The organism is Ignavibacteriota bacterium, from assembly GCA_016713565.1.
GTDB lineage: Bacteria > Bacteroidota > Ignavibacteria > Ignavibacteriales > Melioribacteraceae.
The window spans coordinates 672,501-730,171 of the sequence record JADJOX010000007.1; the positions used below are offsets into that span (position 1 = coordinate 672,501).

General features: G+C 31.4%; 56 protein-coding genes and 1 pseudogene (2 of these 57 cut by a window edge). 13 read left to right on the plus strand and 44 right to left on the minus strand.

What is annotated here, in order from left to right; all coding sequences use genetic code 11:
• Together IPK06_10235 and dprA are read left to right on the plus strand one after the other, a co-directional pair.
• A protein-coding gene (locus tag IPK06_10235; protein ID MBK7980348.1) for a EutN/CcmL family microcompartment protein crosses the window boundary here: on the plus strand, positions 1-219 show its 3' portion. The gene continues 63 nt to the left of window position 1, outside the view; 219 of the gene's 282 nt are visible here — the last part of the coding sequence; its start codon lies beyond the left edge, outside the window; its stop codon occupies positions 217-219.
• A 5-nt stretch (positions 220-224) separates the two neighbouring features.
• Positions 225-1,343: a DNA-protecting protein DprA gene (dprA, locus tag IPK06_10240; GenBank protein ID MBK7980349.1), complete on the plus strand. Its 1,119-nt coding sequence runs from the start codon at positions 225-227 to the stop codon at positions 1,341-1,343.
• Here the strand turns inward: dprA and IPK06_10245 are convergent, their stop codons facing one another.
• From IPK06_10245 to IPK06_10270, 6 genes are all read right to left on the minus strand, one after another.
• The gene (locus IPK06_10245) at positions 1,344-2,624 is read right to left on the minus strand and encodes a replication-associated recombination protein A (protein MBK7980350.1); all 1,281 of its coding nucleotides are present in this window, start codon (positions 2,622-2,624) and stop codon (positions 1,344-1,346) included.
• Between the two features lie 13 nt (positions 2,625-2,637).
• Positions 2,638-2,952: a septum formation initiator family protein gene (locus IPK06_10250; protein ID MBK7980351.1), complete on the minus strand. Its 315-nt coding sequence runs from the start codon at positions 2,950-2,952 to the stop codon at positions 2,638-2,640.
• Positions 2,949-3,947 carry a D-alanine--D-alanine ligase gene (locus IPK06_10255; GenBank protein MBK7980352.1) on the minus strand — a complete coding sequence of 333 codons (999 nt, stop codon included), beginning with the start codon at positions 3,945-3,947 and terminating at the stop codon, positions 2,949-2,951. The genes IPK06_10250 and IPK06_10255 overlap by 4 nt, the downstream gene beginning before the upstream one ends.
• A gap of 63 nt (positions 3,948-4,010) precedes the next feature.
• Entirely contained in the window at positions 4,011-5,003 is a 993-nt protein-coding gene (locus IPK06_10260; GenBank protein MBK7980353.1) for a Gfo/Idh/MocA family oxidoreductase, read from the minus strand.
• 25 nt (positions 5,004-5,028) lie between these two features.
• Positions 5,029-5,982: a methylenetetrahydrofolate reductase gene (locus tag IPK06_10265; GenBank protein ID MBK7980354.1), complete on the minus strand. Its 954-nt coding sequence runs from the start codon at positions 5,980-5,982 to the stop codon at positions 5,029-5,031.
• A 48-nt stretch (positions 5,983-6,030) separates the two neighbouring features.
• Positions 6,031-8,454 (minus strand): penicillin acylase family protein, encoded by a 2,424-nt coding sequence (locus IPK06_10270; GenBank protein MBK7980355.1) that lies wholly within the window; start codon positions 8,452-8,454, stop codon positions 6,031-6,033.
• 85 nt (positions 8,455-8,539) lie between these two features.
• Between IPK06_10270 and rmuC the strand changes: the two genes are divergently transcribed.
• Positions 8,540-9,853, plus strand: a complete 1,314-nt coding sequence (gene rmuC / locus IPK06_10275; GenBank protein MBK7980356.1) for a DNA recombination protein RmuC — start codon at positions 8,540-8,542, stop codon at positions 9,851-9,853.
• A 95-nt stretch (positions 9,854-9,948) separates the two neighbouring features.
• On the opposite strand, the gene IPK06_10280 is transcribed toward rmuC, so the two are convergent.
• The gene (locus tag IPK06_10280; GenBank protein ID MBK7980357.1) at positions 9,949-10,140 is read right to left on the minus strand and encodes a hypothetical protein; all 192 of its coding nucleotides are present in this window, start codon (positions 10,138-10,140) and stop codon (positions 9,949-9,951) included.
• A 436-nt stretch (positions 10,141-10,576) separates the two neighbouring features.
• Between IPK06_10280 and IPK06_10285 the strand changes: the two genes are divergently transcribed.
• From IPK06_10285 to IPK06_10300, 4 genes are read left to right on the plus strand one after another with little or no spacing between them, the layout of a single operon-like run.
• Positions 10,577-11,296, plus strand: a complete 720-nt coding sequence (locus tag IPK06_10285) for a hypothetical protein (protein MBK7980358.1) — start codon at positions 10,577-10,579, stop codon at positions 11,294-11,296.
• Positions 11,297-11,316: 20 nt separating this feature from the next.
• Entirely contained in the window at positions 11,317-12,012 is a 696-nt protein-coding gene (locus IPK06_10290; protein MBK7980359.1) for a hypothetical protein, read from the plus strand.
• A gap of 12 nt (positions 12,013-12,024) precedes the next feature.
• Positions 12,025-13,071: a histidine kinase gene (locus IPK06_10295; protein ID MBK7980360.1), complete on the plus strand. Its 1,047-nt coding sequence runs from the start codon at positions 12,025-12,027 to the stop codon at positions 13,069-13,071.
• A gap of 30 nt (positions 13,072-13,101) precedes the next feature.
• Complete coding sequence (locus IPK06_10300) at positions 13,102-13,854, plus strand: LytTR family transcriptional regulator DNA-binding domain-containing protein (GenBank protein MBK7980361.1); 753 nt, start codon at positions 13,102-13,104, stop codon at positions 13,852-13,854.
• Positions 13,855-13,909: 55 nt separating this feature from the next.
• Here the strand turns inward: IPK06_10300 and IPK06_10305 are convergent, their stop codons facing one another.
• Entirely contained in the window at positions 13,910-14,848 is a 939-nt protein-coding gene (locus tag IPK06_10305) for a PEGA domain-containing protein (GenBank protein ID MBK7980362.1), read from the minus strand.
• A 118-nt stretch (positions 14,849-14,966) separates the two neighbouring features.
• Between IPK06_10305 and IPK06_10310 the strand changes: the two genes are divergently transcribed.
• The gene (locus IPK06_10310) at positions 14,967-16,562 is read left to right on the plus strand and encodes an aldehyde dehydrogenase family protein (GenBank protein MBK7980363.1); all 1,596 of its coding nucleotides are present in this window, start codon (positions 14,967-14,969) and stop codon (positions 16,560-16,562) included.
• Between the two features lie 8 nt (positions 16,563-16,570).
• Here the strand turns inward: IPK06_10310 and lptB are convergent, their stop codons facing one another.
• From lptB to IPK06_10375, 13 genes and pseudogenes are all read right to left on the minus strand, one after another.
• Positions 16,571-17,314, minus strand: a complete 744-nt coding sequence (gene lptB, locus IPK06_10315; GenBank protein MBK7980364.1) for an LPS export ABC transporter ATP-binding protein — start codon at positions 17,312-17,314, stop codon at positions 16,571-16,573.
• A gap of 2 nt (positions 17,315-17,316) precedes the next feature.
• The gene (locus tag IPK06_10320; protein MBK7980365.1) at positions 17,317-18,681 is read right to left on the minus strand and encodes a hypothetical protein; all 1,365 of its coding nucleotides are present in this window, start codon (positions 18,679-18,681) and stop codon (positions 17,317-17,319) included.
• On the minus strand, positions 18,681-19,214 hold the full coding sequence (gene lptC / locus IPK06_10325) for an LPS export ABC transporter periplasmic protein LptC (GenBank protein MBK7980366.1): 534 nt from the start codon (positions 19,212-19,214) through the stop codon (positions 18,681-18,683). Before lptC ends, IPK06_10320 begins: the two co-directional genes overlap by 1 nt.
• On the minus strand, positions 19,211-20,188 hold the full coding sequence (locus tag IPK06_10330; protein ID MBK7980367.1) for a KpsF/GutQ family sugar-phosphate isomerase: 978 nt from the start codon (positions 20,186-20,188) through the stop codon (positions 19,211-19,213). Before IPK06_10330 ends, lptC begins: the two co-directional genes overlap by 4 nt.
• Positions 20,189-21,004, minus strand: a complete 816-nt coding sequence (gene kdsA / locus IPK06_10335) for a 3-deoxy-8-phosphooctulonate synthase (protein MBK7980368.1) — start codon at positions 21,002-21,004, stop codon at positions 20,189-20,191.
• Positions 21,001-22,035 carry a Holliday junction branch migration DNA helicase RuvB gene (gene ruvB / locus IPK06_10340; GenBank protein ID MBK7980369.1) on the minus strand — a complete coding sequence of 345 codons (1,035 nt, stop codon included), beginning with the start codon at positions 22,033-22,035 and terminating at the stop codon, positions 21,001-21,003. The genes kdsA and ruvB overlap by 4 nt, the downstream gene beginning before the upstream one ends.
• Before the next feature lie 2 nt (positions 22,036-22,037).
• Positions 22,038-23,150, minus strand: coding sequence for a DUF1624 domain-containing protein (locus tag IPK06_10345; protein ID MBK7980370.1), 1,113 nt, complete (start codon positions 23,148-23,150; stop codon positions 22,038-22,040).
• A 96-nt stretch (positions 23,151-23,246) separates the two neighbouring features.
• On the minus strand, positions 23,247-23,660 hold the full coding sequence (locus IPK06_10350; protein ID MBK7980371.1) for a cobalamin B12-binding domain-containing protein: 414 nt from the start codon (positions 23,658-23,660) through the stop codon (positions 23,247-23,249).
• A gap of 12 nt (positions 23,661-23,672) precedes the next feature.
• Entirely contained in the window at positions 23,673-24,626 is a 954-nt protein-coding gene (locus IPK06_10355) for a pyridoxal-phosphate dependent enzyme (GenBank protein MBK7980372.1), read from the minus strand.
• Positions 24,626-25,384, minus strand: a complete 759-nt coding sequence (gene kdsB, locus IPK06_10360) for a 3-deoxy-manno-octulosonate cytidylyltransferase (protein MBK7980373.1) — start codon at positions 25,382-25,384, stop codon at positions 24,626-24,628. The genes IPK06_10355 and kdsB overlap by 1 nt, the downstream gene beginning before the upstream one ends.
• A 1-nt stretch (position 25,385) precedes the next feature.
• Positions 25,386-25,682, minus strand: coding sequence for an Asp-tRNA(Asn)/Glu-tRNA(Gln) amidotransferase subunit GatC (gatC, locus tag IPK06_10365; GenBank protein ID MBK7980374.1), 297 nt, complete (start codon positions 25,680-25,682; stop codon positions 25,386-25,388).
• Between the two features lie 9 nt (positions 25,683-25,691).
• A pseudogene (locus tag IPK06_10370) lies at positions 25,692-26,784 on the minus strand (M48 family metallopeptidase).
• A gap of 270 nt (positions 26,785-27,054) precedes the next feature.
• Entirely contained in the window at positions 27,055-29,163 is a 2,109-nt protein-coding gene (locus IPK06_10375; GenBank protein ID MBK7980375.1) for a sodium:solute symporter family protein, read from the minus strand.
• A gap of 504 nt (positions 29,164-29,667) precedes the next feature.
• Here IPK06_10375 and IPK06_10380 point away from each other — a divergent pair.
• Positions 29,668-31,755, plus strand: coding sequence for a peptidylprolyl isomerase (locus IPK06_10380; protein ID MBK7980376.1), 2,088 nt, complete (start codon positions 29,668-29,670; stop codon positions 31,753-31,755).
• Between the two features lie 250 nt (positions 31,756-32,005).
• Here the strand turns inward: IPK06_10380 and IPK06_10385 are convergent, their stop codons facing one another.
• Together IPK06_10385 and IPK06_10390 are read right to left on the minus strand one after the other, a co-directional pair.
• Positions 32,006-32,998, minus strand: a complete 993-nt coding sequence (locus IPK06_10385; GenBank protein ID MBK7980377.1) for an inorganic phosphate transporter — start codon at positions 32,996-32,998, stop codon at positions 32,006-32,008.
• Positions 32,999-33,034: 36 nt separating this feature from the next.
• Complete coding sequence (locus tag IPK06_10390) at positions 33,035-33,643, minus strand: DUF47 family protein (GenBank protein MBK7980378.1); 609 nt, start codon at positions 33,641-33,643, stop codon at positions 33,035-33,037.
• A 210-nt stretch (positions 33,644-33,853) separates the two neighbouring features.
• On the opposite strand from IPK06_10390, the gene IPK06_10395 reads away from it, so the two are divergent.
• From IPK06_10395 to IPK06_10410, 4 genes are all read left to right on the plus strand, one after another.
• Positions 33,854-34,552 carry an outer membrane beta-barrel protein gene (locus tag IPK06_10395; protein ID MBK7980379.1) on the plus strand — a complete coding sequence of 233 codons (699 nt, stop codon included), beginning with the start codon at positions 33,854-33,856 and terminating at the stop codon, positions 34,550-34,552.
• Positions 34,553-34,618: 66 nt separating this feature from the next.
• Positions 34,619-35,173, plus strand: coding sequence for a shikimate kinase (locus IPK06_10400; GenBank protein MBK7980380.1), 555 nt, complete (start codon positions 34,619-34,621; stop codon positions 35,171-35,173).
• The gene (aroB, locus tag IPK06_10405; GenBank protein MBK7980381.1) at positions 35,154-36,242 is read left to right on the plus strand and encodes a 3-dehydroquinate synthase; all 1,089 of its coding nucleotides are present in this window, start codon (positions 35,154-35,156) and stop codon (positions 36,240-36,242) included. Before IPK06_10400 ends, aroB begins: the two co-directional genes overlap by 20 nt.
• 3 nt (positions 36,243-36,245) lie before the next feature.
• Positions 36,246-37,934, plus strand: coding sequence for a family 10 glycosylhydrolase (locus IPK06_10410; GenBank protein MBK7980382.1), 1,689 nt, complete (start codon positions 36,246-36,248; stop codon positions 37,932-37,934).
• Here IPK06_10410 and uvrA read toward each other — a convergent pair.
• The 21 genes from uvrA to IPK06_10515 form a co-directional block, all read right to left on the minus strand.
• Positions 37,931-40,711 carry an excinuclease ABC subunit UvrA gene (gene uvrA / locus IPK06_10415; GenBank protein ID MBK7980383.1) on the minus strand — a complete coding sequence of 927 codons (2,781 nt, stop codon included), beginning with the start codon at positions 40,709-40,711 and terminating at the stop codon, positions 37,931-37,933. The two genes, IPK06_10410 and uvrA, sit on opposite strands and share 4 nt — an antisense overlap.
• Positions 40,712-40,833: 122 nt before the next feature.
• On the minus strand, positions 40,834-41,874 hold the full coding sequence (locus IPK06_10420; GenBank protein MBK7980384.1) for an MCE family protein: 1,041 nt from the start codon (positions 41,872-41,874) through the stop codon (positions 40,834-40,836).
• A 12-nt stretch (positions 41,875-41,886) separates the two neighbouring features.
• The gene (locus IPK06_10425; GenBank protein ID MBK7980385.1) at positions 41,887-42,636 is read right to left on the minus strand and encodes an ATP-binding cassette domain-containing protein; all 750 of its coding nucleotides are present in this window, start codon (positions 42,634-42,636) and stop codon (positions 41,887-41,889) included.
• Positions 42,624-43,427 carry an ABC transporter permease gene (locus IPK06_10430; GenBank protein ID MBK7980386.1) on the minus strand — a complete coding sequence of 268 codons (804 nt, stop codon included), beginning with the start codon at positions 43,425-43,427 and terminating at the stop codon, positions 42,624-42,626. Before IPK06_10430 ends, IPK06_10425 begins: the two co-directional genes overlap by 13 nt.
• Before the next feature lie 53 nt (positions 43,428-43,480).
• Positions 43,481-43,837: a YraN family protein gene (locus IPK06_10435; GenBank protein ID MBK7980387.1), complete on the minus strand. Its 357-nt coding sequence runs from the start codon at positions 43,835-43,837 to the stop codon at positions 43,481-43,483.
• Positions 43,838-43,839: 2 nt separating this feature from the next.
• On the minus strand, positions 43,840-44,463 hold the full coding sequence (locus IPK06_10440; GenBank protein MBK7980388.1) for a ribonuclease HII: 624 nt from the start codon (positions 44,461-44,463) through the stop codon (positions 43,840-43,842).
• 2 nt (positions 44,464-44,465) lie between these two features.
• On the minus strand, positions 44,466-45,299 hold the full coding sequence (locus tag IPK06_10445) for a geranylgeranylglycerol-phosphate geranylgeranyltransferase (protein MBK7980389.1): 834 nt from the start codon (positions 45,297-45,299) through the stop codon (positions 44,466-44,468).
• Between the two features lie 8 nt (positions 45,300-45,307).
• Positions 45,308-46,846, minus strand: coding sequence for a BamA/TamA family outer membrane protein (locus IPK06_10450; GenBank protein MBK7980390.1), 1,539 nt, complete (start codon positions 46,844-46,846; stop codon positions 45,308-45,310).
• Positions 46,827-47,789, minus strand: coding sequence for a 1-phosphofructokinase (locus IPK06_10455; protein MBK7980391.1), 963 nt, complete (start codon positions 47,787-47,789; stop codon positions 46,827-46,829). The genes IPK06_10450 and IPK06_10455 overlap by 20 nt, the downstream gene beginning before the upstream one ends.
• A 2-nt stretch (positions 47,790-47,791) precedes the next feature.
• Complete coding sequence (locus tag IPK06_10460; protein ID MBK7980392.1) at positions 47,792-49,063, minus strand: GWxTD domain-containing protein; 1,272 nt, start codon at positions 49,061-49,063, stop codon at positions 47,792-47,794.
• A 16-nt stretch (positions 49,064-49,079) separates the two neighbouring features.
• Complete coding sequence (gene rimO, locus IPK06_10465; protein MBK7980393.1) at positions 49,080-50,375, minus strand: 30S ribosomal protein S12 methylthiotransferase RimO; 1,296 nt, start codon at positions 50,373-50,375, stop codon at positions 49,080-49,082.
• Positions 50,376-50,438: 63 nt separating this feature from the next.
• Entirely contained in the window at positions 50,439-51,698 is a 1,260-nt protein-coding gene (locus tag IPK06_10470) for a T9SS type A sorting domain-containing protein (protein ID MBK7980394.1), read from the minus strand.
• Between the two features lie 4 nt (positions 51,699-51,702).
• On the minus strand, positions 51,703-52,503 hold the full coding sequence (locus IPK06_10475) for a M48 family metallopeptidase (GenBank protein ID MBK7980395.1): 801 nt from the start codon (positions 52,501-52,503) through the stop codon (positions 51,703-51,705).
• A 34-nt stretch (positions 52,504-52,537) separates the two neighbouring features.
• Positions 52,538-52,864 (minus strand): hypothetical protein, encoded by a 327-nt coding sequence (locus IPK06_10480; GenBank protein ID MBK7980396.1) that lies wholly within the window; start codon positions 52,862-52,864, stop codon positions 52,538-52,540.
• Positions 52,854-53,300 (minus strand): hypothetical protein, encoded by a 447-nt coding sequence (locus IPK06_10485; protein MBK7980397.1) that lies wholly within the window; start codon positions 53,298-53,300, stop codon positions 52,854-52,856. The genes IPK06_10480 and IPK06_10485 overlap by 11 nt, the downstream gene beginning before the upstream one ends.
• A 27-nt stretch (positions 53,301-53,327) precedes the next feature.
• Positions 53,328-54,158, minus strand: a complete 831-nt coding sequence (locus IPK06_10490) for a phosphatidate cytidylyltransferase (GenBank protein ID MBK7980398.1) — start codon at positions 54,156-54,158, stop codon at positions 53,328-53,330.
• 3 nt (positions 54,159-54,161) lie between these two features.
• Positions 54,162-54,488 (minus strand): DUF2007 domain-containing protein, encoded by a 327-nt coding sequence (locus IPK06_10495; protein MBK7980399.1) that lies wholly within the window; start codon positions 54,486-54,488, stop codon positions 54,162-54,164.
• Positions 54,463-55,434, minus strand: coding sequence for a CPBP family intramembrane metalloprotease (locus IPK06_10500; GenBank protein ID MBK7980400.1), 972 nt, complete (start codon positions 55,432-55,434; stop codon positions 54,463-54,465). The genes IPK06_10495 and IPK06_10500 overlap by 26 nt, the downstream gene beginning before the upstream one ends.
• A gap of 85 nt (positions 55,435-55,519) precedes the next feature.
• On the minus strand, positions 55,520-56,302 hold the full coding sequence (locus tag IPK06_10505; protein MBK7980401.1) for a DUF3108 domain-containing protein: 783 nt from the start codon (positions 56,300-56,302) through the stop codon (positions 55,520-55,522).
• Between the two features lie 121 nt (positions 56,303-56,423).
• Complete coding sequence (locus tag IPK06_10510; GenBank protein ID MBK7980402.1) at positions 56,424-57,029, minus strand: DNA-3-methyladenine glycosylase; 606 nt, start codon at positions 57,027-57,029, stop codon at positions 56,424-56,426.
• Positions 57,030-57,252: 223 nt separating this feature from the next.
• Positions 57,253-57,671, minus strand: partial view of a heme exporter protein CcmB gene (locus tag IPK06_10515; GenBank protein ID MBK7980403.1) — the 3' portion only. 241 nt of this gene lie beyond the right edge of the window; the window shows 419 of its 660 coding nt (coding positions 242-660); the start codon falls outside the window, past its right edge; the stop codon is at positions 57,253-57,255.

Genomic DNA, 57,671 nt, shown 5'->3' on the forward strand with positions numbered 1-57,671 from the left:
CAGAAACTTCTGCTCGTGAGAAAAATAGATTTAAAAGGTAATTATATCAGTAATAAAGATGAAATTGCTCTTGATATTGTTGATTCGGGAATTGGCGATGTAGTTCTAGTTGTTAAAGAAGGTGCAGCTATTCAGCAAATCTTAGGTCATTCAAATTCTCCTGTTAATATTATGATTATAGCTGTAGTTGATAATATTAGTATCGATAATAACATTTAATTTTATTGAAAGAAAATTTAGAGACATTCGCTAAACTTAGAATTCTTCTTGAAGTTGAGGGAATTGGTCCATCCAAACTTTTTAATCTTTTATCCAAATTTACATCATTAGATAATTTAATTAATGCCAGTTATAATCAACTAATAATGGTTGATGGAATTTCACAAACATTGGCAAATAAGATCCTAAAAAAAATTGATGAATATCCAATCTTTCTAGAATCTGCCGAAAAAGAACTTAATTATTTAGAAAAAATTGACGGTAAGTGGATTACTTTTTGGTCTGAGGATTATCCCGAAAATTTAAAAAATATTTTTGCGCCTCCAATTATACTTTATTATAAAGGAACTTTATCAAACAAAGATAAAAACAGTGTAGCAATTGTTGGCACTAGGATGCCTTCAAATTACGGCAAAAAAAATGCGTACGATTTTGCAAAAAATCTTTCATCTCAAGGAATATCTGTTATTAGCGGTTTAGCTAGAGGAATTGATTCTTCTGCACACTGGGGAACTGTTGAAAATAATGGAAGAACAATTGCTGTAATCGGCTCAGGTTTAGATGTAGTTTATCCTTCTGAAAATAAAAAACTATTCAATAAAATTACCGAAAACGGCGCAGTAATTACCGAATATGTTTTAGGAACAAAACCAGATGCACAAAATTTTCCTAAACGAAATAGAATTATCAGCGGAATTTCTCTTGGTACTTTAGTTATTGAAACAAAATTATCCGGAGGAGCATTACAAACTGCCGGTTTTGCGATTGAACAAAATAGAGAAGTATTTGCCATTCCCGGTAATTTAGGTAATGTTCAAAGTGAAGGATGCAACCTGCTCATCCAACAAAGTTCGGCAAAATTGGTGACAAATATAGAAGATATTTTAATTGAATTGAAATTAAAGATTGCGCCTAAAATAGGAGAAAATATTCCCAAGCCGGTAGAAGATTTAAATATTTTTGAGCAGAAAATACTTGATGTTTTATCACACGAACCAAAACATATTGATTTAATTTCAAATGAATCTAAAATTAATTCCGCTGATTGTCTTGTGCATCTTTTATCGCTTGAGTTCAGGGATCTTGTAAAACAATTACCGGGAAAGATTTTTGTGAAGTATTGATTAATAATTTTTTAATTTTTTCCACAAAAATTTTAAGCGCTCTTTTATTTTTATTTCCTGACCGTTTTCACTCGGGAAATAATATTGCTTACCTTTTAATGAATCCGGCAAGTAATTTTCTTCAATAAAATTATTCTCAAAATCATGTGCATATTTATAATTCTTACCATAATCCAAACTTTTCATTAATTTGGTTGGCGCGTTGCGCAAATGCAATGGAACAGGTTCTTGATTTCCTTTCCTAACATCTTCGTATGCTTTTTCAATTGCCATATATGAAGAATTACTTTTAGGCTGCGATGCCAAATATGTTACGCATTGTGCTAGTATAATTCTTGCTTCAGGCATACCTATTTTTTCAACAGCGCCAAATACAGCTTCAGCTATTACTAAAGAATTAGGCGACGCATTTCCAATATCTTCAGATGCTAAAATTATCATTCTTCTAGCAATAAATTTCGGATCTTCTCCACCTTCAAGCATTCGTACCATCCAATATAAAGCCGCGTCTGGATCACTGCCTCTAATACTTTTTATAAATGCCGAAATAATATTGTAATGTTCTTCTCCGTTTTTATCATAAACTACATTTTTCTGCTGAAGAACATTATCAATCAAAATTTTATTTATTTTAATTTTTTCTGAATTGATTTCCTGAAGCAAAGCGGATTCAATTATGTTCAGCAGTATTCTTGCATCTCCGCCGCTTGCGTATATTAAATAATTTTTATCAATTTCCTCAATTTTAAAACTTTTTAAAAAATCATCGTTCAAAAACGCGTGATCTATAATTTCGTTTAAATCTTCTTTTGCCAATTCATCAAGCACATAAACCCGCGCTCTTGATCTTAATGCGGGTATAACTTCAAACGAGGGATTTTCTGTCGTTGCGCCTATTAAAATTATTAATCCCGATTCAACTGCCGAAAGCAATGCATCCTGCTGCGATTTATTGAATCTATGAATTTCATCTATAAATAAAATTGTACGTTTGTTAAAATTATCTTTGTTGATCTTGGCTAAACCGATTACTTCCCTAACTTCTTTAACACCGGCAGAAACAGCGTTGAGCTGGAAAAATTCAGACTTGGTTTTTTCTGAGATAATTCTTGCAAGTGTAGTTTTACCGGTTCCTGGAGGACCCCAAAGAATAAATGAACTTACTGCGTCATTTTCAATCATTAAGCTGATTGATTTACCGGGACCGACTATTTTTTTTTGTCCTCTAAAATCTTCGAGTGTTTTGGGTCTTATTCTTTCTGCAAGAGGAACTTGCGGAATTGTTCTTTTCAAACTAATTACCTAACGAATCATTTTTATCTTCAAATTTAAATACTTTTTCATTTTCTTTTTTCATCATAAATTTTTCGCGCGCAACTTTCTCCAACTCTTTGTCATCTGTTTTAATTGAATTAATATTCGAGTCAAGATCTTTAATTTGGTTTTTTGATTTATCAATTTGACGTTCTATTGAATTAATTTCATTCTTTAATTCAAAGTATTTTAATAAACCATATTTATTGAAAAATAAAAACAGTACTAAGATTATTAGTATTACAAAATAAATCCAAGTAATTATTCTATCTTTCTTATTACTTACTTTTTTCATAATGCCGAAGAAATAATTATATCAACCAATTCCTCGAATCCAATCCCTTGCGCTTTTGCAATTTTTGGAACCAAACTGTGCGAAGTCATTCCCGGTAATGTATTGATCTCGAGGCAATAAGCAATTCCTTCTTTAGTTAAGCGAAAGTCAATTCTTGAATAGTGTTCACATCCAAGAGAGTTGAAAGCAAGCACCGCTTGTCTTTGGAGTTCATTTTCAATATTCTTATCTATTGCGGCTGGAACAATATATTCGCTCATGCCATCGGAATATTTGCATTCATAATCATAAATTTCATGTTTAGGGATTATTTCCAAAATTGGCAAAGTAAAATCTTTAACAATTGCTACGGCAATTTCTCTTCCCGCAATAAATCTTTCTAATAATATTTTTTTTGAGAACTGTGAAGCAAGATTTATTGCGTTTTCCAATTCATTAAAATTATTGCACTTTGTTAAACCTATTGTGGAACCTTGATCGTTTGGTTTTATTATGCATGGATATTTTATAGTGCTTTCAATTTTATCACTAAGAATTTTCAGATCATCATGTTTTGAAGCTTCAAGCCATTCGGGAGTATAAACTCCAAAATGATTAAAAATTATTTTTGATTTTGCTTTATCCATTGAAAGCGAACTTGCTAATACTCCAGAACCTGTGTATTTAATTCCTCTTAATTCCAATAATGATTGAATTACACCATCTTCACCCCATTTTCCGTGAAGTGCAATTAATGCTAAATCCACATCATCAAAAAAAGGAGAGTTAATTGCAGCGATTATATTTTCATTAGAGATTTTCGAGAATTCGCAATCGCAAAAATAATCATCTATATTTTGAGGCTGATTCAATCCATAAGCAGGATCGATAATTTTTGTTTTATATCCTAAATTTTTTACGGCATAATATATTGCTTTCCCAGATTCCTTTGAAACCGCGCGTTCGGGAGATGTTCCTCCTAATAAAATAGCAACTGTAATATTTTCTTTATTCATGAGCTCTACTTGATTAATAGTTTTTTAATTTATTGAACCGGTGGAAATCATCATAATTAAAATTTAGTTTAAACACTTACTTTCTAATTTTTCCATAATTTGCATATTAACTAAACCGTCAAAACCGGTTATTTCAGGTTCAACCTTATTTATATATGATTTTTGGAGGGATTTAAGCAAAATGAGAAGCTTATTTGCTCTTTTTCTAAAAGCAATTCTTTTTTCACCCGCTAAATCGATTGATAATTTTCCGGGCTCTTTTCTTCTTCCTATAATGTTTTCTATACTTATCGATCCGTTTGAACCAACAATGTCAATTCTGTTAAATGCCTGTTTAGAATTGTAGGAAACATTTAGAAATCCATATCCGCCTTTTTTATATTTAACAACTGCCGCCGCAAAATCATCAACTTGACTTTTATAAACAACGTTATCAATAAATCCGTTTATATCGATAATTTCTCCGCCGAAAAATCTAAGAAGGTCAATCATATGAGTTCCCAAATCCCTGAACGCGCCGCCGCCGCTTTTTTCTTTATCAAATCTAAAATTGTCATCCGGCTCATAATTAATATTAAATGAAGTAGAAACCGAAACAATTGTTCCAATCATTCCCTTTTCAATAATTTCTTTCGCTTTTGCCGTTAGCGGATGAAACCTATGTGTGTAATTTATAGATAAGAACACATTGTTTTCATTACAAACTTTTAACATTTCTTCGGCTTGAATTGAATTTAATGCCAATGGCTTTTCGCAAAGTATATGTTTACCCGCTTTGGCTGCTTCAATTACCTGCCAATAATGATCTTTATTTGCGCTCCCAATGTAAAGTATTTCAAAATCATGTTTTAAAAACTCGGCAAAATTATTAAAGTAATTCTTTGCGAAAAATTTATTTGAGATTTCTTTTGCTCTAGTTAAATCGGAACTATAAATAGAAACGAGTGAACTTTTTTTTAATTGAAGCAAGGTCGGAATAAATGTATTCTCCGCAAATCTGCCGCAGCCGGCAACTCCCCATTTTAATTTTTTCATAAGATTAATTTGCGATTTTATTCTGCGGTCAACATTTAGAATCATTTTAAAATCCTAATTTCTTCATCAAGTTATTAATTGGCTTAGTGTTTTGCATTACGTAAAAATGTATTGCAGGTACTTTCGCGCTTATAAGTCCTTCAACTTGCTTTTTTGCCCATTCTATTCCAATTTCCTGGACATATTCTGTTTTGGCTTTTGAAATTTCTTCAGCTAAATCATTTGGAATATCAACATGAAAGTTCGAGGGCAAACTGTTTAATTGATGTTTTGACGTTATGATTTTTAATCCCGGAACAATAGGAACATCAATTCCGCTTTTTCTGCAAAGATCACAATAATTAAAAAAATTATTATTGTCATAAAACATTTGAGTTACAATATATTCAGCACCTGCTTTAACTTTTTCTTTTGTGTAATTTATATCAATTTGAAGATTTGGCGCTTCAAAATGTTTTTCGGGATATCCGCCGATTCCAATACCAAATTTCATTGGTTCAGCATCGAGAAGCGAATCCTCAAGATATTTTCCTTTGTTCAAATCGGAAATCTGTTTTACCAAATCATAAGCGCGAACGTTTGCCGATCTTCCGTATTTAATCGGTTTATTAAACGCGCTTTCATCACCTCTAACCGCTAGAACATTTTCAATTCCCAAATAATGCAGTTCGATTAAAAAATCTTCCGTCTCTTCTTTTGTAAAACCCTGACAAATAACGTGAGGAACAGCATCAATATTATATTTATTTTGAATAAGCGCGCATATTCCCAATGTTCCGGGTCTTTTTCTTTTAATCTTCATTCTAAAATCGCCGGAGGGTGTTTCTTCATACATTACTTCCGCGGCATGACTCGTAATATCAATAAATGGGGGTTTATATTTAACCAAATCTTCCAATGCATCTAAAAGATTTGTAATATTTCCGCCTCTTTTGGGCGGAATAATTTCGAAACTAATTAATGTTTGTGTTGCATTTGTTAAATGATCAATAACTTTCATTATTTGCCTAAACTGTTTTGCAAAGTTATAAAATTTTCCAATTAATTTTTAATTACCTTGGGGAATCAATTTCAATAAATCAAAATTTGAGCTTTTTACAAAATTCTCGTTAGTGTTTATTTTTAATAATTCTCCTTCAAGCCACATATCCGTCATATCATTATAATGTCCGCTAAAGAAATTTCCGGATTGCCCGGTTGGCAAAATGATATAAAAATAATCCGGTTCGGAAAAATCGTAAATATATCTCATAGATGGACCTAATTTATTATTATAAGGCTCATTAAATGAATATTCAGTATTAAAAACCGTTGTTCCGTCACCGCCGATTTTAAATGGTCCAATATCTAAAATAAGATCAAGAATTTTAGATTGACCATGAAAAAAATGTTTAAATGTAACCTGATGTAATTTATTCCACTGCCAATTTTCAATTTTTCCATATTCTTCGCTTAAATAATTAATTGCATCCCAAAGACTTTTTCTTATAATATCATTTTTATCTTCAATTTTATTAGTTGCAATATCATCAAACCAAGATGAAGTACTTTCATCCAAAATTTTTCTAACAACTCTGTAGGGTATATTCGCAATAAAAATGTATTCATTAAAAATACTATCTCCCATTTCATCCAAAAAAATATTTTTTAATAAATATTGATAAAAAACTGCATAAATTGTTGGAACTTGGCTTTCCGGAATAAATACAAAATCCCATTTTCTTAAAAGAGCCAGAACTTCTTTCAATTTATCATTTTCCAATGTGTGATTTCTAAAAGCGCCTAAAATATGAGGGACAATATCTTTTGCGTAATCGGAATAAAAATCCATTTGATATTTTCTAAAATCATCAACCGAATGTTTTGTTTTGGATTCTAGCAGACTGGTGATCCTATTTATTCTGGAATTCGGTTCCCAAATATTTGATATATGATACGGATAATCTTCAATGGTTTTATTATTTGCCGAAGCAATAAATCCGTTTTGAGGATTAAACAAATTCGGATTTTCAGAAAACGGCACAAAACCAAGCCAATCATCTGCATCGGTTGTTCCGTCATTGATAAATGTAGGTGAGTTATTTTTACGCAACGGAAGCTGAACTCCTGCGGTATATCCAATATTTCCTTCATTATCGGCAAATACAAAGTTTTGCCCAGGTGTATGAAAATCTTTTAGGCCTTCTCTGAATTCTGTCCAATTTTTTGCGCAATTTATTTTTGAAAACGCTGACATTTCACTGCTGGATTCCAAAGCGGTCCATCTCATAGTAATATCAATGTTACTTTGATTTTTATTGGGATACATTTTATTGAATGGATGTATATCAGAAATTATTGGTCCGCGATGATTTTTCTTAATAGTAAAAATTACTTCCGCAGAATCTTTAACCTTAATTGTATCTTCAATTAACGAAAGGTCTTTCCACTCATCATTAAATAAATATTTTGATTTTGAACTATCTAATTTTTCAATATAAAAATCCGCGTCATCAGCCATAACATTTGTAAGAACCCATGAAATATTTAGATTTTTTCCAATTACAATTCCCGGTATTCCCGGAAGTGTTACGCCTTCTACATTTAATTCAGGTGATCTTAAAACCGCAATATACCACTTTCCAGGAGCCGAAAAACTTAAATGCGGATCGTTAGCAATAATTGGTTTCCCCGATTCTGATCTTGTTCCGTTTACAACCCAATTATTTGAGCCAATGTGTGTCCCGCTAAATCCAATGAAATTTCTAAACTCTTTGTCGACTTTAATGAAATCTAAAGGAATATTTGAAATATTATTCAAATTAGCCGGGATAATTGTAGGACCATTTTCGTCAAATGCAGGTAGAACATCGTTAGCTTTTTCAATTCCTAATTTTTGTATTACATGAGATAGAGCAATATCGCTCCACCATGAAATATTTAATTCCCATGCCATAAGTTTTGCAATCAGAACAGAATGTTCGGGTTTCCACAATTCTGGTTTGTATCCTAAAATATCAAATTCAATTGTTAATTTATTTTTTTCATTTTTAATGAATTCATTTACTCCGTCAGCATATGAAATAAGAATCTTTTTAGTTTCGTTATCAAAACTTTCATAATGTTTTTTTGATATTTTGGCTAATTCAAGAGTTCTAAACATTTTATCGAACGGAATAGTTTTATTTCCCAAAATTTCGCTTAGTTTTCCTTCACCCGCTCTTCTGCTCAAATCCATTTGAAATAATCTTTCCTGTGCGTGCAAATAACCAAGCGCAAAATAAAGATCATATTTAGAATTTGAATAAACATATGGAATTGCAAATTTATCTCTGAAAATCGATACTTCACCATTCAGCTTGTTGACAATTTTTTTACCGGAATACTGAGGTAAAGTATCGTTTAACATATAATACGCTCCGGCAATAAATACAAATAAAAGTATAATTATCGTTATTAATATTCCGGCTAAAACTTTAGGCCATTTGTTCATTTTCTTTCGTAATAATTATTTATTTTAATTACTTAATAAATTAAGAACTTTTGAAACAATATATAAAAAAATTAAAAGGTAAATGATGTTTTGGATAGAAATAATTATCGGGATTCTGCTAATAATTATCATTATTATGCAAATTCTAAGTTATATAAAAATTAACAAACAAAATCTTACTGAAACGGAAACTAATATATTTCAAAAACTTGAATCTATTAACTCCGAATTGGACAATGATATAGAAAATGAATTTAAGAGAAACAGAGAAGAAAATCTGCAAAGTTCCAAATTAGTAAGAGAAGAAGTAGGAAACTCAGTAAGACATTTGGGTGAAACACTTTCCAATAGAATAAGAGACATTTCCGAAAGGCAAAAAGATCAATTGGATATTGTTGAAAACAGAATGCAAAAATTAATACTGACAAATGAAGAAAAATTTGATAAGCTGAAAGATCAGGTTTCCAAACAGTTATCGGAAATACAGGAAAAAAATGAAAAGAAATTGGAAGAAATGAGAAATACGGTTGATGAAAAACTTCATTCCACTTTAGAAAAAAGGCTGGGCGAATCATTTAAGCTTGTAAGCGATAGATTGGAATTGGTTCATAAAGGTTTGGGTGAAATGCAGAATCTCGCTATTGGTGTCGGCGATCTTAAAAAAGTACTTTCAAACGTAAAAGACCGAGGAACTTGGGGAGAAATTCAGCTTGGAACTTTGCTAGAACAAATTTTAACTCACGATCAATACGAAAAAAATGTTAAAACAAAAGCAGGAAGCAACGCCTTGGTTGAATTCGCGATTAAACTTCCGGGTAAAAATAATCTTTCAAGCGATATTGTCTGGCTGCCAATAGACGCAAAATTTCCATTAGAAGATTATCAAAGATTAATTTTAGCGAGAGAAAAAGCCGATTTGCCTTTGATTGATGAAAGTCTGAAAAAATTAGAAAAAAGTATTAAAGATGCGGCAAAAGATATCTCCACCAAATATTTGGATCCGCCGAATACAACTGACTTTGCGTTTATGTTTCTGCCTATGGAAAGTCTTTACGCTGAGGTTTTAAGTTTGCCTGGCTTATTTGATACGGTTCAAAGAGAATATAAAGTTACAATTGCCGGACCCGCGAATTTTGTAGCAGTATTAAACAGTCTGCAAATGGGATTTAGAACATTGGTAATTGAAAAAAGATCGAGCGAAGTTTGGAAGTTATTGAGTATTGTAAAAACCGAATTTTCTAAGTTTGGCGATCTATTGGAAAATACACAAAAAAAATTAGATCAGGCCAGTCAATCAATTGGCGACGCGTCGCGTAAAACAAGAACAATAGAAAGGAAATTAAGAGATGTTCAAGTTTTACCCTCCGCGGAAAATCAAATGGATTTGCTGGATGAATAATTTTTATAATACTAATGTTAAACGATATTTGTTTTATGATAAATTTTAATTGCTGCTGCCTTAATAACAGCAGCAGCTTAGTGATTTGGGAATAGTTATTTTAACAGCATCAATTTTATAGTTTTCGCAAAATTCATATTTTCTTTTTCAAGTGACTTTGCGTTAAACTTTAATAAATAAAAACCGCTTGTAACTTTATCACTGCAATTGTTTGTACCGATCCATTCAAATTCATTACTTCCGGAAGTTTTTGATATTTCACCAAAACTTTTAATCTCTCTTCCCAAAATATCGAAAATAGTCGCTTCAAAATTTTGAATTATAAGGTAAATTGTACTTTATTTTTAGTTAATATTTTGGCCTTGTAATTATATTTACTTACAAATTTTTGTTTTTCATTTTTACTTTTCATTTTTGGCTTTTCATTTTTAAAATTCACTTCTCACGTTTTGAGATTTTTAAACCTATTCACTTTGTTTAGATGAATATTTTTACGTAATGTGAGCTAATAAGTCACCTTACAAAACTAAGAGAAAACCTCGGAGGTTTGGCATTTTGCATAACATTTGTTAATTATATTTTTTCAAAATTATTTTGAAAAAAATTTTTATATTCAAATAAATTATACTTACCGAAAAAAAACTTCCATTCACCGATAAGTATTTAGTCAAACAAATTTTAAATAATAAATTTCATTCAGCAATTTGAAAATTTGAGGTTTATATGAATACTCCTGGAAATAACACAACAGCAAGAATAATTTTGGGTGCAATTTTAGTTGTACTTGGAACACTATTTCTACTTGACAATTATGGGTTTCTGAATTTTTCATTACCCAATGTTATTTTTGAATGGGAATACATTTTAATAGGAATTGGAATTTACCTTTTAACAACGAGTAAAAATAAAACAGCGGGAATAATTCTTTTAACAATCGGTTTATTTAATTTAATTCCCGAATTTTGGCCGCTAATCCTTGTAGCTTTAGGAATTTATATCATACTTAAAAGAAATCCCGCCAAGCAAGTAAATAATTTACAAGTTGAACTTGACGCGGACGGAAAGGAAATTAATTCATCGCAGACTATAAATTCCAACTACAATAATAGTGTTGACGATGTATCGATATTCGGCGGCGGAACTAAAAGAATCGCCTCCACAAATTTTACCGGCGGGAAATTAACCGCTATATTCGGCGGCTCTGACATTCATTTAGAAAACTGCCTATTAGCCAAAGGCAAAAATGATTTAGATATTTTCGCGATGTTCGGCGGATATACAATTTATGTACCTCAGGATTGGAACGTAATTATTGACGTTGTTCCAATATTCGGAGGATTCTCCGACAAAAGAATTAAAGATCCCAACAGAGTTTATGAAGAAGATAAAATTTTGGTAATACGCGGACTTGTACTTTTTGGCGGCGGCGAAGTTAAATTTTAGTAAAAAATTGCGGGTTAAAAATGAACAAAGGCACAAATAATTCAAACGGCAGAGTAGTTTTAGGAGCATTATTAATTGTATTCGGCATTATATTTTTTATGAATAATTTTGAATTTGAGATGTTTAACATAGATTTATTATCCTGGCCGGTAATAATTTTTATACTTGGAATTTTTGTGTTCTTAAAAGACAAAACTTCGATTTTTGGAATTATTTTAATGTTGGTCGGCGGTTTAAATATTTTAACAAAATTCTTCGATATTTCAATCAGATCGTTTTTATATGAATTTTGGCCGTTCCTTTTAATAATTCTCGGAATTTATTTCGTTTTCAAAAAATCCAATAAACATCAAATTTCCGATCATGAATTTGTTGAATCAAATGAATACTTAGTCGATATTTTTACAATTATTGGTGAAACTCACAAAGTAATTAAAACCAACAGATTTCTCGGCGGAAAGATAAGTTCAATTCTTGGTGAAACTCAAATTGATTTGAGAAACAGCAAACTTGCCGAAGGAAAAATTGAACTTGATACATTAACGATGTTCGCGTCCACAGAAATTCACATTCCATCGGACTGGAAAGTGTTTATAAAAACAACTACTATTTTCGGAGGATTTGAAGATTTACGAAGTCCTACATTAAATTCTGAATCTACAAACATTTTGATTATTAAAGGTTTGGTTCTTTTTGGCGGCGGAGAAATTAAATAACAAAGAAATTTTATGATAAATCCATTTGTAAAAAATGTTAAGAGTTTTTCAATTTATCTGATTATTTGGATATTTATTTTTCTGCTTCACTCGAGCATTTTATACTTTGTAATAAATTTGCCTCTTAAAATCTGCTTGATCGACAGTGTAATATTCAATTTTGTTTTTCTTGCAATTGGCATAAGTCTTTGGTATCCAACAAAATTCACTTCCTTTGAAAATTTTTCGGTTTTGAAAATTGTAACAAATCACATTACGGCCGCTTTTATTACATCTGGAATTTGGATTGCCGTTGGTTATTTTATTACCTCTCAAATTTTTATAAGCAATTTTGATTATTTGAAATTTCTTTTTGCTTCATTGGTTTGGAGATTTTTTATAGGCATGTTTTATTATTTTATTATTGTTTCATTAAATTACATAATAATATATTACAACAATTTTCAAGAAAAAGTACTAAAAGAAGCTGAATTAAAAAGTCTTGTAAAAGAAGCTGAATTAAAAAGTCTTAAATACCAGATAAATCCGCACTTTATTTTTAATTCATTAAATTCAATAAGCGCGCTTACAATTTCGGAACCGGAACACGCGAGAGAAATGACAATTAATCTTTCGACATTTTTGCGCAAAACACTCAGCAATAATGAAAATCAAAAAAGTAAATTGTGCGATGAACTGAAAAACGCAAAACTTTATTTGGAAATTGAAAAAATAAGATTTGGCGATAAATTTAATTATACTGAAAACATATCTTCCGGATGTATGGAACTTGAAGTTCCCAATATGATACTTCAGCCGATTTTTGAAAACGCGATTAAACACGGTGTTTATGAAAGTATTGAGCCGGTAACAATTAATTTTAAGTGTGAAGAACAGCTTGAATATATGAAAATTACCATCACTAATAATTATGATGTTGAAGCCGTTTCTCGCAAAGGTGAAGGAATAGGATTGAGCAATATTCAAAGCCGTTTGCGAATGATTTATAATCAAGAAAATTTAATTAAGTTTTCTAAGAATGACGGAATTTATACTGTAACAATTTTTATCCCATTGTAATAATTTTATTGAATAAATTTTGGAATAATTATGAATGAACAAATTTCAGTCCTCATTATTGATGATGAAAAACTCGCGCGTGATATTGTAAAAAAATACCTTCAGCAAAATGATAAAGTTAAAATTCTTGGCGAATGCACAAATGGATTTGAAGGTATTAAAAGCATTAATGAACTTAAACCGGATTTGATTTTTCTTGATATTCAAATGCCGAAAATTACGGGTTTTGAAATGATAGAATTGTTGGATGAAAAACCGCAGATAATTTTCACAACCGCATTTGATCAATACGCAATAAAAGCTTTTGAAGTTAACGCGACTGATTATTTATTAAAGCCGTTTTCACTTGAGAGATTTAACGAAGCGCTCAACAAAGCAATAGATAGAATATTAAGAAACGACAAAGAAAAAATTGATTACGACAGCCTAATTTCAAAAGTAAATGAATCTCCCAATTCAGTTAACCGAATTGTAGTAAAGACAAATCAGAAAATTATAATTATACCTGTAGAAAAAATATTTTACCTAGAAGCTCAAGATGATTATGTAATGATTCATTCGGAATTAGGAAATCATTTGAAACAGCAAAGAATGAAGTTTTACGAAGAACATTTAAATACTGATGAATTTATTCGAGTTCATCGATCTTATATTGTAAATATAAATGAAGTAAAACAAGTAGAACTTTTTGAAAAAGAATCTTATAAAGTGTCGTTGAAAAACGGCGAGAAAATTCCCGTAAGCAAAAGCGGATATTCACGTTTAAAAGAATTGATGAAGTAATTTTATTAAAATGAATTGTAAATGAGACTATTGGAATTAATTCTATTCTAACGAATTAATTAGAACTGCCGACTTGTAAAACTTCTTTAGTCAATTCGTTTTGTACAAATGATATTATATACAAATTTTCCTTGTTCCAATGAGGATCAACCAAAGTAAATTCGGCAAATTTTGCCCGTCCTCTTTCTGATATTGACGAAAGTGATTTTCCGTTAAAATCCGGTATAAATTTTCGCAACACATATTTTGCAGTTGGCAAAGAAGTATCAGCCGTAACCTCTTTTTCTATCAACGCGTTTCTCAAAACAAGCGAGTTAAAATCTGTCGCGTGCATATCAAAAACATCAACAAAAACATTTATATGCATGCCGTTCCCTTGTACTAAACTATCTCTAACCTCAATTTCCAGATTTGTATTTTTGTTTAATTCGGTTTTAATGTCATTATTGAAATCATAAGATAATTTCCCATCTGCCGTAACTGCCGGGATATTTAAAATATCGTAATAATCACCGCGGGCAATCATTCCGTTCCAAAAGTCATAGTAAAATATTTCATCGTAATTTGGGTAATCCGCTGGGTAATTAATTATAATAATCCTATTATCTTTAAGCGGATTAATTTTCGTTATTGTTTTTTCTATATCACATGTATCGCAGAAAGAATATGAAAAAAGTTCTATGAATACATTTTTTATCAATTTATTTTCTTCGAGTGTAAATTCCTCGGTAATAAGTTTATTTTTATTTATTGGTACATCTCTTTCTTCGGAAAAATAATTTTTTTTAGCTACTTTTATTCTGTAAGTAACAGCCAATAACTCTAAAGTATCCGGTGTAAATTTGCCGGTAAAAGTTCCGTCAATATAAATTTCCGATCTATCAATATTTGATTTTACCAAAATTCTTCCATTTCCGGTTGTTGTTTCGGAAGGCAGTTCGGAACGGCAAGAATAAAAAAATACTATAAATAATAACAAAATTATTTTTTTCATATTTAAATAAATTATTTATTAAGCAAATAAACAATAAATATAATAAGTTGATAATGTATTTAAGTGGTTGCTAAAAAAAATCAATGTAAGTATATTATGACATTAAAATGAGCTGAAAATGGAACTTGACAAAGATATTAGATCAACACAGGAAGTGCGTAATTTAGTTGCCCAAGCTAAAGACGCGCAATTGGAATATAAACATTTTAACCAAACACAAGTTGATAAAATTGTGAAAGCAATGGCGGATGCCGGATTTGAATCGAGTGAACGACTTGCAAAAATGGCACAGCAGGAAACCGGTTTTGGAAAGTGGGAAGATAAAGTTGTAAAGAATCAATTTGGTTCAAGAGATGTTTATAACTCAATAAAAAATTTGAAGACTGTTGGAATAATTGATATTGCAGAAAACGGAAAAATTGTTAAAATAGCAGAGCCGATGGGAATTGTTGCGGCATTAATTCCTTCAACAAATCCAACTTCAACTGCGTTTTTTAAGTCGTTAATTTCATTAAAAACGCGAAATGCTATTGTTGCTAGTCCGCACCCGAAAGCGGTAATATGCACATCGGAAGCTTTAAAAGTAATGAACGATGCAGCGGTTTCAGCCGGCGCGCCGAAAGGCTTAATTCAATGCATGTCGATTCCAACAATAGAAGGTACGGAAGCTTTGATGAAACACAGAGACATTGGAGTAATTTTGGCAACCGGAAGTACTCCAATGGTTCGCGCCGCATACAGCGCCGGAACTCCCGCATATGGAGTTGGTTCCGGCAACGTTCCCGCATTTATTGAAAGAAGCGCAAATTTTGAAAAGGCGGTTTTAGATATTATTTCGGGAACAACTTTTGATAACGGAACATTATGTTCTTCTGAACAGGCAATGATTGTTGACAGACCGATAGTTGAAAAAGTAAGAAAATTTGCCGAAGCTAACGGCGGATATTTTGTAAATAGCGAAGAAAAAATAAAACTTGAAAACGCGGTTATTAAAGATGGAAGAATAAATGCTGATATAGTAGGAAAATCGGCTCAATTTATTGCTCAATACGCAGGTTTTAAAGTTCCCGATTCTGTAAAAGTTTTATTAGCCGATTGTCTAAAAGTGGGAAAAGAAGAACCGCTTTCCGTTGAAAAACTTTCACCGATTTTAGCGTTTTATGTTGTTGACGGCTGGCTGGACGGTTGTCATAAATGTATTGATTTATTAAACTTCGGCGGAATTGGCCATACTTTGGCAATCCATTCAAATGATCAAGAAATTATTTTAAAATTCGCGATGGAAAAACCGGCATTCCGCATTGTTGTAAATTCTCCTTCTTCTCTTGGCGCTGTTGGATACACAACGGCTTTAGATCCTTCGATGACATTGGGAGTTGGAACTTGGGGCGGTTCAATAATTTCAGAAAATGTAACCGCAAAACATTTGATGAACATTAAAACTTTAGCATTCGAGACAAATCCAATTAACAAAGGAAATTCTATAAACTCATTTGGAAGTTCAAAAGTTGGAAATTCATATACATCAAGTGGAAATTTTATAAATGAAATTGAAGAAAGATTAAGAGCCAGAGCCGGAAATCCGGTTGTAAATTTTCAAAGTACATCAAATAAATTTACTTCTCAAAAAAATATATCAAATAGTGATAAAAAATTTGGAAATGGAATAAGCGAAGACGAAATAAATAAAATTATTAGAGAGTTTAATAAATAAATTAAAATCTATTCGTATCTCTCAAGTTTGAATTTTTCACCGAGGTATAATTTTCTAACTTCTTCGTCATTTGCCAAATCATCGGCTTTACCGTCTTTAAATATTTTTCCTTCGATAAGAATGTAAGCTCTATCCACAATGCTCAAAGTTTCATGAACGTTATGATCGGTAATTAAGATTCCGATTCCTTTGTTTTTAAGATTTGCGACAATGCTCATAATATCTTCAACGGCAATCGGGTCAACGCCGGCAAATGGTTCATCCAACAAAATAAAATCCGGATCGGTTGCAAGCGCGCGAGCAATTTCTGTTCTTCGTCTTTCACCGCCGCTTAATTGAAACCCTTTACTTTTTCTAATGTGCGCGATACTTAATTCGTCCAGCAATTTTTCTTGTTTTTCTTTCCGCTGATCTTTCGTCAATTTTGTCATTTCCAAAACAGCCATAATATTATCTTCAACACTTAATCTTCTAAATACTGAAGCTTCTTGCGGAAGATATCCAATTCCCATTTTTGCTCTTTTATACATCGGCTGTTCAGTAATATTTTCTTGATTAAGAAAAACTTTCCCATCATTCGGTTTTATCATTCCTACTATCATATAGAAAGTTGTAGTTTTTCCCGCGCCGTTTGGACCAAGCAATCCAACTACTTCTCCTTGTGTAACATTTACCGAAACCTTGTTTACAACTGTTCTCTTTTTATAGATCTTTATTAAATCTTCACTGCGTAATGTTGAGTTATTTGTCATATTTAATTTTTATTTATTTCAAAAAACATATTTTCAAATTTCTTTTTATCAGGCTTATTTGAGTACAGAATAAATGTCGGCAACGTAAATGATTTCTCATTTCCTTTAACTAAATTTTCCGGATGATATTCACTTACCGGACTTCCATATAATTTAACGTCCGTAACTTTATTATCCGCGATAAATATTTTAAATTTTTCACCACTTGATTTAAGCAATCCGTTAGGTTCTTTTTCATCAAACAAATAATAAATGCTCAGCACATTTCCGTTAACATTTGTCTGCGATAAATCTCCATCATTAAAATAAAGATAAATTGTATCACCGGACATTTGATTATATCTGAACTGATAAACCGAATCTTGCGAAATCATAATTGCGTTTTTTATAATTTCCACATTTTTAATTTTACTGCTGTCCAAATGTATATATAACGAATCTCCGGTAATTTGAGTATTCTCATACCACAATATCGGAACGGGTTTTTCATTTTGCTTTAATATCGTAATTTCTTCCGCGGCTTTATCATAGATTGTAAAATCATTGTTCGATAAAAAATCTCCGCGGATAATTTTAACAGAATCAATCGCAATTAATTTTGAGCCGCTGTCGCTTTTAGCTTCCATATATTTTGACTGAATATACAATGTATCGTAAGTGGAATCACTAAGTGCTTCTATTTGTATTAAGAATGGATCGCCAAAAATTTTAGAAATATTATTTTGCTTATCATCAAGTAATCGTTTGCCTGAAATGGTTACATTATTTTCTTTGCTGTAAATTTTAACATTTCCATAACCTTCGGAAAGTTTAGTATTTCTAAAATGTATTAAACTATCCGCGTTAATTTTTGAAACCGAATCTGAAACCTCAACATTCTTTGTAGCGATAATTTTTTCTATTTCCTTTTCATAAATTAATTTTTGTGAACGCAAGGTTGTTACAGAATCATAAAATAAAACGTCTCCGTTAAATTCCGCTATTTTTGTTTCAAAATTATACAAACCTGTATTTGCAATTAAATTTGTCGAATTATTTTGTAAATGTACGAGAGTATCTGAAGTTGTAATTTTCTCATTTCCGTAATAATTTCCTTTTTCTGTAGTTATCACAACGCTGTCCTGTTTAACTACAACATTTCCAATTAATACTGCGGAGTTTTTGCTGATGTTTTGTATGGCCTTTAGACAAGTTATAATTACATCATCTTGAGTTATTACAACGTTACCAATTACTTCTCGGAAATTTTCTCCTTCAATCAATTTACCTTTTAAACTATCGCCTGTAATTGTAATTTGCTTATGCTTATCTTGAGCGAATATTTGCAGCGTAATAAATATGAAAAGAATAATAATATTTTTTTTCATTATTGATCTACATTAGTAACATAAGTTATGTTAAAGATTGTGTAATTTCTTAAATTTTGATCTGATTCAAATCCGTATCCTTCAATAATTTCTTTACTGCTAATAATCTTAACAAATTTATCTGTCATTATTTTTTTCGTTTTATTTCGCCAGATCAGTTCTTCGGTGGTAAGTGTAACACCGCTGTCGCTTTTTGCAATTACATTTTCAATTGCGTACATATCTTGAGTAATATCATCAACTCTTCCTCTTTTTGAAGTCAATTGAGATGATTTATGTTCTTCATCATCATAAAAATCGACTTTAACACTTTCAAGATATTTTTCATTTTTATCGCCCAAAACTTTTATAATATCCGCAAAAAGAACGGCTTTAAGTTTACCATTTTCGGTAAAGGTAATTTTGGCGTTTCTGCTTTCCTGATCTGGAATTTCTTCGCTGTTTATCGAGTTATCGATCTTCGGTTTTAATTTTGTTTCGCCGCAAGATAAACTTATAATAAGTACAATAATTATTGATATAAACTTTTTCATCTTCTCTGTAAACCTAATTTTACAAGATCATGTAAATGTACAAGTCCAATCGGTCTGCCCGAATCATCCACAGCAACTAAAGAAGTAATGTTATAGTTTTCCATTTGTTGAAGCGCAAATGAAGCCAATAGATTTTCATTAATTACTTTTGGATTTTTTGTCATTATATTTTCTGCTCTTAAATTCTTCAGGTCGAGATTTTTTTCAAGTTGCCTTCTCAAATCACCATCTGTAACAATTCCAATTAAATCACCATTTTTATTTAAAACACATGTGGCACCGAGTCGTTTTTTAGTCATTTCCAAAATAGTTTCTTTTATAGAAGTTTCTTCTCTTACCGAAGGAAAATCATTTCCCTTATACATAATTTCAGAAATCTTTAATGTTAATCTTTTTCCCAAACTTCCGGCAGGATGAAGCATTGCAAAATCTTCCTGAGTAAACCCGCGCAGCTCTAAAACCGAAATTGCAACCGCATCCCCAATAACCAAAGCCGCAGTAGTTGATGAAGTTGGCGCCAAATCATATGGACAAGCTTCTTCCTTTACGCTTGCGTCTAAAACAACATCGCAATCTCTGGCAATTGCAGAATTTATTATTCCCAAAATTCCAATAATTTTAACTTCTATCCTTCTAAACATTAAAACTAAATTTTTTAGTTCATCTGTTGTTCCGCTTTTGGAAATAATTATAGCAACGTCGCCCTTTCTTACCATTCCCAAATCACCGTGAAGAGCGTCGGTGGGATGAAGATAAAACGCAGCCGTTCCGGTTGAATTGAATGTGGCTACAATTTTACGCGCAATTAATCCAGATTTTCCCATGCCAGTAAAAATTATTCTTCCGTTTGTTTCATATATTAATTTAACGGCTTCGGCAAAAGAAGTATTTATTTTTGATTTTAAATCAGTGATTGCGTTAAGTTCAATTTCAACTACTTTCTTCCCTTTATCTATAATTTCTTGTTCTGACATTTAATAACCTTTTACAATTTTATCAATTGCTAATATTTTTTGTAAAACTATTTCCAATTTAACAAGCTGTAATTGGCTTCCGGCATCACTTAGCGCATTTTTCGGATCGGGATGAACTTCTAAAAACAGCGCGTCAATTCCAACTGCCGCAGCGGCTTTGCTTAACGGCTCAATAAATTTTGGTTCTCCTCCGGTAACATTACTATTGCTGGGCATTTGAACGGAATGTGTTCCATCCATTACAACCGGATAACCCAATTCTTTCATAATTATTAAAGATCTCATATCAACAACCAAATTATGATAGCCAAAAGTTGTCCCGCGCTCAGTTAAAAGAATTTTATTGTTTCCGGTGCTTTCAATTTTCTCTATTACATGCTTCATATCTTCAGGAGCCAAGAATTGACCTTTCTTAACATTAACTATTTTACCTGAATTTCCCGCAGAAATTAATAGATCTGTTTGTCGGCACAAGAATGCCGGAATCTGCAAAACATCAACAATTGATGAAACGCTTTTAATATCATTTTCGGTATGAACATCGGTTAAAATCGGAACATTAAATTTCTTTTTAACATCATTTAATATTTGCAGCGCTTTTTCAGAATCCATTCCAGTAAAAGAATTTAAACTGGTTCTGTTTGCTTTTTTAAAACTTGATTTAAATATAAACGGAATCTTTAATTTATTCGTAATCTCTAAAATTTTTTCAGCAGTAAAGAAAGTAATATCTTCGTTTTCAATAACGCATGGTCCGGCAATTAAAACCAAAGGTAAATCTTCACCTAACTTAATTTTATCTATTTCGATTATCATACTTCACTATCAAATAAATTATTTTGCTGAATTACTTTTTTAGTTTTATTGAATCTTACATAAGCTAAATCCGTTGCTTCTCTTCCTCTTGGAGTTCGCTGTATAAATCCCTGCTGAATTAAAAATGGTTCATAAACTTCTTCAATTGTACCGGGATCTTCATTAACAGAAACTGCCAATGTATTTAATCCAACGGGACCGCCTTTAAATTTTTCGATAATAGTGAGAATAATTGCTTTGTCCATTTCGTCAAGACCAAAGTTATCTACTTCCAATGCTTTAAGAGCTTTCTTCGCGATGCTCAGATCTATTTTATTTTTATTTTCATAATCGGCAAAATCTCTAGTTCTTCTCAACAAACGATTTGCGATTCTAGGTGTTCCACGAGATCTTCTGGATATTTCTTCCGCCGCGTTTTCATCAATTGAAATATTAAGAATTTTGGCAGACCGTTTTATTATTTCAGAAAGCAGTTCACTTTCGTAATAATCTAATCTTGATTTAATTCCAAATCTGTCGCGTAAAGGAGCTGTAAGTAAACCGGCTCGGGTTGTAGCTCCAACTAAGGTATATTTAGGAAGTTTGATTTGAACAGTTCTTGCGCTTGGACCGCTGTCAATCATTATATCAATTTTATAATCTTCCATTGCAGAATATAAATATTCTTCAACAACCGAACTTAACCGATGGATTTCATCAATAAATAAAACAGAATTTTCCTCTAAATTAGTTAATAGTCCAGCTAAATCTCCCGGTTTTTCAAGAACTGGTCCCGATGTTGTTTTTAATTTTACACCTAATTCATTTGCAATAATATTTGCTAAAGTTGTTTTTCCCAATCCGGGAGGACCGGTAAGTAAAACGTGATCTAAACTTTCACTTCTTTTAAGCGCCGCGCCTATAAAAACTTTGAGATTATCAGTAATTTTTCTTTGACCGGTAAAATCAGAAAATGTTTTGGGTCTTATGTTTTGTTCAAAATTTTTTTCGTCTTCGGATAATACGGGATTGGTATTTTCTGATTCTCTCATTTTTATATCGCTTTTACTTTATTAAATTTAAATTTATTCCGCCAATAATTACTTATTCTATCTGAATATAATACCAATAAAAGCATTAATCCCAACATTAAAATTGCTGCTGCAATTGTTTGGTAACTTGTTAATGTTCTTCCCCAAAATTTATTAAACCCTGGAAATAACGCGCATCCGTATAAGATAATTACATGAGCAACATAAAGCATTAGTGTTTTTTTTCCAGTATCAGAAATAATTTTAGGAATGTGATTGAAGTTCCTTGCAATAAATGCCATTAAACTATTTGCAATTATAACATAACCCAGTCTTGCAATGATGATTGAATTAGCGTAAAGCCAGTCTGAAACATTTTGCGGAAGAAGATAACTAAATGCGTAAATCGCCAAATAAAATCCGACAAGCAAGCTTCCAATTGTGAAAAGTAAAATTGAGAACCTTTTCTTAAAATAAATTCCTTCATTTAAGCTTAAAAAATATCCCAGCATTGCTCCCGATAAAACATAAATAATCCAAGGGAAAATTGGAAAGAATGAGCCATTCTTGCTGTACAAATAACCGGTTACAATTTGAGGCAAATAATTATCCCAATTGACTTTGGCAATGTAGGGACTTACAATAAATAAAAATAAAATTGACAAACCAATCGACAAATTCAAATGAATTTTGAATAACTTTGTAAAATAAACAATCACAATTATTGACAATAAACCAGCTCCAATAAGATGAAGCGCGTCAACAATTAAAAAACCATCCCATTGTTGCTTATTTACTGATGCCAAATCAAAAATACGGTGGGTTGGAAATCTCAATAAATAACCAATTCCAATTAACGTAAAACCTCTTTTTATACCTTTAATTATTCTTGGATTGGAGAAGAAATCATATTTATCCGGCTTAAGTAAATATGTAAAAATCAGTCCGGACGAAAACATAAATATTGGAGCGGTAAATCCTCGCATCGTAAGCCAAACATTGTATACCAGCGATTCGGGATTTCTGTATTCATCCGATAGGAAAGTGTCCGTAGTATGACCTTGGATCATCATAATTACGGCAAATGCCCTCATTAAATCAATAAATACAATTCTTTTTTTTTGGTTATGCTTCATAAAAATAATTTTGAATAAGAAGTAAAAATAATCAAAATGTGATGATTAAAAAAACCAACGATTATCCAATGATTTGAATTTTAAAGATCCGAAGTTTTAAAATATAGTTCTAGGGTTTTCTTTTACCCAATTTGTTAGAAATGATACAACTTCTGTTGTTGAAGTTCCGGGTGTAAATAATTCACCAACTCCATTTTGTTTTAAATTTTTAATATCTTCTTCGGGAATTATTCCGCCACCGAAAAGCAATACATCGTTTATTTCATTTTTTTTCATTTCATCTAAAATTCTTGGAAAAACCGTCATATGCGCGCCGGAGAGAATGCTAATACCAATCGCGTCAACATCTTCTTGAATGGCGGCGCTTACTATCATTTCCGGTGTTTGCCTTAATCCCAAATAAATTACTTCCATACCGGCATCGCGCAAAGCCGCGGCAATAACTTTTGCACCTCTGTCATGTCCGTCTAATCCGGCTTTTGCAATTAAAACTCTTATTTTTTTCTCCATCAATATTCCCTTTTAACCTAAATAATTTTTTCTTTTGGGAAAAACGCCAAATATTCCGCCGGTATGAAGAAAAATAACTTTGTTATTTTTAGCATTTACAAAATTATCATTATAAGCAAAAAACGCTTTCCCGGTATAGGTCGGGTCTAATAAAATCCCGGTCTGAATGAAAAATTCTTTGAATAAATTTATTTTATTTTGGGAAATATTCTTATAACCTTCTTCGGAATAATTGTCTAAAATTTCCAAATTATTGTAATTAGGTTTTATCTTAAGATCAAATTCTTTGATATTTTCTTCAGCTAATTTTATTATATCTTCTTTTACAATTTCTTTTTTATCGATTACGCTTATTCCAAATATCTTAAAATTAAGACCCAATAAAGTCTGCCCGACTAAAATTCCCGCTGCAGTTCCGCTGCTTCCGGTAGCTGTTACAATTCCGTTAAATTTTTTCAGATTTGTTTGTCCGGCAAGTTCGCTTACAAAATTTATATAGCCCCAAATTCCTAAAGGCGAAGATCCGCCGGAAGGAATTATGTAAGTCTTTAATTTCTTTTTAGAATATTCCGTTTGATCATCCAGCATTATTTGATCTACAGAATTGTACTCTTTTTTATTTAGAAATTTAATTTCCGCGCCTACAAATTTATCAAGAAATAAATTTCCATCGGGTTTTTGATTTGAGTTTCCCCAAAGAAAAAGTTTAGATTTAATTCCAATTGAAGCCGCGGATATGCAAGTTGCCCTTGCATGATTGGATTGGTCTCCGCCTCTTGTAAATACGTAATCGGCTTTTTTAATTTTTGCGTCGTAAAGCAAATACTCAAGCTTTCTTACTTTATTTCCTGTTAATTCAACTCCGGTTAAATCATCTCGCTTAATAAAAAACTTATTCCCGTTAAATTGAATTTCTGAAAAAGGTGTGGGAATATTTGCCAATGAAATTTTTTTTGGAATTTTCATTATTTATTTTCTAGAATTCTTTGATAATATAATTTTGCCATTTCCAAATCTTCTTCCGTATCAACAGAAATGCTTTCATGATCTGTAACAACGACTTTAATTCTCATTTGATTTTCCAACATTCTTAGCTGTTCTAGCTTTTCATATTTTTCCAAATCGGTTTGTTTTAACGTTGTAAACTCGAGTAATTTATCCTTTCGATATACATAAAGACCAATATGTTTATAAATATCCGCCATTCTTAATTTTTGTTTATCGGAAACGGCTTCTCTTACAAAAGGAATTGGACTGCGTGAGAAATAAAGCGCATAATTGTTATAATCAAAAACAACTTTTACAACATTGGGTGAATTCATTTCATCCACCGTTTGAATTTTCTTTACCAACGTAGAAACCGACACGCTTTTATCAAACAATAACGGTTCAACAGCTTCATCAATCATTTTTCCAGGAATAAAAGGTTCATCGCCTTGAATATTTACAATAATTTCCGCGGTAAATAATTTTCTTGCGACATAAGCAATTCTATCGCTACCTGTTTCTAAATCCTTTGGAGTCATTTCAACTTGAGGACAGAATTTTTTTGCTTCTTCGTAAACTCTTTCATCATCAACAGCAATAACTACATCCGATAATAACTTTGATTTCATTGCACTTTCGTAAGTGTGCTGCAGCATTGGTTTATCGCCAATTAGTTTAAGCGGTTTACCATGAAGTCTTGTTGAGGCAAATCTTGCCGGTATTATTCCAATTATCATTTTATTTACTTTGATTGATTACTTTCGGAACTTTAAAATGCTCATTTGTTTTATCCGGTGCATTTTTCAATGCTTCTTCTCTAAGAGTACTTTCTTTTAAAACATCTTCTCTAAAAACATTAGAATTTTCTATTGGATGCGAAAGCGGTTTTATATTTTCAGTATCAAGTTCATTCAACTTTTCCATATAGTTTAAAATTTGATTCATTTCGTTTGTATAATTTCCAATTTCTTCTTCGGTAAATTCTAATCTTGCAAGAACGGCAATTTTCTTTACATCTTCTTTTGATACTGACATTTTATTCTCTTAAATTTTAATTGATTCAATAAACGCGACTCTTTTTTTTATTGAAGGATGACTATAAAAAAACCACTCGACAAAAGGATGCGGTTCTTTATCACCTAAATTCTGTTCTGTTAATTTATCTAAAGTTTTGATAAAAACATCTTTTTTATTTGTACTTAATATCGCGTATTCATCTGCTTCATGTTCGTATTTTCTGGAAATAATATTTGTTAAAGGCGTTTGAATTAAACCTATTAACATTCCCCACAAAGATAAAATAGGGAGTGCCGCAATTTGTGAAATGCTTGTAAATCCAAACCAGCTTAAAGAATTTGAATACAAAATAGAAAGTATATAAAGTGTTGCGAAACTTAAAACTGTCCCCAAAATAATATTTTTTATAATATGTTTATGTTTGTAGTGACCTAACTCATGGGCAATTACCGTTTCAATTTCATCGTTGGAAAATTCATTGGTCAATGTATCGCCAAGAAGAATTTTTTTTGTTTTGCCGAATCCAGTAAAAGCCGCATTTGCCTTTTTTTGTGTTTTTACTCATGTTGAATTTAAAAATATTTTCAACTTTAAGATTAACATTTTGAGATAGTTTAAAAATTCTATTTCGCAAATCTTCATCTTCAATTGGAGTAACTTTATAAAAAATAGGTAAAATAATTATTGGAACTATTTTAGCCAAAATAACTGATACAAAAAATATTAAAATTGAAAACGGAAGCCACCACATTTCCTGATAGAAATTCAATATAAAATAAAAAAGAAGTAACAACGGAAGTCCTATAATTCCACCGACAAGAGTAGCTTTTGCATTTTCCCAAATCCAAGCAAAAAATGTTTGATTAGATAATTTGTATTTGTGTTCTAATATAAAATCCGTATACAAATTCATTGGGAAGAAAATAATTGAAATCGCCGAGCCGCTGATAATTATATACATTATCAAAACAATATATTTTGATTCAAATATTGAATTAAGATAGTTTTCCAAGTCATCACTTAATCCGGTCATTAAAAATGCTAAAATCAAGAAAAATGTTAAAACCGATTTTGCTATTCCGAAACCTAAGTTAATGTTGTTGTATTTTTTTGAGTCCATTATTTTGAATATTTCATGAAATTAAAGTTCAAATTTACATTTTTTTTTGGTAAGGCGCTTTTTAGAAGTAGTAATTAATGATTTACAACAAAGTAAAAAGTTTAACTAAATTTTTAATTTTTGCAATGAAGAGAACAAGAAATTCCAATAAAAAAATCAGATTTCTTCAATTTCTTTTTTAGAACAAAGTACGTTCTTTCAATAAAAATTTATTATTTGCTTAAAAATCAGCAGATATTTTTATTCATCGAATTTATAAAAATAAAATCCTTACATTTCTTTTTCGGCTTCTAAAATTCTATCCTTTACAAAAAGACCTTTTTCAATATGCTGCTTTCTAATGTAAACAATTCCATTTTCTTTATGGGGTTCACCATAAACTGTATGGCATGATTTCAATCCGCCCAAGTATTTTCTCTTATCGGTTATATAAACCAAATCACCGACTTCAGCAGCCATTTTATTCATATCGTGCTGTGAAAAATTAATAATATCATTGTTATCAGATTCTACCAATTTCCATTTAACTTCTACATTTTCTCCTTCTCTTTCATTCAGTTTTCTTCCTTTAAACCATTCTTTGGCAGTATGAATTGACCAAATTGTCAAACCTTTGGTCTGAGCTTCAGCGTCATATTTTACATAATAAGTTGTTGCTAGAGCAACCAAAGCTGCCATAAAAAAGGTTATGATAAAAAGAGGGAAAAATGGAATAATAGATAGTTTCAATAATGCATTTAAAATATCAAAAACGACTATAACCGCAATAAAAGTTACAATTATGGTCATAATAAAATTATGATTTTTATTCTTCTTTAATTTTGTAACCGTTTTTTTAAGTTGATTTTGCAAAAGTGTTGCTCCAACTGCTACTAAGGTACAAACAATCAAATTATATAACGCAGCCATATAAGTAAAAGGATGCAAAGGATCATACGGAGTTCCGTGAGCAATCGGCTGAATCAATTCTAAAGGATATCGGTTTCCAAGAAGCATAAGCGAAATACCGCCTAAAATTGTGGTAACTAAAGCAGCAGGTGTAAATTTTTTCCAAAACACACCGAAGAAAATGGCAATCATTAAAGGAGGAGTTAAAGTCGCATGAAAGAAAGCATGCGCTTGATAAACAGTCGGATAAGAACTAAAAGCATAAACAGCGATAACACCCAACAAAGTAAACGCAACAGTGGCGCCTCTTGCAACAACCATTGCCCTTTTTTCATCAACCGGATCTTCCTTTTTTACTTTTTTCGTCCAAATTCTAATTGATTTATCAACATCATTTACCCAAATTGCCGCAGCTGCATTAAGCAATGTTGCAACGGTTGACATCAACGCCGCGGCGATTGCAGCAATAATAAAACCAAAAACACCGGGTCCAGTTAAAATATTCGCAACGACAACAAAAATTTCATCCGCGGATGTTGCGGCTGGAATTACTTCTGGAAATTTAATCGAAATAGCTTTAGCAATCCAACCTCCACCTCCAACAACAAGAGCTGAAATTGGCAGCATAAAAATTATATTAATAGTGGCAGCTTTTCTTCCTTCATGTACATTTTTGGTAGCCATAAATCTCATGATTAAGCCCATGTTCATGAACAAAAACCCTACAGAGCCGGCAATTCCGTCTTCCCAAAAAGTTCCAACGGAGTTAAATTCCGCGGGTGTATTGAATCCCGCAAAAGGCAATTTCCAAGCTGTCGGCAATGCGTTCCAAAATGAATCCCATCCGCCTACATAAGCAATTCCAAGAAAAAACACAATAAACCCAGCGGTTAAAAGCATTAAACCTTGAATTAGGTCAGTAAAAATTACAGCTGTTTGACCTCCAAATGTTATATAAATTCCGGTTACAATTGCTGTAACCCAAATTAAATTCATAAGCGTAAAATGAATTTGAATTCCTAAAATTGTAACATATTCTGGCATCAACGGCAATATAGCTTTGCCCATGGTTAAAAAACCAATTCCGACATAGCCCACTAAATAAAGAAGCTGCAAAATTGTAACTAAAAATCTTGCCGAAGGAGAAAATCTTCTTTCGAAATATTCGGGAATTGACCGAATTCTTGAATAAACGATTATCGGCAGCCAGCCGAACAGAAAAAACGGGACAAAAAACCAATCATTAATGTATGACATTGACGACGAGAAGCCGTATTTGTAACCCATTGCGGAATATTTCACAAAACTATGACTACTGATTCCGGTTGCAAGGATCGACATTGCAATAATCCACCAGGAAAATCTTCTGCCGCCGAAAAAGAAATCATTTGTATCGTTATTATATTTTGCAAAGTAAGTGCCGAATAATAACATTGAAATCATGTAAATAACCAGGACAACCCAGTCTAAATCTGTACCGATACTGTGTATTTGGTTCATAAATCTCTCAAAAATATAGTGCAGCAATTATTAAAGTTGCGTGGATGAAAACAAAATAAAAATAACCAAATATTAGAACTTTCCACCAAAAACGGTCGCGTTTTAATCTCATATCAATTGCTTTGGTTTTTCTAATGATGATCATTCCTGTAAGAAAAAAAATTCCGCCCCCCACATATAAATAAATAAATGGTAACCAACTGTCAAAAAATGAAGGCATATTAACGCTCTTAAATTATTTTGTTAAGTTATATAATGTTCTTTTATAAAATTAAGGAAGGGTGCATAGAGTTGCAAACTATAATATTATAAAATTCACCTCAATTTATAAATTTTCGCTGAATTCAGTAAATTCTAAAAAAAAGTTAATTTCTAAATATTTCTTTTCAATATGTTTTAATGCAAATCTCTATTAAAAACATTGCATTTCAACTGTGGTGTTTCTAACTTTATTAGCTAAAATTTTTTACTTTCGAAACAAAGGAGTAGTTTAAAATGGGAATGATGGCAAGAATGAGAAGTCTTGCTCCATGGTTTATTATTACAGTTGGAGGACTTTTTGTATTATTTATGGTTCTATCAGATTCAAAGGTTTCTGATATTATTGGTAAAAGAACCAACGATGTTGGATCAATAAATGGAGTTCCGGTTTCATATCAAGAATATTCTAATTTAATTGAACAATATAGAAAAGATCAAGCCAAAAGAACTGGACAAGAAATACCGGAAGTGCAAATGGACGCTTTCCGAGATCAAGTTTGGGAAAATTTGGTAGCGCAAAAACTTATTGAAGAAAAAATTAAGGAATTGGGAATTACAGTTACCGATCAAGAAATACTAGATATTATTCAAGGTCCAAATCCACCTCAAATTATTACACAATATTTTATTGATTCCACAGGTAAATTTAATCGTCAGGCATATGATCAAGCGATTTATGATCCGCAAAATAAAAATGCTATGATCCAAACCGAGGCAATTGTTAAGCAACAGTTGATTCAGCAAAAGCTCGCAAGTTTTCTAAACGCGTCGGTAATTGTAAGCGATGATGACGTTAAAAACTCGTTTATTCAGCAAAATATGAAAATTTCTTCTGAATATGCTTTTATAGACATTAATACTATAGCAGATAATGAAGTACAGGTTAGTGATAATGATTTAGAAGAATATTACAAAAAAAATCCGAAAGAATTTGAAGTTGAAGCTCAACGTGAATTAAAATATGTACTTTTCAGCAATGGTCCCACAAAAGACGATTCATTAAGTGTAAAATCTAACCTTGAAGCAATTGCCAAGAAAATTTCCGGAGATACTACAACATTTAAATCATATGTTCAAATTTATTCGGAAAAACCATATTCATTAGATACTGTTTCTATAACAATGTTAGGCGGTAAAGCCGGTTCATTGGTATCTAAAGCCGAAAAAGGCAGTTTAATTGGTCCGGTTTTAACAAATGAAGGTTATGTAATTTACAAATTGGAAAATACTTTAGACAGCAAAGATTCTTATGTAAGAGCGTCTCATATATTAGTTAAAACGGGTCAAGATGAAAATGCGGCAAAAACTAAAATTGACGGAATATATAATCAATTGATGAAAGGCGCAAACTTTGAAACTACGGCAAAGCAAGTCTCTGAAGATGGAAGCGCAAAAAATGGCGGTGATTTGGGTTGGTTTGGAAAAGGACAAATGGTAAAAGAATTTGAAAATGCGGCTTTCAGCGGTAAAATTGGTGAAATTCAAAAACCTGTTAAAAGTCAATTTGGTTACCATATTATTAAAGTAACCGGCAAAAGCGATAAAAAGTACGTAGTTGAAAAAATTGTAAATGAAATAAAAGCTTCGGCAACAACATTGGATAAAGCATATGATAAAGCCAATGATTTCGCTTACATTGCTAAAAAGAACGGTTTTGAATCGGAAGCCGGATTACTTAGTTTGGTTATAAAAGATACGCCTCCGATAATGGAGAAATCCAAATTTATTCCGGGAATCGGCTCAAATATGGCCATTGTAAAATTTGCGTTTGAAAACGGAGTAGATGAGGTTAGTCCAGTATTCAAAGTTCCAGCGGGATATATTATTGAGACAGTTTCAAAAATTACAAATGCCGGTAAAAAATCATTTGATGAAGTAAAAGAAATTATTAAATCGAAAGTTATAAAAGAGAAAAAGTTTGAAAAAGCTAAAACAATTAGTGAAAATATTAAAAACAAAATCGGCAGCTCAGAAAACTTAAGTATGGCGACTGAAGTTTACGCAAAAGCAAAAGTTTCTGGCGCTTCAAATTATTCTCCAAACGGAAATGTTCCAGGCGTTGGCAGAGATTTGGCATTCACTCAAGCTACTTTAGATGCAAAAATAAATGAAATAACCGATCCTGTTAAAGGTGTAAGAGGTTATTTTCTAATTAAAGTAACCGAAAGAACCCCAATTGATTCTACAATTTTCTCAATTCAGAAAAACTCAATTAGAGAAAATCTTTTAACTCAAAAGAAAAATATGGTTTTCTCGGAATGGATAGAAGGCTTAAAGAAAGACGCAGATATTGAGGATAATAGATATTTATTCTTCAGATAATAAATATTATAAAAATCAAATATGATTTACCGAAGGCATCTTAATGATGCCTTTTTTATTATATATAATTTTGTAACTTCATTAAATTTCATGAAGTTTTATAAAGTTCAGAGAAATATAATTTGATAGGCAAATCTAAATAAAATAATATTTTTTAACTGCGAATGTGAGGCTGGAACTTATTGGAAATATCAAAATTTATTATTTACGAAATAACGGATATAAATAAAATTAATTTATCTATATCCATTTATTTTGAAAGTAATATAACGGTATAATATACTATCATTGCAATAAATGCAGAAATAGGAATTGTTAAAACCCAAGCCCAAACTAAATTATATGTAACTTTCCATCTAACTGCCGATAATCTTTTAGTAATTCCCGCGCCAATAATGCAGCCAGTTATTGTATGAGTTGTACTCACCGGGATTCCGGCTAATGCAGTAGCGAATAAAGTAATTGCTCCAGCTGACTCCGCGCTAAAACCTTCAAATGGTCTTAGCTTTGTAATTTTTTGCCCCATTGTTTTAACTATTCTCCAACCACCGGAAAGAGTTCCTAAAGCAATTGCAGCATGGCAGGCTAAAACAACCCAAAGTGGTATTTCATCATTCGGCATAAGCTGCCCGGTAGAAATTAATGCGACAAAAATAATTCCCATCATTTTTTGAGCGTCGTTGGAACCGTGCCCCAAACTATACGCCGCGGATGAAAGCAACTGAAGTTTCCTAAAATATTTATCCACTCTAGAAGGGCTGAAATCTTTAACAATGTGTAAAACCATAATTGAAAAAATTATAGAAATAATAATTCCAATAAGCGGAGCAAGAAAAATAAAAGCTATAATTTTTAAGACTTCGGGAATAAAAATTGCGCTGACTCCCGCTTTTGACATCGCTGCGCCAACAAATCCGCCAACCATTGTATGAGATGAACTTGAAGGAATTCCCCACCACCAAGTTAACAGATTCCAAATTATAGCGGCAACCAAACCGCTTCCAATTACAGTTAAATCAACAACTTCCGTTCTTACAATACCTTTTCCAACTGTATTTGCGACATGCAATCCCAAAATTAAAAAAGCAACAAAATTAAAAAATGCCGCCCAAATTACAGCAAGTCTCGGAGTTAAAACTTGTGTTGAAACAACCGTAGCTATTGAATTTGCGGCATCATGAAAGCCGTTTATAAAATCGAAAGCTAGAGCCAAAAAAATTATTATTATAAGTGTTGTCATCATTTTTTAGATATTTTATATTTGAAAAATTTTAAGTGCTTAAGAGTTTTTAATAAATATTGATAAAATAACATTGGCGGTTGATTGACACTTATCACTCGTTTTTTCTAAAATATCCAAAATTTCACGCTTCTTTATTAATTCAATTGCATCTTTTTCTTTTTCAAAAAGCTCTTTTATTGCCTGCTGATAAACAACATCCGCTTCTGATTCCAAAGCCTTTACGGCTTTCATTTCATTTATTCTTTTAACTTTAAGATCTTGAATAGCGACTCCAAGTTCTTTTATTTGACCTAATATTATTAAAGCGATTTTGTCCGCATAATCAATTTTTTTATCAATGTGAAATGTATCGACTCTTGCACTTGCACCGAGCAGCATATCGCTTATGTCATCCAATCTTTTAACCAAAGCAAAAATATCTTCCCTGTCAAAAGGCGTAATAAATGTTTTATTCAAGCGTTTTGTAATTTTGTATGAAATTTCATCACATCTAACTTCTAAAGGTTTCATTTTAAGTATGTGTGTTTGCTGATCTTCAAATTTAAATATCTTTTCTGTATGAACCGCCATTTCTTCAATCAAAGAAATCATGGATTTGAAATCTTCAAAATATTTTTCTTCTTTTGGCAATAAGTTTTTAAACATATGTCCCCAAATACTATAATTTAATTACGTAATTTAATTTATAAATTTAATCAAACTTGCCGCATTCAACAACTAAAATATACATAGAAGTATTTTTATAATTATTGATCATGAATTGTTAAAATGGAATTAAATTCAAATTGCATTTGTTTTTCACACTATATTTTTCTCTTTTTCAATAAAAATATTTTTTTTAATATCGCAGTTGTTATGAAAAATTTATTGAAATATTCCGTCTTTTTTATTTTGTTCAGTCGTTTTACATTTGCTCAATATGACAATAACCGATTTGCGTTAAGTTTCGGTTATAATTATACAACCTCGTCCAAGATTTTTCTTAATCCCGATGCAAAAGATATATTTGATCAAAATCAATTTTTCGACGTCGGCGATTTTCAAAATTATTCCGCGGAATTAAGATACAGATTAAGCGATATGCTTATACTCGGCTTATCTGTGGAATATTTAACTAACGCTGAATCGGGCAGAAATTTAACTTCACCGGTTTTTCTTATAAATGACGGTTTTGAAATATATCCTTTGGAAATTTCTCTATTTTATTTGCTTCCATTTTCCACTGAAAGTTTTAAGTTTTTCTTTGGAGGTGGTTTAGGAATTTATCTTGGCAATAGAACAAGAGATTTCGGCGATATAAAATTTGTAAAGATTGACTCTCAAATCGGTTATGGAATTCAAGTAAGTACGGGAATGGATTATTTACTGTTTGATAATTTATCCGTCCGCGGTGAAATTCGTTTTAGAGATCCGGATTTTAAAGTCACAAATAAATACAGCAATAAAACCGTAAATTACGAAGGGAGAATTTATTCTGTTTCTCCTAAAAGTTTAGTTTCGAGAATAAATGTCGACGGTATAACTTTTCGAATCGGTGCTGCTTTTCATTTCTGAAAGTAAATATTCACTTCGTGTCTTAAATTTCATTTAATTATATTTGCTTGCAAAATAAGTAAACAAATGATTGAAAGAATTTATTTAACCGGATTTATGACCAGCGGGAAAAGTACTTTGGGAAAAATACTGTCCAATTGCATCGGCTGGAATTTTTTCGATCTTGATATTGAAATAAGCAATGATGAAAATAAAACCGTTACCGAAATTTTTGAAACAAATGGTGAAGCTTACTTTAGAGAAATAGAAAGCGAAAAACTCAGAAATTTATCGACAAATAAAAAAGTCGTAATTTCTTTAGGCGGCGGGACTTTGATTAATAACTCCAATGTAAAATTCATTAAAGAAAACGGACATTTGATTTATCTTAGGGTTTCTCCGGAAGTAATTTACACCAGAATTAAAAAGAAAACAGATAGACCTTTATTCAAAGAATATGTTCTGGCGGAAAATTCTAAAGAAGATTTTTTAATAAAAATTAATAATATGCTAAAAGAAAGAGAGCCTTATTATCTGCAAGCTGATTTAATATTCGACGTTGATAATTCTCCAATCGGACATACAGTTGATAATTTTGTAAAACTAATTAACAGAGTGATAATTGAAAAAAATAAAAATTGATATTCCAAATAATGCTTACAATGTTTATTTGGGGAATAATATTTTCACGAACATTTTAGATTTACTGAAAAAAGAAAATTTATTAAATGATTTTTTATTGGTTATTGATAAAAATGTTGACGAATTATATTCAAGTTTAATCGACGGAGTTTTCAATTCATTTGGGAAAAAAGTCAATAAAATTATAATCGAAGCAACTGAGAAAAAGAAAAACTTCGAATCCGTTAAGGCAATTCATTCAACATTAATTAAAAATAATTATGGCAGAGATTCTATAATAATAGCGATCGGCGGTGGAATAATTGGAGATGTTGCCGGTTTTGCCGCATCGACATATATGCGCGGAATAAAATATGTTCAAATTCCAACAACGCTTTTAGCTTCCGTTGATAGTTCTGTCGGCGGTAAAACGGGAATAAATTTTGAAGATACAAAAAATATTATCGGCTCTTTTTACCAGCCTAAATTAGTTTTAATTGACACACAATTTTTCGGCACTTTACAACAAGATGAAATTCTTTGCGGTTTGGGTGAAATTGTAAAATACGCCTTTTTATTGGATAGTAATTTCTACTCATTTGTTAATAAAAATATTTCCAAAATACTTTCAAACGATTTTGAAACAATAAACAAGGTAATTTATAACTCAGTTAAATTTAAAGGAAGCGTAGTTACCGCGGACGAAAAAGAAAGCGGGATTAGAAAAATTTTAAATTTAGGGCATACATTCGCGCATGCGTTCGAAGTTCAGCAAAAGCACAAATTAAAACATGGCCAAGCCGTAATTGTAGGAATCACTTGCGCAATTTATCTTTCCCATAAACTAAATTTTTTAACGCAAAAGAATTTTGAAAATTATTTAAGATTTTTAACGCAATTTTCCGACAAAATAAAATTATCAAAAATTGATAACGAATCAATTATGAACATAATGCAGAAGGATAAAAAGAATCGAAACAATAAAATAAAATTCGTTTTAATTCAAAATGTCGGGAATATTTTAACAGATGTAAATGTTGATCCTAATTTAATCAATCAATCTATAACAGAAGCCGTTTCGCATTTTTAAATTATGAATAAATTTAAATTACTTTTAGTTCTTAACATATTTATTTATGTAAATATAATTTCGCAAATACCAAGAGAAACAAGAGCCGTTTGGATCACTACTAATTTGAAATTGGATTGGCCTCCAAATACTACTGATGAAGATTTTCAAAAGAAAACTCTACGTGATAAGTTTAAAACTCTGAAAGAAAAAAATTTCAACACCGTTTACTTTCAAGTTAGAAGCAACGGCACGGTAATGTTTAAATCTGACACGGAACCTTTTTCACCATATTTTACCGGCATTGTTGACAAAGCTCCGTCTTACGATCCGCTTCAATACGCAATTGATTTAGGAAAAGAATTTAATCTAGAAGTTCATGCTTGGATAAATATGGTAAGATGTTTTACCGGCAATGATGAAAAAATTGCGAAAAATCCAAAACACTTAAGAAGCTCTCATCCAAATTGGGTTCAGAAATATACGGAAAACGGCAACACAACTTATTGGTTAAATCCCGGAATTGAGGAAGCACAAAACTATCTTGTTGATCTTATGGTTGAACTTAGTTCCAAATATGATGTCGATGGAATTCATCTTGATTTTTTCAGATATCCGGGAACAGATTTCAATGATGATAAAGTTTTCAAATCAAGCAAGACCAATTTAGCTAAAGATGATTGGCGAAGAAATAATTTGACAAATATTTTAAGAAAATTTAAGGATAAAGCAAAGCCGTTGAATCCATCTCTTAAAATTGGCGCGACACCGATTGGAATAAGAAAAAATTTAAAAGGCGCAACCGGCTGGGAAGGATTTTCAAGCGTTTATCAAGATACCGAAACTTGGCTGAAAGAAGAACTTGTTGACTACTTGGTTCCACAAATATATTGGGGTTTTGATAAGAATCCAAAATTTGATATACTTGCTAAAGATTGGGTTGATAAATCATATAATAGAAATATTATACTTGGATTAGCTGCATATAAAGAAAATGTTTATCCTCAATTAAATAAAATGATTGAATACGGCAGACAAATCGGCGCAGCCGGAGTTTCTTTTTTTAGATTTGACCACATTGATACTAAAGATAAATTTTATACCGATATCGCGTTTCCCGCAAATATGCCTTGGAAAGTATTGAACAACAATGAACCTTCAGAAAATTTAATTTGTGATTTTGAAGAAATTTCGCCTAATGAAGTAATATTAAGCTGGGATAACAATCATGCGTTAAAAGTTCCAAACCAAATTAGATTTTATGTTCTTTATGACAATACAGATAAAAAGTCAATTGCCAGAATTATCTCGCTGGATAAAAGGCAGGCTAAACTGAAATTTTCCAATCCCAATAAACTTGCCTATAATTACAACATTGGAAAAATAGACAGACTTTGGAACGAAGTAAATTTTTCAAATCCGGTATTGGTTAAAGTTCCGGTTCTCCAGAAGTTGAAAGATGATTCGCAGACAAACATTCATCCAATAATTATTAAGCAAAATGATGATGAATTTTTATTGTCAGTACATTCTTATGAAAATCAAAAAGCTAAAGTTGGAATTTTGACAAAAGAAAATACTTATAAAGAATTGGAATTTGATTTTAGTATCGGACAAAATATTATAAAATTAGATGAAAATTTAAAACTTATTCAATCGATGAAAATAAATTTCTCAAATGATAATAGGGAAGAAGTAATAAACCTAATTTAATTGAGATAAGGCTTTAAATACTTTCCTGTAATTGAATTTTCGTTTTTCGCTATTTCTTCTGGTGTTCCAACGGCAACAACTTCTCCGCCGTTTTCACCCGCATCCGGACCCAAATCAATAATATAGTCAGCGCATTTAATTACATCTAAATTATGTTCAATAATTATTACCGAATTTTTATTTTCCACGAGAACATTGAAACATTTTAAAAGTTTGTTAATATCGTCAAAGTGCAATCCGGTAGTAGGTTCATCAAAAATAAACAAAGTATGATTATTCTTTTGCTGAGAGATTAAATGCTTTGCAAGTTTTATTCTTTGCGCTTCGCCGCCCGATAAAGTATTGGACGGTTGTCCAAGATGAATATATCCCAATCCAACATCTTGTAAAATTTTTAAGTAAGTTAAAATCCTTTCATTACCGTTAAAAAATTCAACGGCTTCATCCACGGTAAAATTTAAAACATCAACAATATTTTTACCCTTATAAGTAATTTCTCTTACTTCCTTTTTAAATCGCGTTCCCTTACAATCGTCGCACTCAAGGTAAAGATCGGCAAGAAACTGCATTTCAATTTTAACAAAACCGTCGCCTTTGCAAGTATCACACCTGCCGCCATCAACATTAAATGAAAAGTAACCAGGTTTGTATCCTCTTAATCTTGCCTGCGGAGTCGCGGCAAATATATCTCTAATAATTTCAAAGCCTTTTACATAACTGATTGGATTTGACCTTGGTGATTTTCCGATTGGTGACTGATCAACAATTTCAATTTCTTCTATTGAATTTATTCCATCCAAAGATTTATACTTTCCTATCTTATCAGGATTTTTACCGAGCAATTTTGCAATGCCGCCGTATATTATATCATGTACCAAAGTAGATTTTCCTGAGCCGCTAACGCCCGTTATAGCAACAAATTTTTGTAACGGTATCTCCGCATCCAAATTTTTTAGATTATTTTCAGAAGCGCCTGTAATTTTTATTTTCAGTGTTTCCTGCAAATTTCTTTGTTCCGGAAGAGGAATTTTTTTCTTGCCTGATAAATACAATCCCGTAATTGAATTTTCATCATCAATAATTTCATCATAAGTTCCAAATGCTACAACTTCACCGCCATTTTTTCCGGCTTTAGGTCCAATGTCAAAAATATAATCCGCTTCTTTCATCATTTCTTCATCGTGCTCAACAACCAAAACAGAATTGCCAATATCACGAAGCGATTTCAAAATATTTATCAATTTCCCGTTATCTCGCGGGTGAAGTCCAATGCTCGGCTCATCCAAAACGTATAATGTTCCAATCAATGCTGAGCCAAGAGATGTCGCGAGATTTATTCTTTGTGTTTCACCGCCGGAAAGAGTGCTGCTAAGCCGGTCCAATGTCAAATAGCTTAATCCAACATCATTTAAGAATTTTAATCTTTTTTGAATTTCTTTTAACACACTTCCCGCAACGTCATTTTCATATTTTGTCAATTCAATTTCTTCAAAAAAATCATAAAGTTTATTGATAGGCATTTTTACAATATCAAGCATCGACTTGAATTTTATCTTTACTTGTAACGCTTCTTTTCTTAATCTTGAGCCTTTGCATTCATAACAAGTCGTATATCCGCGGTATTTGCTCAATAAAATTCTAATGTGCATTTGATATGATTTTTGTTCAAGCTTTTTAAAGAATGGATCGATACCGATAAATTTATCGAAGCCGTTAAAAATTTTGCTCAGTTGAATTTCAGTTAATTGTCTGAAAGGAATATTTAGAGGAATTTTATTTTCTTTTGAAACTCTTATTAAATCCCGTAAATATTTGCTGAATTTTGCCGTACGCCATGGAGCAATCGCGCCTTCAAGGATTGTTAAATCCGGATTCGGAATAATTTTATCATAATCGTAACCAATTGTTTTTCCAAAACCCTGGCATACCGGACAAGCTCCGTAAGGATTATTAAATGAAAAAAATCTTGGTTCTGGTTCTGTATATTTTATTCCGCAGCATTCATATTGATTATTAAAATTCTTTAATTCATTGGTGTCTGCATTAATAATTGTTAATTTGCCTTCACCTTCTTTTAAAGTTATTTCAATTGATGAAGCAAGAAGTTCCCGCACTCTTCCCTTTTTAATTTTAAATCTTTCTATTACAACATAAATATTTTCTTTAGATTTAGGCGGTGTTTCGGCGGTATTCAAATCAATTAGTTTATTCTTATAATAAATTCTATAAAAACCTTTTTTTACCAAATGATTTAATTCTTCGGCAACGTTTCTTCCTTCGTGCTTGTGCATCGGAAATGTTAGATAGAATTTTGTTTCTTCATCATTTTGCTCAAGCCAATCCGAAATTGAAGCAACGCTGTCTTTTTTAACGATGTTTCCGCATTCAAAACAATATGTAATTCCAATTCGCGCAAAAATCAATCTTAAATAATCATAAATTTCCGTTGAAGTTCCGACAGTTGATCTTGGATTTCTTGCTCCTGTCTTTTGTTCAATAGCAACAGCCGGAGAAATCCCATAAATAAAATCCAAATCCGGTTTATTCATTCTTTCGAGAAATTGTCTGGCATAAGATGATAGGCTTTCAACAAATCTTCTTTGACCTTCGGCATAGATAGTATCAAAAACCAGAGATGATTTTCCGCTTCCGCTTACACCGGTAAAAACAACAAGCTGATTTTTGTTAATCTCTAGATTTATGTTCTTAAGGTTATGCTCGCGAGCGCCTTTGAGAATAATTTTATTTTTAATATTTGAGTAGTCTAAATTTTCCATTTTATAAGGATTGGTATAATGTAATTTGATAAAATAGCAATTTTTGAAGTGAATTTTAAAATATTATGACAAAGAAAATTTCTGTAAAATTCTAAAAATAAATTCAGTATTTGGCAAATACTTCATTCCTTTTTAGTTGATATTTTTTCTTCCAGTTCACGTAATTCTTTAATTTTAATATCCAAATTCTTACTTTGGTCATCAATTAATTTAATTTGATTATCAAGTTTCGATTCAAATTCTGATCTGTTCCAATATCCCCGCTGTTCAAAATAATTTTTAAATAACCAGTTATGCTTCAATGCTTCCATGTTTTCGGAAAAAGCATCCGCACCGACTTTAGCATTTTGAGTAGTTTGGGTTAAATTAGAAATAATCGTTTTAATCGAATCATAAACACTTTCATCCGCAATTAATGCTCCAAGTGCGCCTTCACCATTTTCAATTTTGCTTATAAGATTTCTTAAATCAATTGCCGCGCTGTCTACATTTCCGACAATGTCTTCAACACTGGTTCCAAGTCCAATAATAAATCCTGACATTCGGTCTAATCTTTCCACCATTGTCTTTAATGCAACATCGGCAGATTTTACGATTGTTACAGTTTCGGTATAAAGCTGTTTATCATTTACAAGCTGACCAATTGTTCCTTCTCCGGAATTTACCTTGCTTAAAACACCTGATAGATCTTTTGTAAGATCTTTCATGTAACCCATTATATTTTGAGTTTCTGAAATTATTTGCGACATATTAACCGGTGCTTTTGATAGTATCACTCCTCCGTCGTCTATAGTTGCATTTTCTTTAGAACCCGGAGTAATTATAACAATTTTGCTTCCGATTATTCCTTCTGTTTCAATTCCAGCTTCGCTGTCCAATCTGATAAATTCTTTAATATCTTTACTGATTCTCATCGTAACTTCAACTTTATATTGGTTGACTTCCATAAGTCTTATATCACTTACGCTTCCTACATTCAATCCGTTTAATCTTACAGCAGCGCCGGTTCGCAATCCTTCAACATTATCAAAATATGTTTTAATGTAAATGCTGTTTGTAAATAATGATTCTTTGCTTCCAACAAGGAAAATTGCAATAACTAAAAGAACTGTCCCAATAAAAATGAAAAGTCCGAGTTTTGCGCCTTCCAATTGTTTTAACATTTAATCCTCTCTTTACTCTACAATGTTTGTACTAAAAAAATTCACTAAAAATTTATCATTTGAATTAGCCAATTCAGTAAACGTACCATGATAAGCAATCTTTCCATCTTTAAGGAAAATATTTCTGTCAGAAATAATATTCGCGCAATTTAAATCATGCGTAACAATAATGGAAGTCATTTTTAATTGTTTTTGAAGCTGCAAAATCAGTTCACTGATCTCTTTAGATGAAATAGGATCCAAGCCGGTGGTCGGCTCATCATAAAACATTATTTCCGGATCGGTAATAATTGACCTTGCCAAGCCAATTCTTTTTTTCATACCTCCGGAAAGTTCAGACGGCATTTTGTCTATTGCGTCAGCTAAAGAAACCATATTCAAAGTTCTTACTATTTTTTTTTCCGCGTCTTCATCAGAAATTTCAACATTTCTTTGAAGAGAAAACTTTAAATTTTCTCTTACTGTCATTGAATCATATAATGCGGCACCTTGAAAAAGAAAACTTGTATGCCTTCTAACCTTGTTCAATTCTTTTGTAGAAAGACTTGTTACTTCTTTATCTTTAATAAAAATTTTTCCGCTGTCCGGTTTTAATAAACCGATTATGCATTTTAGTAAAACACTTTTTCCAGTTCCGCTTCTTCCAAAAACAACAAGGTTTTCACCTTTTTCAACGTCAAGCGAAATATTATCAAGAACAACTTTATCGCCAAATCTTTTACTTAGATTTTGAATACGAATTATATTATTTACATCGGCCATATCATCAATGAAATTTTTACTAAAACCGTATCAATAAGCAAAATTATTAAGGAAGCCAAAACTACGGCAGTTGTCGATGCTTTTCCAACGCCTTCTGTTCCGCCGTCAGCAATATAACCTTTGTAGCATCCTACAATTCCCACAATATAACCGAACACAAAAGTTTTGGAAATACTTGGAATTAAATCACCGAATTTAATACTGTCAACTACCGCGTTTTTATAATATTCAAAATTCATTCCCTGCGAAAGACTTAGTGCTAAAAATCCTCCGGCAATCGCGATAAAAATCACATAAATTGTAAGTATTGGAAGTATCATTGTTGTTGCAACAACTCTTGTAACAACCAAATATTTAAATGGATTGATAGCTGAAACTTCCATCGCGTCGATTTGTTCGGTAACACGCATTGAACCAAGTTCAGCTCCAATTCCCGAGCTTACTCTTCCGGCAAAAATTAGTGCGGTAATTACAGGAGCTAATTCTCTTACAATTGAAAGAGCGCTTGCTCCGGGTAAAAAATCAGACGCGCCGAACCTAACAAAAACCGGTTCGCTTTGCATTACAATAACTAAACCAATAACGAAACCGGTAACACTTACAATTGGAAAAGTTTTAATTCCAAGTTCGTTCATGTGTTTTTTTACTTCAGGAATTTCAAAAGGAGGAACAAACGCTTGTTTAATAATTTCCCAATTGAAAATTGTCAATCCCGTAATTGTCGCAAAAAAATTGTACAAATATTCATGGAACGTTAAATTTTTCTTATTTATTAGATTTGGAAGATTCATTTGAAATAACTATTTCTAAATTATTATTAAGAAATTTTCTACCCGATAATATACTAAAAAGCATTTTCAATATAAGTTATTTTAGGCGGAAGATTTTTATTCAACAATATGCCAATTACGTCAATTCTGCAATCTGTATTTTTAATTTCTTTTTCATATAAATAAGCTTCGGCAATCTTTTTTAACTGCCTTTGCTTATTTTTTGTCACGGCTAATATGGGATCACCAAATTCTAAATTTTTACGCGTTTTAACTTCAACGAAAACCAAAATATCTTTCTCTTTTGCAATTATATCTATTTCACCGTGTCCAAAATGATAATTTTGTTCAATTATTTCAAAACCTTTTTCTACTAAGAAGTCAGTCGCAATTTTCTCGCCGTAATTTCCAATGTCTTTTTTATTGTCCATTTTTATAACAACCTTTCTTGTTCGGTTTGTAAAATGTTTCTTAAAAAAGTCAATCTATGCATTGGCGAATGTTTATGTTTTTTTATTGCTTCAATGTGCTGTTTTGTGCCGTAACCTTTATTTTTCTCCCAAAAATACTGAGGATATTTTAAAGATGCCTCTTTCATGATTTCATCTCGTTTTACTTTTGCCAAAATTGAAGCAGCAGCGATTGTAAATGATTTTGCGTCACCTTTAATTATTGTTTTTGTTGGAATTTCGGAAGAGAATGCTTTATTGCCGTCAATGATAATTAAATCCGGATTTATATTTAGACTATCTACAGCAATTTTCATTGCTTTTAGTGTGGCTTGCAGAATATTAATTTCATCAATTTCTTTTTCATGAACAATTCCATATCCATAAGTTAATGCATGCGTTTTAATTTGTTCTGCTAAAATATTTCTTTGCTGCTCTTTAATTTGTTTTGAGTCGTTTACGCCTGAAATAAAAACTTCTTTATTAAAAATAACAGCTGCCGCAACAACAGGTCCTGCTAATGGTCCGCGTCCCGCTTCATCAATTCCGGCGAGTAAAAAATTATCCCTTGAAATAAAATTTAAATCGAACATTTTATTGTTTTTCATTTTCAGCCGGCCATTATTGCTATTAACCCAAATAACATACTAAGCTTTAACAATTTACTTATTTTAGAAATTTCTTTTGTAAAGTCAAAATAAAGAATAAGCTTAATTATATATGCCAATAATAAATCGACAGAGAATAAAACAAAAATAAAATATTCAATTTTATAAATTGAATTTAAAAATGGATAGAACGTTAACAAGATTAAAACAATTATAAGAAATATTAATAATTTCTTAGTGGATTTTATTCCAAATTTTGTGGGAAAAGTAATAACATTATTTTTCAAATCCCCTTCTTGATCTTCCACATCCTTTACAATTTCTCTGATAAAGTTCACCAAAAACGCAAATACAGCAGGAATAATTGATGCTTCCCAATTATTTACAGCAATACCGCCATAAACAAATGCCGACGCCGTGCAAAACGCAACGGTAAAATTTCCAACTATTAAAATATTCTTCAACGAATATGAATAAATCAATAGGATCAAACTGATCAATACGGCGATAAAGAATAAATTCCATGATGCCAAAAACGCTAAGTAAAGACCTATCGAATTAAAAATTAAATATAATACCGCGGCAAAATTAATTGATAACTCTTTTTTGGGTAAAGGTCTTGAAGGACGATTAATGAGATCAATTCTGTAATCAAAAATATCGTTAATTATATTTCCGGCACCGGCAATAAAAGATGCCGACAATGACGCAAAAATTATTTTATTCAACTCGAAAATTTCTTCACTGCAGATAAAAGCCGACGTGAGAACAACTAAAAAAGTTATTATAAAATTTACGGGTCGCGATATTTTTATTATGCCTAAAATCTTTTTCATTTTATGAATTAAAAATCGTTAAATAAACCAAAATGAATAAACCCGTCAAAAAGCGAAGTTCCCTGCGCTACAGCATAACTTACTTTCATAATTCCCAATCCTGTTTCCAAACTTAGTCCCAATCCAAATCCGTTTATATACTTTTCCATTCGAATATTATTTTCGGCTAATTTGTTCGTCTGTAAATAATAACCGCTATCCCAAAATGTAAACAGATAACTTCTTTGAGCCAATAAAAATCTATATTCAAGATTCGACCAAATAACTCTATTTCCTAAAAAAGTATTTTCTCTATAACCTCTAACTGAATTAGTTCCGCCGAATTGAAAATAATCGCTTACATTAAAATAATCACCAATAATTTCTTTAGCGTCTATTTCTAATGATAAAACCTGAGATTTGAAAAATGATAAATATCCACCGAATTCCAATTCATAATTATGATAATTTACATTTTCTGCAACTTCATTTGAAGTAATTTTTTTATGCTGAAATTTATAAACCGAGCCGAATAAAATTCCTTTTGTCGGCGCAAATATATCATCTCTGTAATCTACTTTTAACTTTAAGCCTGTGTTTACCGAGTTGGATTTTGGTATATTATTAACTGAAACTGTAGATATAGTTGGAATTATAATTTCATTTTCAAGAATAAAAGCCGCGCTGATATTTTCGGTTGCGAGAAATTCCAAATTTCCACCGAATAATCTTTTTACATAAGAACTGTCTTGTTTCCTTTGAAAAAATTCCAGTGAAAGATTGAAGGGAAAATCAAAAAGCCACGGCTCTAAATATTTTAAACTAAGTTCCTGTGTAGCGTTTGTTTCCTGCTGCCATTTAATTGAAGTTCCTCTTCCTGTTCCAAATAAATTTCTTAAAATAATGTTTACAAATCCCGTTAAATATCCCTTTTTATTTTCCGATTGCGAAGGAATATATCCGATTATTCCATCAAACGAATTTGTATTTTTTTCTTTGATCGATATTTTAAGAACTCCTTTGTTTTCATTGTCGACATAATATTTGGGAGTTTCAACAGCTTCGAAAAAATTCAATTTATTTAGAACAATTGGTATTTTATCTATCTTTTCCTGCGAATAAATTTCATCATTGGTAATTCTAATTTCATTTACAATAACGGAATTATCGGTTTTGGTATTACCTTCAATTTCAACTTTGTTTAACTTTTGCAATTCACCTTTATTAACATCTAAAAATATTTTTGCAAATTTGTTTTTTGTACTATCTTCATTTATTAAAATTGAATTGATCTTTATATTCGCAAAAGGGAAACCGATATTCTCATAATACTCAAGAACATTTGAAATAGCCGACTCAATTAACTCCGAATTAAACTGTCCGCCTATCAATCTTTGAAAATATTTTTCATATAGAGTGGAATCTAATTCGACAGAATCAATAATTGAAATTTGTTTTATTGCAATTTTTTCATCGGGAGTAAAACCGGTTAAAGTACTTTGGCAATAAATTAAAACGGGAAAAAATAAAGCGGAAAAAATTATGATTTTAGATTGTTGGTGAATCATCAATTATTTTTATTTTTTTGCCAATCTCTTGAATTGAAACATTTTTTGAAAATTGAATCGCGTTTTCCAATTTTACTTTACAGACGTCAAGACTTGCGGCATTTAATGAACCAAGCGCCGCAGCTAATTTAACAAAATCATTAAATATTAATGATTTTTCCAAACCGTAAATTATTCCCGATAAAAATGAATCGCCGCTTCCGGTAGCATTAATTTCTTCAATTTCGGGATTGTTAATTTTATAGTGAAAATCAGCTTTAGAAGCATAAAATGGATTTTTACCGTTTGTAATAAATCCTAAATTAATTCCCGATCTATAAAACCGATTCAGAATTTCATGATAATCTTCAGCAGATTCTAATGTAGAATTCAGATATTTTTTTAGTTCATCAATATTGTTATGAATTACTGTGGGTCCTAATTTTATTAAGTTTTCAAGGTTATTTCCGTAAGTATCGAGAACAGAAATTTTATCAAGATCATTGCAAAGTTCTAATCCTTTTTCAATTATTTGATTGCAATTTTCTGAAGGAACACTTCCCGAAAAAACGACAATTGATGAATTTACTATCGCCTTTTCCATCTTAAGTATAAATTGGGAAACTTCCTCATCGGTTATGATTGAGTTTATTCCGAAGTATGTTTTAATATTTTTGTTTTGCTCGTCAAAAATTAAAGAAGCTTCGCGCGTTTCGGATTTAGTGCCGATTGATGAAAAATTGATATTTTCTTTTTCAAGAATTGATCTAAAAATTTTTCCTTTGTTTCCGCCCAATAATGTCAATGAATGATTTTGAATTCCCAATTGATTCAATTGACGGCTGACGTTAATTCCTTTGCCGCCGGCGGAATAAAATTCTTTATAAGCTCTACTGCTTTGCGAAAGATCTTTAAAGAATAAATTTCTTTCCAACAAAGGATTAAGTGTAATTGATAATACCATAATTAAGGTCTATATCTAAACCAATCTCCGTAAGCGGGATTTTCTAATCTGTAATCGCCGAAATTGGTTTGATCAACAAAAATAAAGCTTCTGTTCAAAATATAATAATCCCAAATTTCATAAGGCTTCGAATCAATTTCATACGGTCTTCTTGTTACCTGATCCGGCGGACCAAGTGTAATATAAACCATTCCCATATCGCTTCTCCAACCTTTAAAATATCCGTTGAAATTTTCATTTGCGTATTCAACTCTTCTATAATATTCATTCAAAGTTTCGTTATCCAAAGTATTTGGAGATGGATCTAATTTTTTCCAATAATTTTGAAATCTCGACAATTTCTCTTCATAATTTTTGCCATCATCTATGAACGAAATATCGTCCGGTGTTGCAATGTACTGCATTTGAAGTACTGATTCATCAAGATCTTTTATTGAAGTCGGAAAACCGAAAATTTTTGAATAGAATTTTTTCGCGATTCCTTTTAAGATTTTAAAATTTTCATCATTTACTTTTACAACAATTTGATAATCGCCGAGAGCAAATTTTATATTTTGCAAGGTTTCATGAATCTCATTTTTCCCCGCTTTCAAATCTACAACAACATCCTTCTTAAAAAGTTGATTTCCTTCTTTATCAATAATACTATAAGTAATATTTTGATTGTTTTCTTTTTTAATATATAATTCGTAAAAGAAAGATAATGAAGTATCCTGCGATGTAACGATATTGGAAATATTGGGAATTATTTTTGTACCGTCTTTTGTTTCTATAAACTCGGAGACCAAAACAATATCGCTTAAATCCAGAATTTCAGAAAATTCCCTAATTTTTATTTTCTGTTCAAACGGATGATATTTTCTTGATTCCAAATCTTCAATTTTACATACAAATTTATATTCGCCAGGTTCAATTGAAATAGATTTATAACTTATATTAAAACTTGAATTAGATTCAGTCTGCTTAAAATTCTGCGTATTTACTTTTTCATTCCATTGTTTTTCCAGTTTAAGATTTTCTTCGTCAACGTCGTACAAAGAAACGGTAACAGCATATTTTGCAGAATATCCAAACGCGGATTTAATAAATTGAATATTAGAATACGGAATTTTAATGAAAACATCTATTCGGGATTTTCCGGAATCCTGACTTGCATAATTAGCTATATCAATATAGAATTTAGGCGTTTGTCCGGCTGTTCCGCCTTTCCTAGAATATTCTACTTGTCCAAAAATATTAGACAAACAAACTAAAAATACTAAAAGAATTTTCATTTTTATTTTCCGAATTTTAAACAAATTTACCAAATAAATCATACTCATTACAATCAACAATTTCAATGAAATAAAATTCACCCAATTTTAACATTTTATCGTCAGCTTTAATTAAAACTTCTCCATCGACTTCAGGCGCGTCCCATTCAGTTCTTCCAATAAAATATTCTCCTTCTATATCGTCAATTATCACTTTAATTTTTCTGCCGATCTGAGTTTTATTTTTTTCGAAAGAAATTTCTTTTTGAATTTCCATTATTTCCGATTTTCTATCTTCCTTAACTGTTTCATCTATCGGATTTCCAAGAATAAAACTTGGCGTATTTTCTTCTACCGAATAATTAAAAACTCCTATTTTTTCAAATTTATATTCTTGAATGAAGTTTTTTAATTCTTCAAACTCAATTTCGGTTTCGTTCGGATATCCAACAATAAATGTTGTTCTTACAGCTAAATTAGGAATTTTAATTTTTAGTTTTTGTAAAAGATTTAAGGTTGTATTTTTTGTTATACCTCTTCTCATCGATTTCAAAATTGTATCAGAAATATGCTGAAGCGGAATATCTATGTATTTACAAATTTTTGGATTTTCGGCGATTTCATCGATAAGATCTTCGGGAAAATGCGATGGATACGCGTATAAAAGTTTTATCCATTCAATTCCATCAATTTGAGAAATTTTATTCAACAATTCAGCAAGATTTCTTTTTCCGTAAATATCCTTTCCGTAATCGGTTGTATCTTGTCCAATTATCAATAATTCTTTTACACCTTTTTTAACTAGTGAATTTACTTCGTTTAAGAGGTCTTCAATCGGCCGCGATTTATGAAGCCCGCGCATCAAAGGAATCGCGCAAAATGAACAAGGATTATCACAACCTTCTGATATTTTCAAATAAGCAAAGTGTTTTGGCGTGGTCAATTCGCGCTCGCCTAAAAGCTCTTTCTTTAAATTTCCGCCGAACTCTTTAACTATTCCTTCATAATCTTCAGTCCCGAAATAAACGTCAACATCGGGAATTTCATTTTTAAGCTCATCCATAAACCTTTCCGATAAACATCCTGCAACAACGATTTTTTTTACTTTGCCCTGCTTTTTTAAATTCACGGCATGAAGTATTGTGTTTATAGATTCCTCTTTTGCGGCGTCTATAAATCCGCATGTATTAATAATTATGCTGTCGGAATTTTCGGAAGTATTTGTAATTTCAAAATTATTTGCTGTTAACTGCCGCGCTAACCTTTCGGAATCCACAACATTTTTTGAACAGCCAAGTGTAATTATTTCTATTCTGTTTTTATTATCTGACATTTAATATAAAAAAGTAATTGATTTGTAAATTTACGATTTAAAAGACAATTTTATTTGATGAGTTTACTTTAACAATACCATTTTTTTTACTTTTCTGTAATTTCCGAATCTTAATTCGTAGTAATAAATTCCGCTGGTAAGTTTGGAACCGTTGAATTCAATTTCATAGTTTCCGGGGGTTTGATTTTCATTTTTAAGTAATGCGACTTCATTTCCAATCACATCGTAAACAACCAATTGAACGTTTATATTTCTATGTTTATTATTAATGGGAATTGTATATTTTATTTTTGTAACAGGATTGAAAGGATTTGGGAAGTTTTGATACAAACGAAAATCATTATTAAGATTGCCGTCATTCAATGAAGTAATTTCTGAAGTTCTTTTATAATAATAAAGATAAGCAGGAAACGTAAAAGTCGTTCCGTTATAATCAATTTTTTCTTCACTCAAAGTGTAATAGCCTTTATCAGCAAAAGGTTTCCAGCAAACCGCTTCACCTTGTGATTCATCAATCGTATTTTGAAAAGGCAGAAGTTCAGGTGCTCTTGAGCTTAAAACTTCCGGAATAGTTTCATTTGGATTTCTGTACCAATAAAAAATATTGGTATAAGATTTTATCAAAATCTCACTTCCATCCTTAGATATATCGCCTGCTGTTAAATAGTTGAAAGGTTTATCGTCTTCAGGATCAAGTTCCAATTGAAATTCCGCCGATTTCTCAGCTTCAATATTCTGTGTCGTTGATTGAGGAAACGGAAGTCTGTAAATTCTAATTTTAGAATTTCTTTTACTAATAATAAATATATCCTTTGTAATCGGATCCAACATAAGCGTTTCGGCATCGCGCGGGCTATCGGGATAATAAAAAGAAATTTTTTCAACATTGGATAAAGTTGTCTTAATGGAATTTTGGTTTAAAGAAACGAGCGGTTCTTCAATTCTATATATATACTTAATTGTATATTGACCGTCATTATCTCCGATATCCCCAATATAAATATAAGATTTAGAATTATCCGGACCTGAGCCAACCGCAATATCTTCCCAGTCCCTATTTTCTGCGCCGGAAATGGTATATTCTCCGAGATCGTTTCCCGATGTATCTATCGCAAAAATTCTATTTTTATCTCCGGAATCATTATGCACCCAAATTACTCCGGGATTTTTAGAGCTAGCAGCAATTCCCGAAGCTTCATCAATATCATCATCCTCAATTAAACCCAAAGTAATTCTATCTGAAAAAGTTGGAATATCACTTTGAGCTAAAATTACAAAGAAAACAAAAAACAGAAATATGAAAAAAATATATTTATTTATCATTTAATTAATTTTTATAATACTGCATTGCTTTTGGAACTAACTTCTTCAGATCATTAATTCTTGTTTCATTCGATGGATGCGTGCTTAAAAATTCGGGCGGTGCGCCGCCGCCTTGCGCTGCCATTCTTTGCCAAAAACTAACTGCGTTATTGGGGTTATATCCGGCCATTGCCATAAAAATCAGACCCATATGATCCGCTTCGCTTTCATGCAGCCTGCTAAACGGAAGTAAAACTCCGACTTGTGCGCCGATTCCGAAAGCGGTCATTGCCAACTGCTGTGTAAGCTGAGGTTTGCTTTGCAGAGCGGCTTGTAATCCCAATCCTCCTAATTCAACTAATAAAGATTGGCTTAATCTTTCTCCTCCGTGTTCAGCTATAGCGTGAGCAATTTCATGACCCATAACCGTTGCAATTCCAGATTCATCCTGGCAAATTGGTAAAATTGCCGTATAAAAAACAACTTTTCCACCGGGCATACACCAAGCATTTACTTGATCGCTTTCAACAAGATTAAATTCCCATGCATAACCGTCAAGCTGATTTGACATTTTCTGTTCGGCAAAATATTTTTCAACGGCTTTTTGGATTTTTGCTCCGACATTTTTTATTAACGCAACATTTTTTGTATCGCTGCTTAATTTATTTGATTTTAAGAAATCTGTATATTGTTGAAAGCTCATTGACATAAGCTCTGAAGATGGTATTATATTCAATTGATTTCTTCCGGTAACCGGTACGGTACTGCATGAATTAGTAAATATTGAAATTGCTAATAAAAGAATTAACAAAATCCTGTTTTTCATTTTTGCCTCATATTATAAAAATTTAATCGAAATATTATTTAATTTTTTGAATAAACTCAATTGGCGCGCCATTTTCTTCTATAAATGCAACAATGTAATTTTCCGATGGCATATTTGGCTGAATTATAACGTTTTTATTTTCTATTGCGGAATTTAAATCTTCAACTTCAAACGCTACATGCGGAATAGTTTTCACAATTTCAGGTAATTTACAATCTGGTAAAAATCTCATCCATTCTATTTTGTATTCACTCGTTTCATAACCGGAAACGTATATATTATAATCTTTTAAAAATTCTTCATTAGGCTTAACCACATTTGTTGGAATTCCCAAATGATGATACTTTAATTCATTTTTCATCTTTTTGTTCCCAGCCAATCAATTCACCGTTTTTAAAAAAATATGTTATATCTCCGTAATACCATTGGGTGAACAATCCCCATTTTTCTTTATTTTTCATAATTTTATCCGGTTTTCCCCAACTCGCTTCAAGCATTTTTTCCGACATTCCTTTCCAAACTTGACCTTTAGCAATTCTACCTCCGTTAACTTTTCCGAACTTTTTTATTAGTTCATTTACTCTTGATGACACAATATTTTCGTTTAATTTTTCAATTGCAAGTTTTAAACTGTCAATATCTTTAAGAAGTACCGATTTTTCATTCAGCAAATCTGATTTTTGCTGCGTTAAACTGTCGGTCAAAAAATTATATCTTTCAACTGATAATTTTTCTTTGTTTTGCGCAAAAATCGCAAATTGTGTAATTAAAAAAAGCAGAATAAATATTCTTAACATAAAAATAATAAATCCTAAAAAGTTTGATTATTTGTTGCCAACAAACAAAAATAGGTAAACATAAACGGTTGGAGCAGTTAAAAAAAGCGAGTCGAATCTATCGAAAATACCGCCGTGACCTGGGATTAAATTTGACGAATCTTTAACACCGGCGTCTCTTTTGAATAAACTTTCAACTAAATCTCCAAGCTGTCCAATTAGGCCTACAATTATTCCGATAATTATTGAATCAAATAAAGTCAGATTATCTAAAATCAAAGCTTTAGCCGCAATCATGGCTATAACTGAAAATACAAATCCGGCAATTGCTCCTTCCCAGCTTTTATTAGGACTAACGCGCGGAAATAATTTATGTTTTCCAATTGCCGATCCGATGAAAAAGGCGGCTGAGTCACAAATCCATATTGAAGCCATAATAGAAATTATTAAGTAACCGCCTTCATCATATACCAAAACGGAATAATTATAAAATTCCCTAATCGCTAAAATGGAAGCCGAAAATAAACCCAAATACAATATCCCAAGAAATGTGGCGCTCGTATTTAAAATTGCTGATGATTTATTTCTAAAAAGTTCTGAAAGCAAAATTAAAATCGCCGATGAAATAATTATTATATCAAATTGAACAAAGTTGAAATAAACGTTAAGAATAAGTAAGGCAACCGTTAAGAATCCCAACAGCGAATTTGGATAAATGTTTTTCTTTTTGGCTAATCCGGTAAATTCCCCAAAAGAAAGCAAGCCAATGCCCAAAACAAATATCAAAAATGGAATTTTTCCGTAAACACACGCAAATAGAATTAATGGAATAGCAATTACGGATACAATTATTCTTACTGAAGTATTTCCCAATTTCATTTATTATTCATCTTTGTTAATATCGCTGATAATACTTTCGGCATCTTCCATATCTTCTTTTTTTACAAGAACTTTAATTATTGACAAATCTCCCGGTGAAGGAAAATTAATATCTTTTTGTGAAAGAATTATTGATTCAATTCCCGCGCCCTCTAAATTTGCCTTTATCATTTCCGCTTCAAAATTTTCCGCGGTTGTAAATGCTACATCCCAATCTTTATAATTAACTAGGTTAAGCTCAAAATCTTCAATAGTAACTAACGGAGTTCCGCATTCAACACAAACTTTAATATCGTCAAGATATTCAATTTCGCATTTCGGGCATATCATTTTGCACCTCCTTATTATTTATAAGCCTATTATAATTTTTCTTTATGAAAAACACAAATGATATAAATAACAAAAGCAGCAAGCTGAATATGATAAAATGAATATTAATTCCTTCGGCATCAACAAAATTTGTCTGCATAAGTTCATCTTCGCCGAAAATAAAAAATGCAAGAATGGAAAGAAAATTATTTAAAAAATGAAGTATCATCGGGACAATAATGGAATTGCTGAAATAAACGGAAAACCCGAAATACATTCCTAATATTATTAGCGGAATTAATCCATAAGGATTGAAATGATAAACACCAAAAAAGAAACTTGTAATAAAAATTGATGTCAATGGTTTTAGTTTATACTCAAAACTTTTCTGAACAAAACCTCTAAAGAAAAACTCCTCACAAATTGCGGGCGTTACGGCAACCGTAATAATTATAAGCAAAATCTCAATAAAATTATGCGCGGTTAATAGCTGTAAATATGACTCCTCAACATATTTATCAAGTTCGTCAAGAAAGGTTTTCATTTGTTGAACAAATGAATTTGATTTCGCGAGTTCACCAATTAAATAATTTTGGACGTGCATATATTCCTGCATTAGCGGAATTAGAATAATCATACCAATAACAAAAATTCCTACCTCTTTAGGTTTAGGCATTCTGAATCTTACAATTGATGTAACATCAATAAAAACCAATTTGCTGAATAGTATAGCGGGAAATAAAATAAATAATATTTGAGAACCTATTGTAAGCAAACGTAATAAGTTCATATCCGCGTTTTTTAAATCGAAACCGAAAATGCCCAGAGCAAGAAGTCCACCTCCAAATTGGAATATAAAAAAAACAGCGATTAAGCCTAAAACCGCAGCTTTTGTGGGAGACATGGTTGGAACATTTTGGAACTGATCGGAATTGTTTTCCGGCTGTGTCATATTTTCATTATTCATGGTTAAAAAATATAGAAAAGCAATAAGGGAATCTACATTTAGTAAATTAAAAGAGAAATTATTTTTTGAGTTTTAACAACCTTCTTTATTTTGTAGCGGCTAATTTTGGTTTTATTCCTTCATAACTCGTCAATTCCGCGTCAATTGAGCCAATTAATATTTTTGATTTTACTTTAACCGGCATTTTAACATTGTCATCGGTGAGCCAAATTATAATATTGCCTTCGCTTTTGAACAAACCGCCCTCAACAACTAAAGGCTCAATCATTATGCAATTAAATGTTCCGGCTTCAACCTTAACTTTTTCTTTTCCTCTGTAAACAACATCCAAAGGATAAACTTTATCTTTAAAGAAATTTTCCAAATGAAAGCTTTCGCCGACTTTCAATGAATCAAAATTCAACGTTCTTGCCAAATAAAACGCGGAAACAATGTCGTTAACGTATGGCGGAATTTTATAAGTTCCTTTGCTTGTTTTTGCTGAATTTTTTCTTTGATCAAAAAATGCGGAAAAATCTCTAGAAAAATTTCCTTCTCTTATATGCTGTTCAAATCGCCAAGGAAATAAACCTTTAACATCAAGGTAAGTTTCGTAACGATCGCGGACTTTAAATAAACCGTCGAAACTTTCCAAAGAATTTACGTTAAATCTTACGTGAAAAACGTCTCTTTTTGCAATTTTTTTAATTTGAGGAATTTCCATTACCGCAACACCGGCTGTTACAAATCCGTATTTTACGTCAAAAGTTAATCTTTCTCCAACCGAAAAAGCTTTGTTTTCTAAATTTCTGAATTCGTCTTTCTGAGCGGTTAAATTTGAAAAACAAAATATTATTACAAAACCAAACTGTAAAATTCTTTTCAGCATTTTTTCTCCAAAATCGCAAAGGTTAAATTATATTACAACATAATTTTTAAGAAGTTTCAAATCAAAGGATTATCACACACAATTATATTCGAAAAAATAGAAATTTGATTGAATTCCAAATTTATTTTTTTGAAACGCATGGATTATCTTTAATATAGAATCTCCACATCAAATCTTTTGATTTTTTAATTCCTATTCTTTTTGAAGCAATAATTTCGGAATCGTTTAATTCTTGGTCGTTTAACAAAAAAATGCTGTTCTTAGTCAGATCACTTCCATATTGCTCTTTTGTAATATTAAAAGCTTTACAGATGTTGCCGGGTCCGCTTAATAATTTATTAATTTCAGAATTTTTCAAATCAATTTTTCCGAATCTATTTTGAGTAAATGTTTCAATTCCTTCAATAGGTTCCATTGCGCGAAGCAGAATGCCGGTTCCATGATCTTTAACTCCTGTTACAATATTCGCGCAGAAATGCATACCATAAGTAAAATAAACATAGAGATAACCTCCTTCTTCAAACATTATTTTGTTTCTTTCGGTTTTCCCTATAAATGAATGAGACGCTTCGTCAACATTGCCGTCGTATGCTTCAACTTCTACAATTTTAGCTGAAAGTTTTTTGTCTATTCTTACATCATTAAATACGAATATTTTACCCAATAATTCTTTTGCGACAATAAGAACATCTCTTGTATAAAAATCTTTTTTTAATTTTTTTTTCATAAAATTGAGATACAAACAAAATGGAAATAAGATAAAACAAAAAAATATACAATTGCAGTATCAATTACATTTTTTTACATTATTATTGATTTCTAAAATAAGTGAGCTTAAAAATTATCGTTTTTATTATATAATAATTTGGATTTAATTAAACAGAAATTCAGTAATGTATAATTAAGAATAATAAAATTTCTTATTTTTTATAACGAACTAAATCTTTTTTTTAATCTTTCCAAATAAAATCAAAAAGCATGAATCCCGCAGTCAGCATAATTACATCATAACAAAACAATACGGCTAATTCAACAAAAGCGTCGGAAACCGGATCTCCATCCATCGCAAATTTTGTTAATTCCATTAGAGTTAAGATCAGCGGCAATAATATTGGAAAAGATAATACAGGATAAAGTGTGCCTTTCGTATTTGCTTTGGAAATAATTGCGGCAATTAATGTTGAAGATATCGCAATTCCCATACTTCCTAAAAATAACGAAAGAAAGAAAAGTGAAAAGTTTAAAATTATAAATGATTCAAAAAGCAGATAGTAAAGAAATACAATTGCTATATTCATTATAAAAACGAGAATCAGATTAAATAATAATTTCCCAAAATAAATTGTGGAAGGAGCAGCGATAAGCTGTA

Coding starts and splice junctions, on each gene's coding strand:
- IPK06_10250 (MBK7980351.1), bottom strand. CDS start 2,952: ATGAAAAAAGTAAGTAATAAGAAAGATAGAATAATTACTTGGATTTAT.
- IPK06_10255 (MBK7980352.1), bottom strand. CDS start 3,947: ATGAATAAAGAAAATATTACAGTTGCTATTTTATTAGGAGGAACATCT.
- IPK06_10265 (MBK7980354.1), bottom strand. CDS start 5,982: ATGAAAGTTATTGATCATTTAACAAATGCAACACAAACATTAATTAGT.
- IPK06_10270 (MBK7980355.1), bottom strand. CDS start 8,454: ATGAACAAATGGCCTAAAGTTTTAGCCGGAATATTAATAACGATAATT.
- rmuC (MBK7980356.1), top strand. CDS start 8,540: ATGTTTTGGATAGAAATAATTATCGGGATTCTGCTAATAATTATCATT.
- IPK06_10285 (MBK7980358.1), top strand. CDS start 10,577: ATGAATACTCCTGGAAATAACACAACAGCAAGAATAATTTTGGGTGCA.
- IPK06_10290 (MBK7980359.1), top strand. CDS start 11,317: ATGAACAAAGGCACAAATAATTCAAACGGCAGAGTAGTTTTAGGAGCA.
- IPK06_10295 (MBK7980360.1), top strand. CDS start 12,025: ATGATAAATCCATTTGTAAAAAATGTTAAGAGTTTTTCAATTTATCTG.
- IPK06_10300 (MBK7980361.1), top strand. CDS start 13,102: ATGAATGAACAAATTTCAGTCCTCATTATTGATGATGAAAAACTCGCG.
- IPK06_10305 (MBK7980362.1), bottom strand. CDS start 14,848: ATGAAAAAAATAATTTTGTTATTATTTATAGTATTTTTTTATTCTTGC.
- IPK06_10310 (MBK7980363.1), top strand. CDS start 14,967: ATGGAACTTGACAAAGATATTAGATCAACACAGGAAGTGCGTAATTTA.
- lptB (MBK7980364.1), bottom strand. CDS start 17,314: ATGACAAATAACTCAACATTACGCAGTGAAGATTTAATAAAGATCTAT.
- IPK06_10320 (MBK7980365.1), bottom strand. CDS start 18,681: ATGAAAAAAAATATTATTATTCTTTTCATATTTATTACGCTGCAAATA.
- lptC (MBK7980366.1), bottom strand. CDS start 19,214: ATGAAAAAGTTTATATCAATAATTATTGTACTTATTATAAGTTTATCT.
- IPK06_10330 (MBK7980367.1), bottom strand. CDS start 20,188: ATGTCAGAACAAGAAATTATAGATAAAGGGAAGAAAGTAGTTGAAATT.
- kdsA (MBK7980368.1), bottom strand. CDS start 21,004: ATGATAATCGAAATAGATAAAATTAAGTTAGGTGAAGATTTACCTTTG.
- ruvB (MBK7980369.1), bottom strand. CDS start 22,035: ATGAGAGAATCAGAAAATACCAATCCCGTATTATCCGAAGACGAAAAA.
- IPK06_10345 (MBK7980370.1), bottom strand. CDS start 23,150: ATGAAGCATAACCAAAAAAAAAGAATTGTATTTATTGATTTAATGAGG.
- IPK06_10350 (MBK7980371.1), bottom strand. CDS start 23,660: ATGGAGAAAAAAATAAGAGTTTTAATTGCAAAAGCCGGATTAGACGGA.
- IPK06_10355 (MBK7980372.1), bottom strand. CDS start 24,626: ATGAAAATTCCAAAAAAAATTTCATTGGCAAATATTCCCACACCTTTT.
- kdsB (MBK7980373.1), bottom strand. CDS start 25,384: ATGATAATTGGAATAATACCGGCAAGATTTGCCTCAACAAGACTTCAT.
- gatC (MBK7980374.1), bottom strand. CDS start 25,682: ATGTCAGTATCAAAAGAAGATGTAAAGAAAATTGCCGTTCTTGCAAGA.
- IPK06_10380 (MBK7980376.1), top strand. CDS start 29,668: ATGGGAATGATGGCAAGAATGAGAAGTCTTGCTCCATGGTTTATTATT.
- IPK06_10385 (MBK7980377.1), bottom strand. CDS start 32,998: ATGATGACAACACTTATAATAATAATTTTTTTGGCTCTAGCTTTCGAT.
- IPK06_10390 (MBK7980378.1), bottom strand. CDS start 33,643: ATGTTTAAAAACTTATTGCCAAAAGAAGAAAAATATTTTGAAGATTTC.
- IPK06_10395 (MBK7980379.1), top strand. CDS start 33,854: ATGAAAAATTTATTGAAATATTCCGTCTTTTTTATTTTGTTCAGTCGT.
- IPK06_10400 (MBK7980380.1), top strand. CDS start 34,619: ATGATTGAAAGAATTTATTTAACCGGATTTATGACCAGCGGGAAAAGT.
- IPK06_10410 (MBK7980382.1), top strand. CDS start 36,246: ATGAATAAATTTAAATTACTTTTAGTTCTTAACATATTTATTTATGTA.
- uvrA (MBK7980383.1), bottom strand. CDS start 40,711: ATGGAAAATTTAGACTACTCAAATATTAAAAATAAAATTATTCTCAAA.
- IPK06_10420 (MBK7980384.1), bottom strand. CDS start 41,874: ATGTTAAAACAATTGGAAGGCGCAAAACTCGGACTTTTCATTTTTATT.
- IPK06_10425 (MBK7980385.1), bottom strand. CDS start 42,636: ATGGCCGATGTAAATAATATAATTCGTATTCAAAATCTAAGTAAAAGA.
- IPK06_10430 (MBK7980386.1), bottom strand. CDS start 43,427: ATGAATCTTCCAAATCTAATAAATAAGAAAAATTTAACGTTCCATGAA.
- IPK06_10435 (MBK7980387.1), bottom strand. CDS start 43,837: ATGGACAATAAAAAAGACATTGGAAATTACGGCGAGAAAATTGCGACT.
- IPK06_10440 (MBK7980388.1), bottom strand. CDS start 44,463: ATGAAAAACAATAAAATGTTCGATTTAAATTTTATTTCAAGGGATAAT.
- IPK06_10445 (MBK7980389.1), bottom strand. CDS start 45,299: ATGAAAAAGATTTTAGGCATAATAAAAATATCGCGACCCGTAAATTTT.
- IPK06_10450 (MBK7980390.1), bottom strand. CDS start 46,846: ATGATTCACCAACAATCTAAAATCATAATTTTTTCCGCTTTATTTTTT.
- IPK06_10455 (MBK7980391.1), bottom strand. CDS start 47,789: ATGGTATTATCAATTACACTTAATCCTTTGTTGGAAAGAAATTTATTC.
- IPK06_10460 (MBK7980392.1), bottom strand. CDS start 49,063: ATGAAAATTCTTTTAGTATTTTTAGTTTGTTTGTCTAATATTTTTGGA.
- rimO (MBK7980393.1), bottom strand. CDS start 50,375: ATGTCAGATAATAAAAACAGAATAGAAATAATTACACTTGGCTGTTCA.
- IPK06_10470 (MBK7980394.1), bottom strand. CDS start 51,698: ATGATAAATAAATATATTTTTTTCATATTTCTGTTTTTTGTTTTCTTT.
- IPK06_10475 (MBK7980395.1), bottom strand. CDS start 52,503: ATGAAAAACAGGATTTTGTTAATTCTTTTATTAGCAATTTCAATATTT.
- IPK06_10480 (MBK7980396.1), bottom strand. CDS start 52,864: ATGAAAAATGAATTAAAGTATCATCATTTGGGAATTCCAACAAATGTG.
- IPK06_10485 (MBK7980397.1), bottom strand. CDS start 53,300: ATGTTAAGAATATTTATTCTGCTTTTTTTAATTACACAATTTGCGATT.
- IPK06_10490 (MBK7980398.1), bottom strand. CDS start 54,158: ATGAAATTGGGAAATACTTCAGTAAGAATAATTGTATCCGTAATTGCT.
- IPK06_10495 (MBK7980399.1), bottom strand. CDS start 54,488: ATGATATGCCCGAAATGCGAAATTGAATATCTTGACGATATTAAAGTT.
- IPK06_10500 (MBK7980400.1), bottom strand. CDS start 55,434: ATGAATAATGAAAATATGACACAGCCGGAAAACAATTCCGATCAGTTC.
- IPK06_10505 (MBK7980401.1), bottom strand. CDS start 56,302: ATGCTGAAAAGAATTTTACAGTTTGGTTTTGTAATAATATTTTGTTTT.
- IPK06_10510 (MBK7980402.1), bottom strand. CDS start 57,029: ATGAAAAAAAAATTAAAAAAAGATTTTTATACAAGAGATGTTCTTATT.